46 protein-coding genes, 2 pseudogenes and 1 riboswitch (1 of these 49 only partly in view) are annotated in these 47819 nt (G+C 71.6%); of the genes and pseudogenes, 26 read left to right on the plus strand and 22 right to left on the minus strand.

Annotated elements, in window-relative coordinates; genetic code table 11:
- Positions 1 to 702, plus strand: partial view of a 4Fe-4S dicluster domain-containing protein gene (locus tag ACFPFQ_RS37535; protein ID WP_379627631.1) — the 3' portion only. The gene continues 222 nt to the left of window position 1, outside the view; 702 of the gene's 924 nt are visible here — the last part of the coding sequence; its start codon lies beyond the left edge, outside the window; the stop codon is at positions 700 to 702.
- Complete coding sequence (nrfD, locus tag ACFPFQ_RS37540; protein WP_379627633.1) at positions 699 to 1709, plus strand: NrfD/PsrC family molybdoenzyme membrane anchor subunit; 1011 nt, start codon at positions 699 to 701, stop codon at positions 1707 to 1709. Before ACFPFQ_RS37535 ends, nrfD begins: the two co-directional genes overlap by 4 nt.
- On the opposite strand, the gene ACFPFQ_RS37545 is transcribed toward nrfD, so the two are convergent.
- From ACFPFQ_RS37545 to ACFPFQ_RS37580, 8 genes are read right to left on the minus strand one after another with little or no spacing between them, the layout of a single operon-like run.
- The gene (locus tag ACFPFQ_RS37545) at positions 1694 to 3286 is read right to left on the minus strand and encodes a class I adenylate-forming enzyme family protein (protein WP_379627634.1); all 1593 of its coding nucleotides are present in this window, start codon (positions 3284 to 3286) and stop codon (positions 1694 to 1696) included. The two genes, nrfD and ACFPFQ_RS37545, sit on opposite strands and share 16 nt — an antisense overlap.
- Positions 3287 to 3315: 29 nt before the next feature.
- Complete coding sequence (locus ACFPFQ_RS37550) at positions 3316 to 4107, minus strand: SDR family NAD(P)-dependent oxidoreductase (protein WP_379627636.1); 792 nt, start codon at positions 4105 to 4107, stop codon at positions 3316 to 3318.
- A gap of 37 nt (positions 4108 to 4144) precedes the next feature.
- Entirely contained in the window at positions 4145 to 5146 is a 1002-nt protein-coding gene (locus ACFPFQ_RS37555; RefSeq protein WP_379627638.1) for a phosphotransferase family protein, read from the minus strand.
- On the minus strand, positions 5143 to 5574 hold the full coding sequence (locus ACFPFQ_RS37560) for a hypothetical protein (protein WP_379627639.1): 432 nt from the start codon (positions 5572 to 5574) through the stop codon (positions 5143 to 5145). The genes ACFPFQ_RS37555 and ACFPFQ_RS37560 overlap by 4 nt, the downstream gene beginning before the upstream one ends.
- Positions 5574 to 6791, minus strand: a complete 1218-nt coding sequence (locus tag ACFPFQ_RS37565) for an acyl-CoA dehydrogenase family protein (protein WP_379627641.1) — start codon at positions 6789 to 6791, stop codon at positions 5574 to 5576. The genes ACFPFQ_RS37560 and ACFPFQ_RS37565 overlap by 1 nt, the downstream gene beginning before the upstream one ends.
- A 3-nt stretch (positions 6792 to 6794) precedes the next feature.
- Complete coding sequence (locus ACFPFQ_RS37570) at positions 6795 to 8741, minus strand: hydantoinase B/oxoprolinase family protein (RefSeq protein WP_379627643.1); 1947 nt, start codon at positions 8739 to 8741, stop codon at positions 6795 to 6797.
- Positions 8742 to 8751: 10 nt separating this feature from the next.
- Positions 8752 to 10785 carry a hydantoinase/oxoprolinase family protein gene (locus ACFPFQ_RS37575; protein WP_379627644.1) on the minus strand — a complete coding sequence of 678 codons (2034 nt, stop codon included), beginning with the start codon at positions 10783 to 10785 and terminating at the stop codon, positions 8752 to 8754.
- 43 nt (positions 10786 to 10828) lie between these two features.
- The gene (locus tag ACFPFQ_RS37580; protein ID WP_379627646.1) at positions 10829 to 11095 is read right to left on the minus strand and encodes a hypothetical protein; all 267 of its coding nucleotides are present in this window, start codon (positions 11093 to 11095) and stop codon (positions 10829 to 10831) included.
- Positions 11096 to 11354: 259 nt separating this feature from the next.
- Between ACFPFQ_RS37580 and ACFPFQ_RS37585 the strand changes: the two genes are divergently transcribed.
- From ACFPFQ_RS37585 to ACFPFQ_RS37630, 10 genes are all read left to right on the plus strand, one after another.
- Positions 11355 to 12062, plus strand: a complete 708-nt coding sequence (locus ACFPFQ_RS37585) for a TetR/AcrR family transcriptional regulator (RefSeq protein ID WP_379627648.1) — start codon at positions 11355 to 11357, stop codon at positions 12060 to 12062.
- A gap of 66 nt (positions 12063 to 12128) precedes the next feature.
- Entirely contained in the window at positions 12129 to 12938 is an 810-nt protein-coding gene (locus tag ACFPFQ_RS37590; protein WP_379627650.1) for a TIGR03084 family metal-binding protein, read from the plus strand.
- The gene (locus ACFPFQ_RS37595; protein ID WP_379627652.1) at positions 12935 to 14704 is read left to right on the plus strand and encodes an acyclic terpene utilization AtuA family protein; all 1770 of its coding nucleotides are present in this window, start codon (positions 12935 to 12937) and stop codon (positions 14702 to 14704) included. The genes ACFPFQ_RS37590 and ACFPFQ_RS37595 overlap by 4 nt, the downstream gene beginning before the upstream one ends.
- Before the next feature lie 58 nt (positions 14705 to 14762).
- Entirely contained in the window at positions 14763 to 15167 is a 405-nt protein-coding gene (locus ACFPFQ_RS37600; protein ID WP_379627654.1) for an STAS domain-containing protein, read from the plus strand.
- A gap of 90 nt (positions 15168 to 15257) precedes the next feature.
- Positions 15258 to 15710 (plus strand): ATP-binding protein, encoded by a 453-nt coding sequence (locus tag ACFPFQ_RS37605; RefSeq protein ID WP_379627656.1) that lies wholly within the window; start codon positions 15258 to 15260, stop codon positions 15708 to 15710.
- A gap of 147 nt (positions 15711 to 15857) precedes the next feature.
- Positions 15858 to 16115 (plus strand): hypothetical protein, encoded by a 258-nt coding sequence (locus ACFPFQ_RS37610; protein ID WP_379627658.1) that lies wholly within the window; start codon positions 15858 to 15860, stop codon positions 16113 to 16115.
- An 83-nt stretch (positions 16116 to 16198) separates the two neighbouring features.
- A riboswitch (SAM riboswitch) is annotated at positions 16199 to 16306 on the plus strand.
- A 33-nt stretch (positions 16307 to 16339) separates the two neighbouring features.
- Positions 16340 to 16450 carry a putative leader peptide gene (locus ACFPFQ_RS37615; RefSeq protein ID WP_379627660.1) on the plus strand — a complete coding sequence of 37 codons (111 nt, stop codon included), beginning with the start codon at positions 16340 to 16342 and terminating at the stop codon, positions 16448 to 16450.
- Positions 16451 to 16624: 174 nt separating this feature from the next.
- A complete protein-coding gene (locus ACFPFQ_RS37620; protein ID WP_379627662.1) occupies positions 16625 to 17611 on the plus strand; it encodes an amino acid ABC transporter permease in 987 nt (328 codons plus the stop codon).
- Positions 17608 to 18447 (plus strand): amino acid ABC transporter ATP-binding protein, encoded by an 840-nt coding sequence (locus ACFPFQ_RS37625; protein ID WP_379627664.1) that lies wholly within the window; start codon positions 17608 to 17610, stop codon positions 18445 to 18447. The genes ACFPFQ_RS37620 and ACFPFQ_RS37625 overlap by 4 nt, the downstream gene beginning before the upstream one ends.
- A 62-nt stretch (positions 18448 to 18509) precedes the next feature.
- Complete coding sequence (locus ACFPFQ_RS37630) at positions 18510 to 19523, plus strand: transporter substrate-binding domain-containing protein (RefSeq protein ID WP_379627666.1); 1014 nt, start codon at positions 18510 to 18512, stop codon at positions 19521 to 19523.
- Positions 19524 to 19588: 65 nt separating this feature from the next.
- Here ACFPFQ_RS37630 and ACFPFQ_RS37635 read toward each other — a convergent pair whose 3' ends face one another.
- Entirely contained in the window at positions 19589 to 20104 is a 516-nt protein-coding gene (locus ACFPFQ_RS37635; RefSeq protein WP_379627708.1) for a putative sulfate exporter family transporter, read from the minus strand.
- Positions 20105 to 20326: 222 nt separating this feature from the next.
- On the opposite strand from ACFPFQ_RS37635, the pseudogene ACFPFQ_RS37640 reads away from it, so the two are divergent.
- Both ACFPFQ_RS37640 and ACFPFQ_RS37645 read left to right on the plus strand, forming a co-directional pair.
- A pseudogene (locus ACFPFQ_RS37640) lies at positions 20327 to 20485 on the plus strand (acyl-CoA dehydrogenase family protein); the annotation flags it as partial.
- Positions 20486 to 20666: 181 nt separating this feature from the next.
- Positions 20667 to 21044 carry a TetR family transcriptional regulator C-terminal domain-containing protein gene (locus ACFPFQ_RS37645; protein ID WP_379627710.1) on the plus strand — a complete coding sequence of 126 codons (378 nt, stop codon included), beginning with the start codon at positions 20667 to 20669 and terminating at the stop codon, positions 21042 to 21044.
- On the opposite strand, the gene ACFPFQ_RS37650 is transcribed toward ACFPFQ_RS37645, so the two are convergent.
- Positions 21031 to 22614: an alpha-amylase family protein gene (locus ACFPFQ_RS37650; RefSeq protein ID WP_379627668.1), complete on the minus strand. Its 1584-nt coding sequence runs from the start codon at positions 22612 to 22614 to the stop codon at positions 21031 to 21033. The two genes, ACFPFQ_RS37645 and ACFPFQ_RS37650, sit on opposite strands and share 14 nt — an antisense overlap.
- A gap of 253 nt (positions 22615 to 22867) precedes the next feature.
- Between ACFPFQ_RS37650 and ACFPFQ_RS37655 the strand changes: the two are divergent.
- Together ACFPFQ_RS37655 and ACFPFQ_RS37660 are read left to right on the plus strand one after the other, a co-directional pair.
- Positions 22868 to 23143: pseudogene (locus ACFPFQ_RS37655) on the plus strand (iron chelate uptake ABC transporter family permease subunit); the annotation flags it as partial.
- 52 nt (positions 23144 to 23195) lie between these two features.
- Positions 23196 to 23324, plus strand: a complete 129-nt coding sequence (locus tag ACFPFQ_RS37660) for a hypothetical protein (protein WP_379627722.1) — start codon at positions 23196 to 23198, stop codon at positions 23322 to 23324.
- Positions 23325 to 23328: 4 nt separating this feature from the next.
- Here ACFPFQ_RS37660 and ACFPFQ_RS37665 read toward each other — a convergent pair whose 3' ends face one another.
- From ACFPFQ_RS37665 to ACFPFQ_RS37680, 4 genes are all read right to left on the minus strand, one after another.
- Positions 23329 to 24129 carry an SDR family NAD(P)-dependent oxidoreductase gene (locus ACFPFQ_RS37665; RefSeq protein ID WP_379627669.1) on the minus strand — a complete coding sequence of 267 codons (801 nt, stop codon included), beginning with the start codon at positions 24127 to 24129 and terminating at the stop codon, positions 23329 to 23331.
- A 111-nt stretch (positions 24130 to 24240) separates the two neighbouring features.
- Complete coding sequence (locus ACFPFQ_RS37670; protein WP_379627671.1) at positions 24241 to 24813, minus strand: TetR/AcrR family transcriptional regulator; 573 nt, start codon at positions 24811 to 24813, stop codon at positions 24241 to 24243.
- 42 nt (positions 24814 to 24855) lie between these two features.
- Entirely contained in the window at positions 24856 to 25584 is a 729-nt protein-coding gene (locus ACFPFQ_RS37675) for a nitroreductase (protein ID WP_379627673.1), read from the minus strand.
- A gap of 2 nt (positions 25585 to 25586) precedes the next feature.
- Entirely contained in the window at positions 25587 to 26102 is a 516-nt protein-coding gene (locus ACFPFQ_RS37680) for a DUF4863 family protein (RefSeq protein WP_379627675.1), read from the minus strand.
- Between the two features lie 110 nt (positions 26103 to 26212).
- Between ACFPFQ_RS37680 and ACFPFQ_RS37685 the strand changes: the two genes are divergently transcribed.
- Positions 26213 to 26722 (plus strand): alpha/beta fold hydrolase, encoded by a 510-nt coding sequence (locus ACFPFQ_RS37685; RefSeq protein WP_379627677.1) that lies wholly within the window; start codon positions 26213 to 26215, stop codon positions 26720 to 26722.
- A complete protein-coding gene (locus ACFPFQ_RS37690; RefSeq protein ID WP_379627679.1) occupies positions 26719 to 27357 on the plus strand; it encodes a TetR/AcrR family transcriptional regulator in 639 nt (212 codons plus the stop codon). The genes ACFPFQ_RS37685 and ACFPFQ_RS37690 overlap by 4 nt, the downstream gene beginning before the upstream one ends.
- 111 nt (positions 27358 to 27468) lie before the next feature.
- Here the strand turns inward: ACFPFQ_RS37690 and ACFPFQ_RS37695 are convergent, their stop codons facing one another.
- Together ACFPFQ_RS37695 and ACFPFQ_RS37700 are read right to left on the minus strand one after the other, a co-directional pair.
- Complete coding sequence (locus ACFPFQ_RS37695; protein ID WP_379627681.1) at positions 27469 to 28494, minus strand: LacI family DNA-binding transcriptional regulator; 1026 nt, start codon at positions 28492 to 28494, stop codon at positions 27469 to 27471.
- A complete protein-coding gene (locus ACFPFQ_RS37700; RefSeq protein WP_379627683.1) occupies positions 28495 to 30927 on the minus strand; it encodes a glycoside hydrolase family 3 N-terminal domain-containing protein in 2433 nt (810 codons plus the stop codon).
- Positions 30928 to 31240: 313 nt separating this feature from the next.
- Between ACFPFQ_RS37700 and ACFPFQ_RS37705 the strand changes: the two genes are divergently transcribed.
- The 3 genes from ACFPFQ_RS37705 to ACFPFQ_RS37715 all read left to right on the plus strand — a co-directional run bounded on the left by ACFPFQ_RS37705 (position 31241) and on the right by ACFPFQ_RS37715 (position 34445).
- Positions 31241 to 32590, plus strand: a complete 1350-nt coding sequence (locus ACFPFQ_RS37705) for an extracellular solute-binding protein (protein WP_379627685.1) — start codon at positions 31241 to 31243, stop codon at positions 32588 to 32590.
- A gap of 83 nt (positions 32591 to 32673) precedes the next feature.
- A complete protein-coding gene (locus tag ACFPFQ_RS37710; protein ID WP_379627712.1) occupies positions 32674 to 33519 on the plus strand; it encodes a carbohydrate ABC transporter permease in 846 nt (281 codons plus the stop codon).
- Positions 33516 to 34445, plus strand: a complete 930-nt coding sequence (locus ACFPFQ_RS37715) for a carbohydrate ABC transporter permease (RefSeq protein WP_379627687.1) — start codon at positions 33516 to 33518, stop codon at positions 34443 to 34445. The genes ACFPFQ_RS37710 and ACFPFQ_RS37715 overlap by 4 nt, the downstream gene beginning before the upstream one ends.
- A gap of 105 nt (positions 34446 to 34550) precedes the next feature.
- Here the strand turns inward: ACFPFQ_RS37715 and ACFPFQ_RS37720 are convergent, their stop codons facing one another.
- Together ACFPFQ_RS37720 and ACFPFQ_RS37725 are read right to left on the minus strand one after the other, a co-directional pair.
- Positions 34551 to 34727 (minus strand): hypothetical protein, encoded by a 177-nt coding sequence (locus ACFPFQ_RS37720; protein WP_379627689.1) that lies wholly within the window; start codon positions 34725 to 34727, stop codon positions 34551 to 34553.
- 80 nt (positions 34728 to 34807) lie between these two features.
- Positions 34808 to 37120, minus strand: a complete 2313-nt coding sequence (locus tag ACFPFQ_RS37725) for an ATP-binding protein (RefSeq protein ID WP_379627691.1) — start codon at positions 37118 to 37120, stop codon at positions 34808 to 34810.
- Between the two features lie 192 nt (positions 37121 to 37312).
- Here ACFPFQ_RS37725 and ACFPFQ_RS37730 point away from each other — a divergent pair, with 192 nt between their 5' ends.
- Positions 37313 to 37768 carry a carboxymuconolactone decarboxylase family protein gene (locus ACFPFQ_RS37730; protein WP_379627692.1) on the plus strand — a complete coding sequence of 152 codons (456 nt, stop codon included), beginning with the start codon at positions 37313 to 37315 and terminating at the stop codon, positions 37766 to 37768.
- Positions 37769 to 37811: 43 nt separating this feature from the next.
- Complete coding sequence (locus ACFPFQ_RS37735) at positions 37812 to 38246, plus strand: iron chaperone (protein ID WP_379627694.1); 435 nt, start codon at positions 37812 to 37814, stop codon at positions 38244 to 38246.
- Here ACFPFQ_RS37735 and ACFPFQ_RS37740 read toward each other — a convergent pair.
- Positions 38239 to 40041 (minus strand): sigma-54-dependent Fis family transcriptional regulator, encoded by a 1803-nt coding sequence (locus ACFPFQ_RS37740; protein ID WP_379627696.1) that lies wholly within the window; start codon positions 40039 to 40041, stop codon positions 38239 to 38241. The two genes, ACFPFQ_RS37735 and ACFPFQ_RS37740, sit on opposite strands and share 8 nt — an antisense overlap.
- Positions 40042 to 40330: 289 nt before the next feature.
- Here ACFPFQ_RS37740 and ACFPFQ_RS37745 point away from each other — a divergent pair, with 289 nt between their 5' ends.
- Together ACFPFQ_RS37745 and ACFPFQ_RS37750 are read left to right on the plus strand one after the other, a co-directional pair.
- Positions 40331 to 41257 (plus strand): alpha/beta hydrolase, encoded by a 927-nt coding sequence (locus ACFPFQ_RS37745; RefSeq protein WP_379627698.1) that lies wholly within the window; start codon positions 40331 to 40333, stop codon positions 41255 to 41257.
- 38 nt (positions 41258 to 41295) lie between these two features.
- Positions 41296 to 42921, plus strand: coding sequence for a flavin-containing monooxygenase (locus tag ACFPFQ_RS37750; protein WP_379627700.1), 1626 nt, complete (start codon positions 41296 to 41298; stop codon positions 42919 to 42921).
- Positions 42922 to 43005: 84 nt separating this feature from the next.
- Here ACFPFQ_RS37750 and ACFPFQ_RS37755 read toward each other — a convergent pair whose 3' ends face one another.
- Positions 43006 to 43140, minus strand: coding sequence for a hypothetical protein (locus ACFPFQ_RS37755; RefSeq protein ID WP_379627702.1), 135 nt, complete (start codon positions 43138 to 43140; stop codon positions 43006 to 43008).
- 10 nt (positions 43141 to 43150) lie between these two features.
- On the opposite strand from ACFPFQ_RS37755, the gene ACFPFQ_RS37760 reads away from it, so the two are divergent.
- Positions 43151 to 44887: an MFS transporter gene (locus ACFPFQ_RS37760; RefSeq protein WP_379627714.1), complete on the plus strand. Its 1737-nt coding sequence runs from the start codon at positions 43151 to 43153 to the stop codon at positions 44885 to 44887.
- On the opposite strand, the gene ACFPFQ_RS37765 is transcribed toward ACFPFQ_RS37760, so the two are convergent.
- Both ACFPFQ_RS37765 and ACFPFQ_RS37770 read right to left on the minus strand, forming a co-directional pair.
- A complete protein-coding gene (locus tag ACFPFQ_RS37765) occupies positions 44865 to 46451 on the minus strand; it encodes a 4-hydroxyphenylacetate 3-hydroxylase family protein (protein WP_379627704.1) in 1587 nt (528 codons plus the stop codon). The genes ACFPFQ_RS37760 and ACFPFQ_RS37765 overlap by 23 nt on opposite strands.
- A 58-nt stretch (positions 46452 to 46509) precedes the next feature.
- Positions 46510 to 47016, minus strand: coding sequence for a flavin reductase family protein (locus tag ACFPFQ_RS37770; protein ID WP_379627706.1), 507 nt, complete (start codon positions 47014 to 47016; stop codon positions 46510 to 46512).
- Positions 47017 to 47819 lie beyond the last annotated feature (803 nt).

The following is a 47819-nucleotide window of genomic DNA, read 5'->3' on the forward strand; positions in this document are numbered from 1 at the left end:
GGAGCGCTCGGCGCGAGCACCTACCGCCACGTCGCGTTCATCGAGCAGGTGGTGCCGGCGCGGCAGTCGGCCACCGTCGAGCTCGGGATGCCCACCACCGCGCGCCCCGGGGACGCCACCGAGGTCCGCTGGCTGATGGCCTCGGACGTCTGCAAGCACTGCACCCACGCGGCCTGTCTCGACGTGTGCCCCACCGGCGCGCTGATCCGCACCGAGCACGGCACGGTCCTCGTGCAGGACGACATCTGCAACGGCTGCGGCTACTGCATCCCCGCCTGCCCCTACGGCGTCATCGACCAGCGCAAGGGCCCCCGGGACCAGGGCGGCGGCGGGGCGTTCAAGTGCACGATGTGCCAGGACCGCCTCGGCGCCGGGCTGCAACCGGCCTGTGCCACGGCCTGCCCGACCGAGTCGATCCAGTTCGGCCCGCTCGACGAGCTGCGCGAACGCGCCGACGCCCGCCTCGCGGCCCTGCACGAACGCGGCGTGCCCGAGGCGCGGCTCTACGGCCACGACCCCGACGACGGGGTGGGCGGTGACGGCGCGTTCTTCCTGCTGCTCGACGAGCCCGAGGTCTACGGCCTGCCCCCGGATCCGGTGGTCACCACCCGCGACCTGCCGTCGATGTGGAGGCACGCCGCGGTGGCAGCGCTGTCGGTCGCGGCCACCGTGGCGGCAGCGTTCCTCGGGAGGCGTGGATGACCGCGGAGACGACCGGGCGGCGGCGCGGACGTGGGGGCCGGCGTGGGCGCGGCGAGCAGCTCATGGTGCCCGACGCGGAGTTCACCTCCTACTACGGACGGCCGATCATCAAGTCGCCGACGTGGAAGGTGCCCGACGTCCCGGCCTACCTGTACCTCGGCGGCGTCGCCGGGGTGTCGGCGGCGCTGTCGGCGCTGGCCGACGTCACCGACCGGCCCGCGCTGCGCCGCACCGGGCGCCTCGCCGCGCTGGTGGGCGCCACCGCGAGCGTCGGCGCGCTGGTGCACGATCTCGGTCGCCCGCAGCGCTTCCTCAACATGCTCCGGGTGTTCAAACCGACCTCACCGCTGTCGGTGGGGTCCTGGATCCTGGCGCCGTTCGGCACGCTCGCGGCCGCGGCCGCGGCGTCCGAGCTCACCGGCATCGCACCGGGGCTCGGCCGTCTCGCCGGGGCCGGGGCGGGGGTGCTCGGTCCCGCGCTCACCACCTACACCGCGGTCCTGCTCGCCGACACGGCCGTGCCCGCCTGGCACGAGGGGTACCGGGAGCTGCCGTTCGTGTTCGCCGGCAGCGCGCTGGCCGCGGGCGGCGGGGTGGGACTGCTCGCCGGACGCGACGCGGGCCCCGCGCGGAAGGTCGCCGTCGCCGGGGCCGTGCTCGAACTCGCCGCCACCGCCGCGCTGGAGCACCGCATCGGGTACGCGCGCCGGGCCTACACCGAGGGCCGGCCCGCGACGGTGCTCGCGGCGGCGCGGGCGGCCACGGTGGCCGGGGCGGTCGGTGCCGTCGCGGGCGGGCTCCTGCGGGGCCGCGGGGGCCGGGCGCTGTCGCTGGCGGGTGGCCTGCTGCTCAACGCCGGCTCCGCCGCCACCCGCTACGGGGTGTTCGACGCCGGGATGGTGTCGGCCCGCGACCCGGCCTACACCGTGGTCCCGCAGCGGGAGCGGCTCACCGCACGCCGTCAGGCGGGCGAATCCGGCACCGCACGCCGTCAGGCGGGCGGGTAGGGCTCCGCTCGCAGGAGGTGCTTGCGCACCTTGCCCGACAGGGTGCGGGGCAGCTCCGCCACGACGCGGACGGAGCTGGGCTTCTTGAAACCGGCCAGCCGCGACCGGCAGAACGCGATGATCTCCGCCTCGTCCACGATGTGTCCCGGTTCGGCCTCCACGACCGCGCAGATCCGCTCGCCCCAGCGCTCGTCGGGCAGCCCGATCACCGCGACGTCGTGGACCGACGGGTGGGCGCGGACGACGGCCTCGACGTCGGCGGGGTACACGTTCATGCCGCCGGTGATGATCAGGTCCTTCGACCGGCCCGCCACGAAGAGGAAGCCGTCGTCGTCGAGATGGCCGAGGTCGCCGGTGTGCAGCCAGCCGTCGACGATCGTCGCGGCGGTGGCGTCGCGGTCCTGCCAGTAGCCGGGTGTGACGGCCGGCCCGCGCACGAGGATCTCCCCCACCGTCCCGGCCGCGCACGACGCGCCGGCGTCGTCGACGACCCGGATCTCGTTGTGCAGTGACGCCTTGCCCGCCGACCCGAGCTTGGTCGTGAGGTACGCGTCGGGGACGAACGTCGTGGTGCCGCCGCCCTCGGTCAGCCCGTAGACCTGCACGAACCGGGTGTGCGGGAACGCCGCCCGGGCACGCTCGGCGACATCCCGCGACAGCGGGGCGCCGCCGCACATGATCATCTCGATGCCGGACGTGTCATAGGGCGTCGCGTCGAGCACGCGCAGCACGTCGTAGAGCATCGTCGGCACCCACAGCACGTGGCTCACAGCGTTGGCGGTGATGTAGTCGAGCGCCTCCGCCGCGTCGAACCCGCCCGAGCGCCGCACGTGCACCGTGGCGCCCTGGTGCAGCAGCGCCAGGGTGAAGTCGTGGCGGCCACCGATGTAGTTGAGGTCGAGCATCACGTAGTTGCTGTGCTCCGGGCGCAGCCCGAAGTCCATCACCTGCTGGATGTTGTTCCACAGCACCGTGCCGTGCGACCAGACCGCGCCCTTGGGCGAGCCGGTCGTCCCGGACGTGAAGATGATCTCGTGGGGGTCGTCGAGGCGCGGTGGCGCGCATGCCGGGACCTCGGTACCTGCGGCGGCGCAGAAGTCCTCGAACTCCTCGTCGGCCCCCTCTGTGACATTCTCGGCCGCGTCCCCGAACGCGACGATCCGCAGCAGGTCCGGCAGCTCCCCCGCGGCCCGCGCCGCGGCGATCGGTGCCACGAAGCGGGCCTCCGCGAACACCACCCGCGCCTGCGAGTGCGCGAGCAGGCTGATGCGCTCCTGCGCGGCGAGGCGCCAGCTCATCGCGACCATCACCGCGGCCGCACCGGCGATGCCCAGCTCGGTCTCGACGTACTCGATCCGGTTCCCCGACGTCACGGCCACCCGCTCCCCGCGCCCGATCCCGAGCGCGAGCAGGCCGTTGGCCACCCGCCGGCACCGCTCGCGCAGCGCGCCGTAGGTCCGCACGGTGCCGTCCATGATCACGGCGGGCCGGTCGGGGTCGAGACCGGCCCGTTCGACGAGGTGGGTGAGGTTGAGCCACTCCCACCGCGACGCCGCAGCGTCGAGTCCGCTGTCCACGTCATCTCTCCCGTCCATCGTCTGTGCCGTCAGCCGGTGGCCTGCATGCCGCCGTCGGCGAGCCAGTTGGCACCCAGCACGTAGCTGGCGTCGTCGGACAGCAGGAAGCGCACGACCGTGGCGATCTCCTCCGGCTGCCCGTAGCGCTGCTTGGGGATCGACGGCAGGAACAGGCCGCCACCCTGCGCCGCGTCGTCCGGCGCGGCCACCGCGCGTTCGATCCGCTTGACGAACTCGGTCTCGATCACGCCCGGTGACACCGCGTTGATCCGCACGTTCGTCGTCGCGATCTCCGCGGCGACCGCGCGGGTGAAACCGGCGACGGCGTGCTTGGTGGCGGTGTAGGCCGCGAGGTTGCCGAACCCGACCCAGGACGCGATCGAGGACGTGTTGACGATCGCACCGGAGTCCTGCGCGAGCAGCCGGGGCAGCACCGCCCGGATGCCGAGGAAGACGCCGCGGACGTTGACGGCGACGAAGCGGTCGAACACGTCGATGTCGTAGTCCTGCACCGGCTGGAACGGGCCTTCGAGCGCCGCGTTGTTGTGGAACAGGTCCAGCCGCCCGAACCGCTCCACCGCGTGCTCGACGTAGGCCTCGACCTGCTCGGGAACCGTCACGTCCGCGGCGAAGGCCGCCACGTCGAGGCCGTCGGACACCAGCTCGTCGGCCACGTGCTGGACGGCGTCGGCACGGTTGTCGACGAGCAGCACCTGCGCCCCGTGGCGCGCCAGCTCGGCCGCGCTGGCGCCACCGATCCCGCCCGCCGCTCCCGTGACGATCGCGACCTTGCCCTGGAATGTCGAGAACTGTCCTGGCATGGCGAACTCCCTCGTTCGATGTGCGGGACGGGACGGGTCACCAGCCCATGAGGCGGACCATGTCCTGGCGCAGGCCCGGGATCACGAAGCGGTTCCAGGCCATGCGGGGATCGGTGCTCTCGCCGTCGGCGAAGCGGCGCAACCCGATCCCGATGATCGCGATCAGGGACAGCGTGCCCTGCACGGTGTAGGTGCGGACGGTCTCCGGGTCGACCTCGATGCCGCGCCGCCGCGCGTACTCGGCCACGAACCACTCCGGCTCCGCGAACGCTCCGACCAGCGGCGATCCCGCCCGGACGAACTTGCCCGCGTAGTAGGGCATCGCCGCGTACCCGACGTCGAAGAGCGGATCACCGAGGTGGGCGAGCTCCCAGTCGATGACGGCCGTGACGCGCTGCTCGTGCAGCAGCATGTTGCCGATCCGGAAGTCGGCGTGCACCAGGCTCGGCTCGACCGGGCCGGGGTCACGCGCGAGCACCCACTCGAACGCCTCCTCCACCACGGGGTCGGCCACCATCGCGCTCTTGTCGTACACCGCCCGCCAGCGACCCACGGCCTCCCGGAACGACAGCGGCGGGCCGAGGAAGCCCAGCTCCGCCACCGGGATGTCGTGGATCGCGGCCAGCGCCCCGACGACGTCGGTGGCGACGCTGCGGTCACCGCGCCAGTTCGCCTCCAGCGCCTCCCGGTCACCGGCCTGCCAGACCAGCGGCGAGTGGCCCGGCGCGTGGTCCATCACGAAGTACGGCCCGCCGAGCGCTGACTCGGGCGCATTCTGCAACGCGTGCACCGCAGGCACGGGCACGCCGGCGGCGGCGACCGCCGCGTAGACGCGGTACTCCCGTTCCAGGTCGGTGTCGAGCAGCGCACCGGGCGGGCGGACCCGCACGATGAAGCTGCGCCCGCTCACCGCGTCGGTGAGCCGGTGGGTGTGGCGCGACCAACCACCGGCCAGTTGGACGAGCTGCCAGTCACCGCCGGCCCCGATGACGCCGTTCGCGCGCAGCAGCGCGAGCACCTCGTCGCGTCCCGCGCTCACGGGGCCCCACCGAGCAGCACGACGTGGCGATCGACGAGCTCGGCGAGCAGCCCGTGCACCGCGGTGCGGAAGCGCGCGACGTCCGGGTCCGTGCACTCCCGCGACGCCCGCAGCAGGTCGACGAGCCCCGAGCCCAGCACCGCGACGTCGGTCGTGACACCCCGGCGACCGCGATCCAGCGCTACCGTCCACGACGGATCCGTCGCCGCCGCGGTCGCGCGGTCGATCTCCGACCCGACGCGGTCGGCGAAGCGCGCCAGCTCGGCGTCCGCCCCCGCCAGCTCGACGGCGAGGTAGCGCGCGACACTGCCGGCCGAGAGCAGCTGCGCGCTGCGGAAGTCGTCGAGCGGGCGGTCCCAGCGGGCGGCATCCCGCAGCAGGTCGCCGAGCATCGCCACCAGCTGCGCCGGTGTCAGCGGATCGAACATCAGCCCGCGTACTTCCGCAGCTCGCGGCGCGCCACCGCGCGCCGGTGCACCTCGTCGGGGCCGTCACCGATCTGCAGGTAGCGGGCCTCGACGTAGTAGTTCGCCAGCGGCAGGTCGTTGCTGACCCCGGCGCCGCCGAAGGCCTGGATGGCCCGGTCGACGATCCGGGCGGTGATCTTCGGGACCACCACCTTGATCGCGGAGATCTCGACGCGGGCGCCCTTCGCGCCGACGGTGTCCATCAGCCACGCGGTCTTCAGCACGAGCAGGCGCGCCTGCTCCACGTCCATCCGCGCGTCGGCGATCCACTCCTGCACCACGCCCTGCTCGGCCAGCGGCGTGCCGAACGTGACCCGCTCGTGCGCGCGGCGACACATCAGCTCGATCGCCCGCTCGCAGTGCCCCAGCAGCCGCATGCAGTGGTGGATCCGGCCCGGCCCCAGGCGGGCCTGCGCCACGGCGAACCCGCCGCCCTCGGGGCCCAGCACGTTGGCCGCCGGCACCCGGACGTCGGCGAACACGACCTCGCCGTGCCCGCCGTAGGCGTGGTGCGGGAAGCCGAACACCGGCAGCGAGCGGCGGATCTCGATCCCGGGGGTGTCCCGGGGCACGAGCACCATGCTGTGCTGCTGGCCCGCGGGCGCGTCCGGGTTGCTGACGCCCATGACGATGATCAGCTTGGTGTGGGGCCGCAGGATCCCGGTGGTCCACCACTTGTGCCCGTTGATCACGTAGTCGTCGCCGTCGCGAACGATCGTGGTCTGCAGGTTGTTGGGGTCCGAGCTCGCGACGGCCGGTTCGGTCATCGCGAAGCAGGACCGGATCTCCCCGTCGAGCAGCGGGCGCAACCAGCGTGCCTGCTGCTCCTCGGTGCCGTAGAGGGCGAGCAGCTCCATGTTGCCCGCATCCGGTGGCGAGCAGTTGAACGTCTCCGGGGCGAGGTCGATGCTGTGCCCGGTGATCTCCGCGAGCGGGGCGTACTGCAGGTTCGTCAGGCCCGCACCCCATTTCGGATCGGGCAGGAACAGGTTCCACAGCCCGGCCGCCCTGGCCTTGGCCTTGAGCTCCTCCTTGATCGGCGGCTCGACGTCGAACGGGTCGGCCGCCGCGGCGTACTGCTGCTCCAGCACCGCCTCGGCCGGGCGGATGTGCTCGTCGAGGAACCCACGGACCTGCTCGATCAGCGCGAGGGTGTGGTCATCCGTACGGAAATCCACCGATCAACGCCCCGCAGCCAGCTCGGCACGGCGCCGGGTGGTGGCCTCGAGGTCGACCGTGAGCTGCTCGGGGTGGCGGATCGGGTCGCCCTCGACCACCACGCCGTAGTCGCGGTAGGCACCCTCGATGCTGACGTACTCGTCGCGCACGTCGCGCATCACCCGCTCCGGCTCGCGGGCCAGCGGATCACCCCAGCCACCACCGCCACCGGTCTGGTAGCGGAAGATCGTGCGCGGGGTGGTGCGCCAGATGGGCGTGGAGGCGAAGTAGTGGTAGTCCCCCGCCGGATCCAGCACCTTCGACTCCGGGTCCAGCACACCGGCGATGGGCTGCGACCGCGCGTAGACGTCCGTGCCGGTGCCGAGCAGATCCTGCTCGTCGCGGATGTCGAACGACTCCGGCGCGAACATCCAGCACGCCTGCGTCGTGCCGTCGGTGCCGCCGTAGGCGCCGACGCCGCTGGGCGACTTGGTGTGCAGCGGGCTGGACCAGTGCTCCGCGTCGCGCAGGTAGAGGGTGTCGCGCCGCACCGACGCGCCGCCGCGGTTCGTGCCCGCGCCCGCGGTGTCGGCCGCGTACTCCTTGCGCAGCACCACCACGGGAGAAGACGCCTCGATCGCCTCCGTCGCCGGGTCGATGTTGTTGATCAGCTGGGCCACCATGTAGCTGTCGCCGTCGCCGACCTTCGTGGCGCCCCAGGGCCCGTGCTCACCACCGCACTCGGCCACCGTGGTCCACGGCGTGCCGTCCTCGGTGACGCCGTTGGCGTTGTGCAGCATCAGCGAGCCGTAGTCGCCACCGACGGCGTCCACGCCGAGCACGCCCGACAGCGCCCGGTACACCGCCTGCAGCACCGGCATCGTGCTCTCCCAGTACAGGAAGATCGCGCCGTCGGGCGGGGTCGCGCTGCAGATCGTGCCCGGCGGCACCACGAGGTCGATGTTGCGGAACGAGCCGGAGTTGAACGGCGTGCGCTGGTCGATGAGCATCTTGATGCCCACCGCGATCGCGGTCTTCGCGTCGAGCGCCGACGCGTTCACGCACGTGCGGGCCTGCTCGGAAGTGCCGCTGAGGTCGACCTCGACGCGGTCGCCCTGCTTGGCGATCCGGATCTTGAGCCGGTAGGTGATGCTGTCGTCGAGCCCGTCGGCGTCGATGCCCTCCTCCGCCTCGTAGACCCCGTCGGGGATCTTCTCGATCAGCGCGGTGGACATGGCCTCGGCCGACGCGTCGCAGGTGTAGGCGATGGCGCCGAGGAAGGCCTGCGCGCCGTAACGCTCGATGCTCTCCCCGATCAGCCGCTCCGCGAGCAGCAGCGCCTGGTAGATGCTCTTGATGTCCGGGAACAGCAGCGGCGCCATCCGGGCGTTGTCGAAGATCAGGTTGAACGTCGAGCGCACCGGCCTGTCCTTGGCGTAGAGCCGGGTCGGGCTCAGTACGAGGCCGTTCTCGTAGGAGTTGCGCTTGGTGGCGCTGAAGCCGGCGGGCACGACGCCGCCCATGTCGAGCTGGTGGGCCCGGATCGTGACGAACGAGATGATCCGGCCGTCGTGGAAGATCGGGCGGATGAAGCACATGTCGTTGACGTGGTTGCCCACCCGGTAGGGGTCGTTGGCGATGATGATGTCGCCGGGCTCGACGTTCTCGACGCCGTACTCCTCGATCGTGTTGCGCACGGCGTCGCCCATGGTGCCGAGGAAGACGGCGAGCGAGTTGCTCACCGTGCTCATCGCGTAGTCCTGCTCGGGCGGTCCGGCGATCGTCGCGGCGAAGTCGTACCAGTCACGCAGGATCGAGGAGAACGCGTTGTTGAGCAGCCCCGCGCACATGTGGTCCACCACGTAGCGCATCCGGCTGGCCAGCACGCCCGCGGTGAAGCGGTCGGCGCCGTAGCGGGCGGCGAAATCCCCATCGGACAGATCACGCAGTGCGGTCGTGTCGGTGGTCATGTCGGCTCCCCTACTCCGCCGCGAGGCGGATGCGCAGCTCGCCGTAGGTCCCCACCACGACGTGGTGGCGCGGCGGCACGAACGTGGTGGACAGCGGCTCCCGGATCACCGCGGGGCCGTCGATCTCGTCGCCGGCCAGCAGGTCGGCGCGCTGGTACTCGGCCGCGGCGAGCGGCTCGTCGGTCAGGTAGCGGATCTCGATCTCGCGGGTCGGGGTGGGGCCACCCGACTCGCGCGCCGGTAGCGTCGGGTACTCGACCTTGGCGGCCGGGAACACCGCCTCCACCCGGTAGGTGACGCCCTGCACGGGCAGCGCCTCGAACCGGTTGCCGGTGCGCTGCTCGTAGACGTCGTGGAAGTTCGCGATCATCTGCCCGACGGTGTCGGCGGTGATGGTGCCCTCGGGGATGCCGACGAACGGGGTCTCCCAGCTCTGGCCCATCAGCAGCGCGTCGAACGTGCGGACGAAGGTGATCTCCTGGTCGGACTTGTTCCCGAACCGCTGCCGCAGCCGGTCCTCCATCTGCGCGTAGACCTTCTCGATCGACTCGGCCGCGCCCGGCTCGAGGATCGTGTAGGAGCTGCGGCTGTCGCCGTAGACCTGATCGGAGCTGACGAGCCCCAGCGCCGAGAACAGGCCGGGGTGCGGCGGCACCACCACCTCCTTGGCGTGCACCAGTTCCAGTGCGGCGGGCAGCAGCATCGGGCCCGCGGCGCCGAAGGCGAGCAGCGTGTAGTCGCGGGGGTCGATGCCGTGCTTGACCGCGACGTTGAACAGGCCCTCCGCCACGTTGTTGACGCCGACCTTGAACGCGTAGCTCACCCGCTGCGCGAGATCCAGCGGCGAGTCGAGCGCCTCGAAGGCCTCCCGCGCGAGCTTCGCGTCGAGCGTCATCCGGCCGGCGGCGAACCCGTCCGGGTCGATGATGCCCATCATCAGCGCGGTGTCGGTGGTGGTGGGCTGGGTGCCGCCGCGGCCGTAGCAGGCCGGGCCGGGCACCGAGCCCGCGCTGCCGGGCCCGACGAGCAGCTCACCGGCCGGGCTGACGGTGACGAGGCTGCCGCCACCGGCGCCGATGCTGACGACCTCGTTGGACAGGGCGTTGACGATCAGGTCGTGCTCGAGCTCGAACGTGGTGTCGACCGAGGGCGCACCGCCGGTGACGAGGCTGATGTCGCACGAGGTGCCACCGACGTCGGCGCACAGCAGGTTCGACGCGCCGATCAGGGACCCGAAGTGGGCGCTCGCCACGGTTCCGGCGGCGGGGCCCGCGAACACGATCTGGTACGGGTGCTCCACCGCCACGTCGGCCGCGACGAGCTGCGCGGCGCAGTTGGCGTAGTTCAGCTCGCCGGTGAAGCCCTCGGCGCGCAGCCCGGCGTCGAGCCGGGCGGTGTACCCGTCGTAGATGATCCGCATGAAGACGTCGATCACGGTGGTGGAGGAGCGCGCGAACTCCTTGGCCAGCGGCGACACATCGCTGGAGATCGAGCACGGGATCGGGCCGAGCACCTCCAGCACGAGGTCGCGCAGCCGCTCCTCGTGGTGCGCGCTCACGTAGGCGTTGATCAGGCAGATCGCGACGCCCTCGACCTCGCACTCCCGCAGCACCTCGAGCTCGGCGCGGGCCTGCTCCTCGTCGAGCGGGATCAGCACCCCGCCGTCGGCGGTGATCCGCTCGCGGACACCGCGGCGCAGGTAGCGGGGCACGAGCGGGCGGGCGGCGTCGCCGTAGGGGCGACGCCAGTGCGCGTCGGTCAGTGCCTCGGCGGGCCGCCAGGTGCGGCCGGCGTCGAGGATGTCGCGGTGGCCCATCGTCGTCAGGAAGGCGATCTTGGGCAGGTTGCGGGTGATGACCGCGTTGAGGCCGTGGGTGCTGGCGTGGTTGAACACCGTGGCCCCGGCGACACCGACCTCCCTGGCGCCGGCGAGCACGCCGTCCTCGGTGCGTGCCTCGGTGGCGACCTTGATCGTCCGGATCTCGCCGCCGTCGATGGCGACCACGTCGGTGAAGGTGCCCCCGACGTCGACTCCGATCATCATGCTGGCACTCCCATGCGGGTTCGGGGGGTTCTGGGGGACGCGCTCACGAGAGGTCCAGACCGTGTGAGGTGAGCTGGATCGGGCCGAAGAGCTCCCAGCGCTCGCGGCTCACCGAGCGCAGTGACGGCTGGTGCTTGACGACGATGAACCAGCCGCCCTCGCTCAGCACCGGATAGCGGCGGAAGTCCGCGGCGGTGGCGCCGGGGAAGTCCTGTTCCAGGTCGACGCCCAGGTCCCGCAGCTCCTGCTCGGTGACCTGCTCCCGGTCGACGTACCGCGGTGGGGCGACCGTCGGATGCTGATTCGTCATGCCTGCTCCGGCCCTTCGCGCGCTGCTCGGCGGTGGCCACCGCGAACACACGTCGCGTCGCTGCGGGGCCGTGAGATGATTTACGTGGACCGAACGGTCCACGTAAATGGGGACCGTAGTGTGGGCCCGGTCACCACCACAAGCACGTCGCCCGAATGGCGGCAGGGCGCTCGTCCCGCGGAGTGACCACGCGGTGTGGGAACCTACGAACGGCGCGAGGTGCGCGCCCGGGTCACACGGAAGAGCTCGAAGGATCGCCATGACGACCACCGGCACCGTCCGGGACGAGGACCGGGAGCGGCGTGGTCGCGGCCGCCCGCAGGGCCACGGCCCGGGCTTCGAGGACCGGCGGCGCGAGATCGTCGACCTGGCCACGGCGCTGTTCGCGGAGCAGGGCTACTCCGGCACCTCGGTGAGCGACCTGATGCGCGTCACCGGGCTGGGCAAGGGCGCGCTGTACCACTACATCGAGTCCAAGGAGAACCTCCTCGTCGAGATCTCCTCGCAGGTCATGACCCCGCTCATCGCCCGGATGCGCGAGATCGTCGCCCTGGAGGAGTCCCCGCTGGTACGGCTGCGGATGATCTCCGAGGCCATCCTCGACGGCATCGCTCAGCGCCCCGAGCACGTCTGGGTCTACGAGCACGACTACCGCTACCTCAGCGGCGAGAACCGCACCCGGTTCCTGCAGCAGCGCCACGACTTCGAGGGGCTGGTCTTCCAGCTGGGCAACGAGGCGATCGCGCGCGGCCTGTTCCGCGGCAGCGACGTGCGGCTGCTCATGTTCCAGTTCTTCAGCCTGCACAAGCAGACCGCGCAGTGGTTCCACCGCGACGGTCCGTGGGCGCCGAGCGAGCTGTCGCGCGAGTACTGCCGCACCCTGTTCAACGGCTTCGCCGCCGACGCCGCCTCGCTCGACGCGCTCGAGAACCGCATCGAGACGCTGCGCCGGCCCACCGCCTCCTGACCCGCCCACTGCAACCTGACCCGTCAGCCCTTGCGCAGCGGCGCCTTAGTGAATGACGATGCACTTATGGCTGTCTCGATGCACGACCTGCTCGACGATCTCGCCGCGGAGACCGCTGTGGTCCAGGTGCTCGTCGCCGACCTCGACGACGCCGGCGTCGCCCTCCCCACGCCCGCCACCGGCTGGGACGTGCGCGACCAGCTCAGCCACCTCGCGTACTTCGACGAGGCGGCCACGCTCGCCGCCGTCGACCCGGAGACCTTCCGCCGGGAGGCCGCCGCGCTGGTGGAGCAGGGCGCGGACTTCCCCGACCGGGTCGCCGCCGAGCACGCCCATCTCGGTGCCGCCGAGCTGCGCGCCTGGCTGGACCGGGCCCGCAGCCGGTTCATCACGACCTTCCGCGCGCTCGACCCGAAGGCCCGGCTGCCGTGGTACGGGCCGGACATGAGCGCCGCCTCGTCGGCGACCGCGCGGCTGATGGAGACCTGGGCGCACGGGCAGGACATCGCCGACGCCGTCGGCGCGGTGCGGGAGCCCACCGACCGCCTGCGCCACGTCGCGCACCTCGGCGTGCAGACCGCGGGGTTCGCGTTCGCGCTCAACAACCGCCCCGCGCCCGAGGCTCCCGTGCACGTCGCGCTGGAGGCGCCATCGGGCGCGCGGTGGGAGTGGGGCGATCCGGATGCGACGGACCGGGTGACCGGCTCGGCGCTGGACTTCTGCCTGGTCGTGACGCAGCGCCGCCACGTCACCGACACCGCGCTGGCGGTGACCGGGCCCGCCGCCACCGCATGGATCTCCATCGCGCAGGCCTTCGCCGGCGCACCGGGACCGGGCCGAGCACCCGGCGCCGTAGCGGCCGGGAGCAGCCGATGACCAGGCGTCCGGTCCGCATCGCCAACTGCTCCGGCTTCTACGGCGATCGCCTCGCCGCCGCGCGGGAGATGGTCGAGGGCCACGTGTCCGGGGAGACCATCGACGTCCTCACCGGTGACTACCTCGCCGAGCTCACCATGCTCATCCTCTGGAAGGCGCGGCAGAAGGACCCGTCCGCGGGTTACGCGAAGACGTTCCTCGTCCAGCTCGAGCAGGTGCTGGGCACCTGCCTCGACCGCGGGATCAAGATCGTGGCCAACGCGGGCGGGCTCAACCCCGGCGGGCTGGCCGAGCAGATCGGGCTGCTCGCCGGGCGGCTCGGACTGGCCCCGCAGGTGGCCCACGTCGACGGTGACGACCTCGTCGGACGGCTCGCGGAGCTGCAGGCCGCCGGGCACGACCTCGTGCACCTCGACACCGGTCGCAAGCTCGCCGAGGCCGGCGTCGAGCCGGTCACCGCCAACGCCTACCTCGGCGGCTGGGGCATCACGGAGGCGCTGGGGGCGGGCGCCGACATCGTCGTCACCGGCCGCACCACCGACGCGTCGCTCGTCGTCGGGCCCGCGGCGTGGTGGCACGGCTGGGGGCGCGAGGACGTCGACCGGATCGCCGGCGCGATGGCCGCGGGCCACGTCATCGAGTGCGGTCCGCAGGCCACCGGCGGCAACTACGCGTTCTTCGAGGAGATCACCGACCGGCGCTACCCGGGCTTCCCCGTCGCCGAGATCGCGGACGACGGCTCCAGCGTGATCACCAAGCCGGACGGCACCGGCGGGCTCGTCTCGGTCGGCACCGTCACGGCCCAGCTGCTCTACGAGATCGCGGAGCCCGCCTACCTCGGCCCGGACGCCACCGCCCACTTCGACACGCTGCGGCTGGACCAGGAGGCGCCCGACCGCGTGCGGATCAGCGGTACCCGCGGGAGCGCGCCGACCGACCGGCTGAAGGTGGCACTGAACTACCAGGGCGGTTTCCGCAACACCATGACGCTCGTGCTCACCGGCACCGCGATCGAGGAGAAGGCGGCGTGGGCCGAGGAGCAGCTGTTCGGGCTGCTCGGCGGCAAGGAGCGCTTCGCCGAGACCGACGTGCGGCTGCTGCGCTTCGACCGGGCCGACGCGCCCGTCAACGACCAGGCCACCGCGCACCTGCGCATCACCGTCAAGGATCCCGACGCGCGCAAGGTGGGCCGCGCCTTCTCCAACACCACCATGGAGCTCGCGCTCGGCGGCTACCCCGGCTTCCACACCACCACCCCGCCGTCCGCGGAGAGCGCCTTCGGCGTCTACTGGCCCACCACGGTGCCCGCCGCCGAGGTCCAGCACCGCGTGACGCTGCCCGACGGCACGCAGCAGACGATCCCGCACCCGCCGGCAGGCCCCGCACCGGCCGCACCGACAGCGGCGGACCACACCCCGGTCAGGGGGCCCACGACGCGGCACCCGCTGGGCACGGTGGCCGGCGCCCGGTCCGGTGACAAGGGCGGCAACGCCAACATCGGAGTCTGGACCCGCACCGACGAGGAGTACCGCTGGCTGCGGGCGTACCTCACCGTCGAGCGCATCCGGGAGCTCCTTCCCGAGGCCGCGGACCTGGCGATCCGTCGCTACGAGCTGCCGAACCTGCGCGCGGTCAACATCGTGGTCGTCGGCCTGCTGGGCGATGGGGTGGCCTCGGCCACGCGGCCGGATCCCCAGGCCAAGGGGCTGGGCGAGTACCTGCGGAGCCGGTTGGTGGACATCCCGGAGGCCCTGCTGCGCCGGTGATCATGGTTCGTGATCATGGACTGGGCCGATCGGAGCAAAGCGCGATAGCGTGCCCGCCATGACAGGACGCGATACCCACTCCGGTCTCGACGACCCGCAGACCGATCGCCCGGGACTGGAACTCACCACCACCGTCGTCGGCTCGGCAACGGTGGTGGCAGTCCGCGGCGAGCTCGACCTGTACACCGCACCCGAGCTGATGAGCACCGTCGACGCCGCCTTCGACCAGCCCGCCGTCGCCACCGTCGTCATCGACCTGTCCGCGGTCTCGTTCCTCGGTTCCAGCGGGCTGGGCGTGCTCGCCAACCTGGCCACCCGGGCCGCCGACGCCCGGCACGCGCCGACGAACCTGCGCCTCGTGGCGCCGCCGGACCACGTCGCCGTCACCCAGCCGTGGGAGGTCATGCACCTGCACCAGGTCCTCCCGCTGCACCCGACCGTCGCGGCGGCGCTCGAGAGTTGAGATCCGGCCGATCAGGTTCGGCCCAGCGGGTTTGACAGGCCGGCGCCGCGGGAACCCGGCCCTGTTGTGTCCAGCCAGGCTGGAGGATTGTTGTCCCAGCTCGTCGAGTTCTCCCACCTCACCATCCCGGCCCACCCGACCAAGCTCTCCCCGCTGCGCCGCCACCTCCGGCGCTGCCTGTGCAACATCCCGCAGGACCGGCGGGACGAGATCGTCCTCGCCGTGTCCGAGGCCGTCACGAACTCCGTGACGCACGCGTACGAACCCGGGCGCCACGGCACCATCGAGGTGACACTGTGGACCGAGTCCGAGGCGCTCTGGATCGAGGTGCGCGACCACGGGCAGTGGCGCGTTCCCGCGGCCGAGCCGCGGCCGACCGGGCACGGCCTGGGGATCCGCCTCATGCAGCAGCTGTTCACCTGCGTGCTCATCCACCACGACCGCCACGGCACGCAGGTACTCCTCCAGCAGCCGCTGGCAGCGCCGGTCCCCGACCGCTCGCCACTCGGGCGACCCGCGGATCGGCCGAGTGGCGAGCTATGAACGTCACACCGGTGCCGAGCGATCACTCTCCGTGACCGATGTCGCGGCCGCACCCGTCCGGCTACCTCGATTGAGGTAGCCGGCTACTCGTGTCACGTGCCGACGGCGCGCCGATGCTCGAGGCTCCCAAGAGAAACGGGTGCTGCCATGAGGCCGTTCGTGGTGTTCGTCGGCGGTGGCCTGATCCTCGTCGGTGCGTGGACGGCCAACTGGACGCTCGGTCTGCTCGCCGGGCTGCTCCTCTGGCTCGCCACGGTGCAGCTCTGGCCGTGGACGGCCTGCAGCTCCTGTGCCAGCAGCCCCCGCATCCGCGACTTCACCGGCAAGAACTGGCGCACCTGCGGCGGTTGCGGTGGCACCGGCAAGGAGCTGCGCACCTTCGTGATGCGCCGCAACGTCCGCTGATCCGCGCCGACGGCCGGGACCGACGGCGTCGCAGCCGACACGTTGACAACGCCCGCGCAGCCGACTTAACGTCCACTCCGACAGGTCATGAGTGTCAGCGACAAGCCCTGGCTTGCTGGCCGGCAACCCTCGCTCGCGGTGGGGTGCTCCAGGTGACGACCGGACCGACGCACGTTCGGTAAGCGCGATGCCCCCGGCGGGCAGAACAGGTGGCGGTGGCGGCGATGGACACCACTTCGTGGTTGGCGCAGTGGCGATGCCACGGCCGCGCCACCGGAGCGGCCCGCCGCCACATCGACCTGCAGCGCGTCAGCAGCGCGCTCTGTCGTTCCTGATCTCACACCCGGGGCACTGACCCCGCGCTGTTGACCATCTCCTGATCCGCGCCGGACCGCACCGGCGCGGACTCCGTACGTCCCCCTCACCGAGCGCGCCGCTGCGATGCGTGCTGCCCGGACGCCCCCCGAGTCCACTGGAGTTCCAGCGTGCCTCCCTCCGGCCGATCCACCGTGTCCCGGTCCGATCCGCCACCCCCGCCACCCCGCCTGAACCGGGTCGACACCGACGACCGGCCCGAGCCGGACCTCACCGCTGCGCGCGTGATCCCGCTGCGCCACCCCGGCCGGTGGATCGCCACCGTCGTCGTACTCGTGGTGCTGGCCCAGATCGTCCACGGCCTGATCACCAACCCCTTCTACCAGTGGGACCGCTTCGCGTACTGGTTCCTGCGCCCGGTCGTCCTCGACGGGTTGGTCATCACGCTGCAGGTCACGGCGTTCAGCGCCGTGCTCGGCCTGGCGGGCGGCATCGTGCTGGCCCTGGGCAGGCTCTCCCGCAGCCCCGTCCTGCAGGCCGTGAGCTGGATCTACATCTGGCTGTTCCGCTCGGTCCCGCTGATCGTCGTGCTGCTGTTCCTCTACAACTTCAGCGCCCTCTACAAGTCGTTGAGCCTGGGTATCCCCTTCGGACCCGCGTTCGTGACGTTCGGCGTGACGACGCTGGCCACGGACATGGTCATCGCCGTGATCGGCCTGAGCCTGAACGAGGCCGCCTACGCCGCAGAGGTGGTGCGCGCCGGAATCCTCTCGGTCGACCAGGGGCAGCACGAGGCATCGGCTGCGCTCGGGCTCCCCCGCGGTTACCAGTTCCGCCGGATCGTGCTCCCCCAGGCGCTGCGCGCGATCGTGCCCTCCTACGTCAACCAGCTGATCGGGCTGATCAAGAGCACCTCGCTGGTGTTCTACGTGTCGCTGCTCGACCTGTTCGGCACCGTGCAGAGCATGGGCGCCACCTACTCCGGCGACATCGTGCCGCTGCTGGTCGTCGCCACCGTCTGGTACGTGATCCTCACCAGCATCGTGTCGATCATCCAGTTCTACGTGGAGCGCCACTACTCCCGCGGCGCGCTGCGGACCCTGCCCCCGACACCCCTGCAGAAGCTGCGCACCGGCACCACCGTGCTCCGGGCACGCATCAGGGAAGGAGCGATCCGATGACGAGCACGACATCAGACACGGCCGCCGGGACGGGGACGGGGACGGCCGTGCTCGGGGAGGTGCTCGACGGGGTGCGCCCCGCTGCCGTGCAGGTGCACTCCGCCCACAAGTGGTTCGGCACCCACCACGTGCTCGCCGGGGTGGACCTGACCGTGGCACCGGGCAAGGTCACGGTGGTACTCGGCCCGTCCGGATCGGGGAAGTCGACGCTGCTGCGCTCGATCAACCACCTCGAGAGGCTCGACAGCGGCCACGTCAGCATCAACGGCGAACCGATCGGCGTCCGCCACCACGGCACGCGGCTCAAGGAGCTGAGCGAGCGGGCGATACTCGCCCAGCGCAGCCGGATCGGGTTCGTCTTCCAGAGCTTCAACCTCTTCCCCCACCTCAGCGCGCTGGACAACGTCGCCGCCGCCCCCGTCGCCACCGGCCGCAGCTCCCGCTCCGAGGCCCGCGCGCACGCCCGCACCCTGCTGAGCCGGGTCGGGCTCGCCGACAAGACCGACGCCTACCCGCGCCAGCTCTCCGGCGGCCAGCAGCAACGCGTCGCGATCGCCCGGGCCCTCGCGCTGCGGCCCGGCGTGATCCTGTTCGACGAGCCGACCTCGGCGCTGGATCCCGAGCTCGTCGGTGAGGTGCTGGCCGTGATCAGGGACCTCGCGAGCACCGGAACGACCCTCATCGTCGTCACCCACGAGATCGGGTTCGCCCGCGAGGTCGCCGACCAGGTCGTCTTCCTCGATGCGGGCCGCATCCTCGAGCAGGGCCCACCCGCGCAGGTGCTCGACCACCCGCACCACCCGCGGACCGCGGAGTTCCTCAGCAAGGTCCTCTGACCGCCGCGCGCACCGCACCCCCACCGCTTGCCCACCCCGTTCACACCCCGAGCAGGAGAACCATGTCCGGCACCCGTACCCGATCGATCCGCGCCCTCGGCGTCGCAGCGAGCCTCGTCGCGCTCGGCGGCCTGCTGGCCGGCTGCGGCGGCTCCCCCGCCGCGAGCGCCGCCCCGGCCGGACCCACCACCGTCGCCGTCGGTGCCGTCTCCAACGGCGCCGCCAAGGAGACTCCCATCACCGTCGACGTCGTCGCCGCGATCCGCGCGAAGCTGCCGGCATCCGTCATCGACAGCGGGAAGCTCACCATCGGGCTGGGCTTCCTCCCGGCGGGCTCACCTCCGATCGGCTACGTCGGCAGCGACCAGAAGACGATCACCGGCTCCGAGCCCGACCTCGGCAGGCTCGTCGCGGGCGTGCTGGGCCTCGAACCCGTCTTCGCGAACGCCACCTGGGAGAACCTGTTCGTCGGGCTCGACAGCGGGCGCACCGACATCGGGTTCTCCAACATCACCGACACCGAGCAGCGCAAGCTCAAGTACGACTTCGCCTGCTACCGCCAGGACAACCTCGGCTTCGCCGCGCCTGCCGGCAGCAACTGGGCCTTCACCGGTGACTACCAGGTGCTCGCCGGCAAGAAGGTGGCCGTGGGCGCCGGCACCAACCAGGAGAAGATCCTGCTGCAGTGGCAGACCCAGCTCCGGGCCGCCGGCAAGACGCTCGACGTCGAGTACTTCCCCGACAACAACTCCACCTACCTCGCGCTGAGCTCCGGCAAGATCGACGCCTACTTCACCCCGAACCCGTCGGTCGCCTACCAGGTCACGCAGTCGGCGAACACGCCCAACCCGGTGCGCAACGCCGGCACCTTCTCCGGCGCCGGATCCTCGCTGCAGGGCCTGATCTGCGCCACCGCGAAGAAGGACAGCGGGCTCGCCGGCCCCGTCGCCGAGGCGGTCAACCACCTCATCCAGAACGGCCAGTACAAGACCTGGCTCGACGCCTGGAACCTCGCCAACGAGGCCGTTCCCACCTCGCTGGTCAACCCGCCCGGACTGCCCCTCACCAACTCCTGACCGACCCAACTCCTGAGCGATCCGGTCGGGCGGCGGCCCCGTGCTCGCCGCCGCCCGACCGGCCCTCAGTGGGCTTCGATCCACCCCGAGGTCAGCAGCACCAGCCCCAGCGAGCAGGCCGCCACGACCACGAGCCCGAGCGCGGCGACGACCAGCGGGCGGATCCCGCTGCGGGCCATCTCCTGCAGGTCGAAATTCAGCCCGACACCGGCGAAGCAGAGCAGGAACGCCCACTTCGACAGGCTGCCCAGGCTCGTGATGTCTGCCTTGCTGAACACCCCGAGCGTGGCGAGCGCGGACACGGCGAGGATCGCGGCGATCGCGTAGCCGGAGTCCTCGTCGTCGGCGTCGATCGCGCCCTTGCCGGCGATGATCGCCGACACGCCGCCGATCGACGTGCCGACGGCCAGCAGCGTGGAGAGCTTGCCGCCCAGCCCGAAAGCCTTGCCCACCAACAGGATCACGGTGGTGGCGATGATCATGTCGATGAGGATCAGCCCCAGGCTGAACCCGCCGAGCCTGGCCAGGTGGGTGCAGCGGCGGGGATCAGCAGTCCGATGCCGTCGAACGGCACGGGCGATCCGCGGTCAGCCTCGACAGGCGCTGGAGGTGACGAAGCAGCAGTCGATCCAGCGACGCTGCGTCAGAGGTCCCGCGGGCACGATCGCCGAGCGTACGGCGACGTTCGCCCGTCCGCACCCCTCCCGTCCGGTTCGCCCGGAAGATCACCATCGGCACGGCAGGACCAGCGCCGAACGACCTGCTGCAGTACCTCGACCGCTCCCGGCGATGAGGCCCTGACCATGGCGAACCCGCACGACTACCTCGACCTCGACAGCCTCCTCTCCGCCGAGGAGCGCGCCGTGCGCGACCGCGTGCGCGCGTTCGTCGACGAGCGGATCCGCCCGAACATCGCGGACTGGTACGAGCGGGCGCACTTCCCGCGCGAGATCGTCCCGGAGCTGGGTGCGCTGGGGCTGCTCGGGATGCACCTGAGCGGTCCCGGCTGCGCCGGTCGCAGCGCCGTGTTCGGCTCGAAGGAGGAGCTGTTCCACCGGGCCGTCGCCCGCTACGCGGAGATCGACATGGCCTACGCGTGGGAGGGCGCTCGACCAACCCACCGCCCGCGACGTCGTACGGGCCCTGCTCGTCGACAACGTCTCCGCCCTCACCCGCCCCGACCGCCCGCGGGGCTGCCTGTCCATCCAGGGCGGCCTGTCCTGCGGCCCGGCCAACTCCGCGATCGCGGATTTCCTCGCCGCCAGCAGGCTCGGCGGCGAGGAGGCACTGGCCGTGCGGCTGGCCCGCGCCGTCGACGAGGGGGACCTCCCGGCCGGGAGCGACCCGAGCGCACTGGCCCGCTTCGTCATGACGTTCGCCGACGGCCAGGCCGTCCATGCCGCGGCGGGCGTCGAGCACGACCAGTTGCTCCAGTCGGCCCAGATCGCGCTGAGCGTCTTCGCCGATGCCGCGACCCGGTACCCGACCCAGCACCCGGCATCGGGGGTCAGCCGGACCTGAGCCAGCGACATCCGTAGGGCGCCAGTGTGACCGCGATCCGGCCGTCGCCGTCGGCGCGGGCATCTGAGTCCGCGGGATCCAGGACGTCCTCGAACGAGGCACCGGCCAGCCCGCTCAGCAACGGCGTGGCGGTCGTCTCGGTGTCGGCGAGGTTGTGCAGGGCGACCACGGTCGCACCCTCGACGTCGCAGCGGTGCGCGAGGACGGCGCTCGCGTCCGATCCGGGGTCGAGCACGGTGTAGCTCCCCCAGGCCAGCTCGGGACAGTCCCGGTAGCACTCGACGAGCCGGCGCATCCAGGCGAGCAGTGAATCCGGATCGCGGCGCTGCTCGGCGACCGCGGCCCACTCCATGTCGGTCCGCACGGCGAAGCGGCCGGGCAGCGAGAGGTCCTCGACCATCCCGATCTCCTCGCCGTAGAACAGCACCGGCGTGCCGGGCAACGAGAACAGCAGGCTGTAGACCATCCGGATGCGACGCTCGTCGCCGCCCAGCATGGAGGGCAGCCTGCGGCGCAACCCGCGCCCGTAGACCTGCATGTCCTCGTCGGGGCCGAACGCCGCGAAGACCTCCTGCCGCTGGGAATCGGTGAGCTTGTCGAGCGTCAGCTCGTCGTGGTTGCGCACGAACGTGGCCCAGTGCCCGTCCTCCGGGGGGTCCGGACGTTGGCGCAGGGCCTGCGCCAGCGGCTCGGCGTCACCACGCGCGAGCGACAGGTACATCTGCTGCATGCCGATGAAGTCGAAGCACATCGTCAGCTCGTCGGTCGCACCACCACCGTCGCGGGCGCCGAAGAACGGCATCGTGTCCGGGTAGGGCAGGTTGACCTCGCCGAGCAGCACCGCCTCCCCGCAGCGGCGGCGCAGGAAGGCGGCCAGGTCGGCCAGGTAGTCGTGCGGGTCCGGGAGCGCCGCCGCTTGGTCCGGTCCGGACGTCTCGAGCAGGAAGGGGACGGCGTCGACCCGGAACCCCGACAGCCCCAGCTCCATCCAGAAGCCCATGATCCGGGCGATCTCGTCGCGCACCTCGGGGTTGGCGACGTTCAGATCGGGCTGGTGCTTGTAGAACTGGTGCAGGTAGTACTGCTTCGCCTTCCGGTCGTACTGCCACAGGCTGGTCTCCTGATCGGGGAAGACCACGCCCTCGGCGGCATCGGCGGGCTTGTCGTCACGCCACACGTACCAGTCGCGGTAGCGCGAGTCGGGCGAGCTGCGCGCATCCTGGAACCACGGGTGCTCGGCCGAGGTGTGGTTGACGACGAGGTCCGCGATCACCCGCATGCCGCGGTCGCGGGCGGTGCGGACCAGCTCCACGAACTCGCCCAGGGTGCCCAGCCGCGGGTCGACCGCGTAGAAGTCGGTGATGTCGTAGCCGTCGTCGCGATCCGGGGTGGGGAAGAACGGCATCAGCCACAGGCACGTCACCCCGAGCCGGTGCAGGTGGTCGATGCGCTGGATCAGGCCGCGGAAGTCACCGCAACCGTCGCCGTCACCGTCGGCGAAGGTCTCGACGTCGAGGCAGTAGATCACCGCGTTCTTCCACCACAGGTCAGAGGTCTGGGTGAGCCTCACGAGGCGCCGAACCCGACGCCGGGGCCGACCCGGTCAGGCGACGCAAGGGCCGCGAAGGAGGTCATTCGGCCCGGGTACCCGCCACGCCCCACCTGCCACACCCCGACCTGCAACACCCACCGCCCGGGACCAGCTCGGTAGATCCCCACCTGCGCCCCGGTTCGGTCCTGGGCTACGCAGATGCGGTGATCGCGACGTATCGTGCCCGTGATCGCCGGGGCACCGTGCTCACCGGCATCGTGGTGTCGAGCCTGTGCTCGGCACTGATCTCGCTGACCAAGTACGTGGCCGACCCGGAGAACAAGCTCCGCAGATCACGTTCTGGCTGCTCGGCGGACTGGACACCGGGACGATCCGGGAGAACCTACTGCCGATCATCATCCCGATCCTCGTGGGCATGGTGCTGCTGCGGTGGCGGCTCGACGTACCGGCCTTCGGCGACGAGGAGGCCGCGTCGATGGGCGTGAACCCGCGGCTGGTCAAGGGGCTCGTCATCGTCGGTGCCACGCTCATGACCGCGGCGTCGGTCTCCGCCGCCGGCCACCACCGCGGCGCTCCTGCACCAGGACGGGACGCTGCAGGTGGGCGCGCCCGCCGACATCGTCACCCGGGCCGCCCTCGCGCAGACCTACGGCGAGGACGTCCTGATCGTCACCACCACCGCCCCCGACGGCACGATCGTGCTCTCCTGCGTCCCGCTGCTCGGCTGACCGGTCAGGCGGCGGTGTAGCGCCCGGCCGGTGTGGACCGCGAGAGGTTCGGGACGAGCGCCTGGCGCGCGGCGTCGTAGGATTCCCACTCCCCGATCTCGGGCAGCGACAGGATCGACACCGGCTCGTGGCGGTCGAACCCTGCCAACGCCGCGTCCACCGCGTCGTCCACGGACATGACCCACTCGTCGGGAAGTGCCGAGAGCTCGATCCCGGAGCCGTCCCAGAACTCGGTGCGCACCGCGCCCGGCAGCACGGCCTGGACCTGCACGCCGGAGTCCGCGAGCTCCTGCGCGAGGCCCTGCGTGAACGCGAGTACGTAGGCCTTGGTCCCGGAGTACGCGGCCGAGACCGGCATGATGTTCAGCGCGAGCGCCGACGCCACGTTGACGATGGCGCCGTGGCCACGCGCGACCAGCGGGGCCGCCACCGCGGCGGTGAGCCGGCTCAGCGACGTCACGTTCAGCGTCACCAGGTTCTCGAGCGCCGCCGGGTCGGCACCGTTGACCGGGCCGAAGAGCGAGCCCCCGGCGTTGTTGACGAGGATCTCGATCGACGCGTCCGACGCGAGGCGCTGCTCGACGGCCTCCAGCCCGGCCGCCTCGGTCAGGTCCGCCACCAGCACCTCGACCTTCCGGTCGGCGTGCGTCGCGGTGATCTCGGCGGCCAGCGCGGCCAGCCGCTGCTTGTTGCGCGCCACCAGCAGCAGGTCGTAGCCGCGGGCGGCAAGCCGCTTCGCGTACCCGGCACCCAGCCCGGTCGAGGCGCCCGTCACGACGGCGATACCCGTTTCGTTCACAGCCATGGTCGTTCTTCCTCCGTGTCGAGCGGTCCGTCTGCCCATTTAGATTATATTCATCATCTAATCACGGCAAACAAGGAGTCCGGGATCACTCATCGCGGATCGACGGTGCGGTCAGCGCTCCCCGAGCACGGCACGGGCCGCTCGCAGGATGTCCTCGGAGACGTCCGACCCGACGGTGGCGCGGGCGAGCAGGATCGCCCCGACCAGCGTGCAGACCGCGGCGAGATCACCCGCGCCCGCCACCTCCGGGTCGTCGCTCATCCAACGGGCGAAGGCCGACACACCCTCCGAGTAGGGCACGCGCGCCTCCGCGACGTCGTCCTCACGTCCCAGGTCGGGACCGAATCCCGCAGTGGGGCAGCCGTGGCCCGGATCGTCGCGGTGCTCGACGGAGAGGTAGTAGTCGACGAGATCCTCCCTGGCCGCCGCGTGGTCATCGGGATGGGCGGCGTCGTGGCCCTCGAACTGGGCCTCCAGGTCGGTGAACGCGAGAGCGGTCGCCTCCGTCACCAGCGCCTGCTTGGACGGGAACTGCCGGTAGAAGCCGCCGTGGGTGAGCCCGACCTCGGCCATCAGGTCGGCCACGCTGACGCCCGGCACGCCCCGCTCCCGGAACAGCCGCGAGGCAGCCGCGACGACCTGCTCCCGGTGCTCCTGGGCCTGAGCCCGCGACACCCGACCCATGAGACCCTCCACGCATCCGTTCATTAGATGACGAATCTCATCTTACGCCGGGCCCGGACGTGGCGGCCCGTCGTCGTGGAAGGTGGTGAAGGCGCGGACCGGTTCGCGCGGGGTCCGCGAGCGGCTCAGCGCGTGGTCCCGATCGGCGAACCCGAGCGCCAGACCGCAGACGATGATCTGGTCGTCCGGGATCTGCAGGTGCCGGCGCAGGACGGGGTAGAAGTCCAGGAAGGCGGCCTGTGGGCACGTGTCGAGGCCGTCCTGCCGCGCCGCCAGCATGAGTGCCTGCAGGAACAGCCCGGCGTCGACGAGCGCGCTGTCGAGCGGGTGCCTGCTGACCGTGAGGACGAGCCCGACCGGCGCGCCGAAGAAGTCGTAGTTGCGCCGGTGGTGGCGCAGCCGCCCGGCGGCGTCGTCCACGTCGATCCCGAGCGCCTCCCGGTAGAGGCCGTCACCGAAGCTGCGACGCCTGCCGCGGAACGGCTCCGGCCAGGCGTCCGCAGCGGGCTGGTAGGGGTACTCGCACGCGGCGACCCGCCCGTCGCCGTCGAGCGCCTCCCAGAGCGCCTCGGTCAGGCGCCGCTTCGCGCCCCCGGTCAGGACGTGGACGTGCCACGGCTGCCCGTTGGAGTTGCTGGCCGATCGCGACGCGAGCGCCAGCAACCGCTCCACGTCGCCGCGCGGAACGGGCGTGGGCAGGAAGGCGCGCACGCTGCACCGGGACAGGAGCGCCTCCTCGACGGTCGCGGCGCCCATCACCTGTGCCGCCACGGTCAGCGGGCACCGGCGGGCGTGATGTCGTAGGAGATCCGCCCCGCGGGCAGGAAGAACAGGGCGATCACGGCCCCTCCCTTCGCCTCGGGGTAGTGGTGGCTCTCCGGCTCCGGCGCGGTCCATCCCGCTCCCTGCCACCCGCGCGGACCACGCAGCAGCGCGCCGTCGTTCAGCGGCACGACCATGTTGATCTCACCGTAGGGATGCTGGTGGTACTGGCCGCGGTAGACCGGCACGCTGTCCATGTAGACCGCGGTGATGCTGAAGTAGTGCAGCCGCTCGGACGGTTCGGCGATGCGGCTTCGCCGGTAGCCGCGGCCGTCGACCTCGATGTTCGCGGCCCACCCGGCGGCCACGCCGTCGGTGACCAGTCCGGCGAGGTCGTCCCACAGCGGCGTGCCCGGCCCGTGGGTCGCGTTCAGCCAGGTCTCGAGCTCCTCCCCCGCAGTGCGGTTCTTGATCTCGTCGAGGAACGGGATGCTGCGCTCGACGAGATCCTCGGCCGTGGCGCCCATGTGCTGCCTCCTGTCGCGGTGCCGGAGCGGATGCCCCGGAACGGCGACGGTAGCCATCGAGATACGTTACAGTCAATAGTCGTAACATAACCGGTGACCGCGGAGGCCCCATGACCGTCCTGCACCACCGCGTCATCCGGTACGACCTGCCGGGACACGGCCGCTCCCCCGCCGAGCTGCTGGGTGACGGCGCCGGCGTGGGCGACATCGCCGACCTCGTGCTGCGCCTCGCCGACCACCTCGGCATCGACACCTTCGCCTACGCCGGGATCTCGCTGGGTGGGGCCGTCGGGATGTGGCTGGCCGTGCACCACCCGGAGCGCGTCACCGCGCTCGCGCTCGTGTGCACCTCCGCGCGCTTCGACGAGCCGGCGGCGTGGCACGAGCGGGCGGCACTCGTCCGTGCCGAGGGGATCGACCCGGTGGCCGCCACCGCGGCCGGCCGGTGGTTCACGGCGGCGTTCGCCGACGACCCGGCGGCCGACGCGATGCTCGCTCACCTGCGTGCGGTGGACGCCCGGGCCTACGCCGCGGCGTTCACCATCGCCGGCCGCATCGTCGACGAGGAGCGCACCCGCACGGGCGGCACCGCCACCGGACGGTCGACAATCACGCCATGACGGATGCACCGGAGCCGCCCGGGGACCTCGACGCACCCGCCGTGGCCGCGAAGGGCGGCCGTCCGCGCGACCCCGCGCTCGACGACGCGATCATCGAGGCCACCCGGCAGCGACTCGTGCGCGACGGCTACTCGACGATGACCATCGGGGAGATCGCCGCCGATGCCGGCGTCTCCCGGCCCACGATCTACCGCCGCTGGCCGGGCAAGCTCGAGCTCACGATCGATGCGCTCGACTACGGGTTCCGGGCCCAGCGCGAGAGCTATCCCGACGCGGGACTCGAGGAACTGCCGCCCCGCGCCGCGTTCACCGAGGCCGTCCGGCGGGTCGACCCGTGCTACTTCAACCCCGACGCCATGGTGCTCATGGGCAACTTCATGGGCGAGACGATCCGCACGCCGGAACTGCTGGCCATCGTCGTCGAGCACGCGGTCGAGCCGCGGGTGCGGCTGATCGAACGCCTGCTCGACGACCTCAGGGCGCGCGGTGCGGTGCGGGCGGACATCGACACGCACACCATCGCGACGCTGTGCTTCGGGAGCTACTACGCGGCGTTCCTGCGCGCCGAGCACGACCGCTCCGGGCTCGCGGAGCAGGTGGTGGCCGTGCTGTGGCCGGGGATCACCGCGACGTAGCGCCGCGCACCCCGGCCGCCGTGGCTGCTCGCACACATCCTGGCGTGCCCGCACACACCGTAGAAGGTGTGCGCTGCGACGCTGCGGTGTGTGCGAGCGTCCGGCGAGACGTCAGGGCGGCGGCACCGCCGACCCCCGCACGACGAGCGTGGTGGCGAGCTCGACGTGGTGGGAGTCCACCTTCTCCCCCGACGCGAGGCGCAGCGCCGTCCGCAGCGCCACGGCTCCCATCTCCCGCAGGGGCTGGCGGACCGTGGTGAGCTGCGGGGAGGACAGCCGCGCCGCCTGGGTGTCGTCGAACCCGACGATGCTCAGGTCCTCGGGGACGCGCAGCCCGCGGGCCCGGGCCGCCTCGATGAGCCCCAGCGCCACCTCGTCGTTCCCGGTGAAGACGGCCGTGGGCGGTTGCGGGAGGTCGAGCAGCGCGGCCCCACCGATCAGGCCGCTGTCGTACTGGAAGTCCAGCGCCAGCACGTAGCCATCGGGCACCGGGGCGCCGGCCGCCTCCATCGCGCCCCGGAAACCGTGCATCCGCGCCTGGTTGCAGCTGGCCGTCGCGGTGCCGCCCAGGTAGGCGATCCGGCGGTGCCCCAGCGCGAGCAGGTGCTCGGTGGCGGCCAGGCCACCGGCGTAGTTGGTGGAACCCACGCTCGTGACGTCGGGCTGCGTGATGTTGATCGGGTCGATCACCACCAGCGGGAGCCGCGCCTGCGACAGCGCGACCAGATCGGCGGCGGCCAGCTCGGAGGTGACGCCGACGGCGGCCCGCCGACCCGTGGCGATCAGTTCCCGGACCCACGACGCCGCCCGCGGCGGGCCGGCCGCCCCCGCGGCCCCCGGATGCGAGCTGACCACGATGTCCACCCCTGCCGCCGCGCCCGCATCGAGCACGCCCTGCACGACCTCCAGCGAGTAGTGGGTGAGCACGCCCTGGAAGAACAGCTCGACCGCGGCCCGCTCGGTGGCGGCCGGCCGGCGTCCGACGTAGCCCTGCTGCCGGATGACCTCCTGCACCCTGGCCCGCGTCGTCGGCGAGACGTCGCCGCGGCCGTTGAGCACCTTGGACACGGTGGCCACGGAGATCCCGGCCGATGCCGCGACGGAGGCCAGGGTCGCCCGGGTGCCGGCGGGTGGCACTCATCCGTCCTTCGGTTCGGCGCCACCGGCCACCGGCGTCACGGCGACGGGTGTGACCAGCTCGCGGTCGTGCCCCACCGCCCGCACCTCGCCGGTGACCTGGACGGTGGCGCGGCACGGCAGGTCGGTGGACGAGGTGCCGACGAGCACCTCGAGCTCGCCCGGCTCGACGATGCGTCGCAGGTCCGGACCGGTGTAGGCGGTGCGGTCGGCGTGCACCCGGAAGGCCACGTCGGCGCCCGCTCCCGGCTCCAGCGTGACGCGCGCGAAACCGGTCAACAGCTTCAGCGGCCGGGCGACCTGGGCGAGGACGTCGTGCAGGTAGAGCTGGACCACCTCGTCGCCGGTGCGGGAACCGGTGTTGCGCACCCGGACGGTGGCCGTGAACTCGCCGTCGGTCGGGATCTCCGCCGCGCTGATGCGCAGGTCGTCGACGGTGAAGGTGGTGTAGGAGCCGCCGAAGCCGAACGGGAACAGCGGTGCGGGGTCCAGGCTGCTGATGCCGGCACTCTCGACACCGCCCAACGCGGGCTGCAGGTAGGTGCCGGGCTGCCCGCCCGGGTGCCGCGGGATCTGCACCGGTAGCTTGCCGCCGGGCACGATCCTGCCGCTGAGCACGCCGGCGATCGCCGCACCACCTTCCTGGCCGGGCAGGAACGCCTGCACCAGCCCGGCCGCGCGGTCCGCGACGGAGCCCAGTGCGTAGGGACGGCCCGAGACGACCACGACGACCGTCGGCGTCCCGGTCGCCAGCAGCGCCTCGAGCAGCTCCGCCTGCACGCCGGGCAGGCGCAGGTCCTCGGCGTCGCAACCCTCCCCCGACGAGCCGTGCCCGAACAGCCCCGACAGGTCCCCGACGAAGGCGACGCAGAGTTCGGCGGCGCTCGCGGCCGCCACCGCAGCGGCGATCCCGGACCGGTCATCGCCCAGAACCGCGCAGCCCGGCTCGTAGGCCACGTCGGTGCCTCCGGGTTCGGGCCCGGCGAGCTCCCGCTCCAGCGCCTCGACCGCGGTGGGCACCGTGACGCCGAGCCCGTGGCCGGGGTGGCGGGGCAGCACGTGGTTGGGGAAGGCGTAGCACCCCATGAACGTCCGCGGGTCCGCTGCGCACGGCCCGACGACGGCCACCCGCTGCAGCGCGGGCCGTCCCGCGCCCCGCAGCGGCAGGGCGCTGCCGGCATCGAGCAGGATGACCGAACGCTCCGCCAGCTCACCGGCGAGCGCGCGATTGGCGGCGGAGTCCAGGTCCAGCGCGGCCCGATCGACGGAACCCTCCGGCGTCCAGTCCGCGTCGAGCAGCCCGAGCTGCACCTTCTGCAGGAGCAGGCGCCGCGCCGCCCGGTCGAGGAGCTCCTCCGCGACCTGCCCGGAACGCACCCGCTCCAGCAGCCCGGCCCCGAAGCCGAACGTGTCGGGCAGCTCGACGTCGATGCCCGCGGCCAGCGCGAGTGCACCGGCCGCGTCCTGGTCGGTGGCGACGCGATGCATCCAGGCGAGGAACGGCACGGCCCAGTAGTCGGACACGACCGTGCCGGCGAAGCCCCAGTCGTCGCGCAGGACCGTGGTCAGCAGCCACGGGTCGGCGCCGGCGGGCACGCCGTCGACGTCGGAGTAGGAGTTCATGACCGAACCGGCGGCTGCCGTCGCGATCGCCGTCTCGAACGTCGGCAGGATGACGTCGAGCAGCTCGCGCCGTCCCATCGAGACGGGGCCGTGGTTGCGGCCCGTCCGGGAGGCCGAGTAGCCCGCGAAGTGCTTGAGGGTGGCGATGACATCGGCCGACTGCAGGCCGCGGACGTAGGCGGACCCGAGCGTGGCGACGAGATGGGGGTCCTCGCCGATCGACTCCTCCACCCGGCCCCACCGGTAGTCGCGCACGACGTCGAGCACCGGGGACAGGCCCTGGTGCACGCCCGCCGCGGCCATGTCGCGGCCGATCGCGGCCGCCATCCGCTCGATGAGGGCCGGGTCGAACGTGGCGCCCCACGCGATCGCGGCGGGGTAGACGGTGGCGCCGAACGTCGTGAAGCCGGTCAGGCACTCCTCGTGGACCAGCGCCGGGATGCCGAGCCGCGATCCCGCCAGCACGACGCGGTGCTGGCGGACCAGCTCGGCCACGCCCTCGTCGGCGGTGAGCGGGACGCTCCCCCAGACCCGGGTGAGATGGCCGAGCCCGTCGCGGGCGGCCTCCTCGAGCGACACCGTGCCGGACGCCGCGAAGACCTCCTGCATCGGCGCGACGTTGGGCGCATCCGGATCGGGCGGCTCGGGGACACCCATGTCGTTGCCCGCCCAGCGACTGCCCAGCTGGCCGAGCTTCTCCGCAGGCGTCATCGCCGCCAGCAGCAGCTCGACGCGTTCACCGGCGGTGAGCGCGGTGTTCTGCCACGGGCGCACCGCGGGCCCCGCCGCAGCCGACACCGAGGTCGTCATGAGCGCTCCACCACCCGTTCCAGCATTTGAATTACGAAAAGTTTCGAAGCGCGCTCGACCCCGCGAGCGGCAACAAATGCGCATCTCAAGGCGCAGATCGACGGAATCCTCGCGCAACTACATCGATCAATTCAACCCCTTGACAGCAGGGTTTGCGAAACTTAGGTTTCGTACGCTCGAAACTTGGGGCACCGTCGGGAGATCCTCGTACTCCTTCGTGGGAGCGCTCTCACGACAGTGTCCACGTCGCCGGCATCGCCCGCTACCCACCTGCCGTGGTCCGGTCCCACGGCTCTCGATTACGGAGTTCATCGTGGAACCCACCATGACGTCCCGGCGCAACTTCCTCGGCCTGCTCGCGGGGGGCGCCTCGATCGCCGGCCTGGCCGCCTGCGGCACCGCAGGCCCCGCCGCCTCCACCACTGGCGGCGCCCCCGCCGCACCGGGTGCCGCCGGGACGAGCACGTGGATCCTCACGGGCCAGCCGAACGAGGGCATCCGCACCGCCACCATCCAGCGCTTCAACGCGGCGAACCCCAGCACCCAGATCGCGCTGACGTCGTTCCAGAACGACGCCTACAAGACCAAGATCAAGACGGCGATCGGTGCCGGCCAGGCGCCCACGCTCATCTGGGGCTGGGGCGGCGGTGGCCTGAAGAGCTACGTGGACGCCGGTCAGGTCGACGACATGACGGACTTCTTCGCCCAGAACCCCGCGGTGAAGGACAAGCTGTTCCCCTCCTCGTTCGCCGCGGCCACCGTCAACGGCAAGCTCTACGCGATGCCGGTCGAGACGGTCCAGCCGATCGTCCTGTACTACAACAAGCCGGCGTTCGAGAAGATCGGCGCGCAGCCCCCGCAGTCGTGGGCCGACGTCATGGCGCTCGTGCCCAAGTTCAACGCCGTGGGCATCGCACCGTTCTCCCTCGGTGGCCAGTCGCGCTGGACCAACATGATGTGGCTGGAGTTCCTCTACGACCGCATCGGCGGCCCCGGGGTGTTCGACGCGGTCTTCGCCGGCCAGAAGGACGCCTGGTCGGACCCCTCCTCGATCCGCGCGCTGACCGAGGTACAGAACCTGGTCCAGGCGGGCGGCTTCATCAAGGGCTTCTCGTCCATCACCGCCGACTCCAACGCCGACCAGGCGCTGCTGTACACGGGCAAGGCCGCGATGATGCTGCACGGCTCGTGGACCTACGGCAGCATGGCCAAGGACGGCGGCGACTTCGTCTCGAGCGGCAAGCTCGGCTACATGAACTTCCCGGGCGTCGACGGCGGCAAGGGCGACCCCACCGACACGGTCGGCAACCCCGGCCAGTACCTGTCGATCTCCTCGAAGGCCACCGAGGAGCAGAAGACCATCGCGAAGAAGTTCCTCGCCACGGCCATCCTCTCCAACGAGGAGATCAAGCAGTGGATCGACTCGGGGTCGATCCCGGTCGTGAAGGGCACCGAAAGCCTGATCGCCGCCTCGAAGGACGCCGACTGGCTCAAGTTCGTCTACGGCGTGTCGTCGGGTGCGAAGGTGTTCGCCCAGTCCTGGGACCAGGCGATGAGCCCCACCGCCGCAGAGGTGCTGCTGGACAACATCTCCAAGCTCTTCCAGCTGTCGGTCACCCCGCAGCAGTTCGCGACGAACCTCAACCAGGTCATCGGCAAGTGACGACGACCGCCGCTCCGCTCGCCGTTCGGAAGGCGCCGCAACGGCGCTCGTCACCGACCGGGCGGAGCGGCTCGGTCGCCTGGATGGTCCTGCCCGCGCTGCTGCTGTTCATCGGCTTCGCCGTGGTGCCGCTGCTCGGTGTGCTCGGCCTGAGCTTCACGCAGTGGGACGGCATCGGCGACATCCATCCGGCCGGCTTCGACAGCTGGCAGGCGGTGCTCGGCGACCCGGGGCTGCTCCACGCGCTGTGGGTCACGTTCCTGATCATGGTGCTGTCGTGGGTGGTGCAGACCCCGGCGAGCATCCTCATCGGCGTCTTCCTCGCCGGCCGGCAGCGCTACCGCGAGGTGCTGGCCGTGCTGTACTTCATCCCGCTGCTGCTGAGCTCCGCGGCGATCGCCATCACCTACAAGGCGCTGCTCGACCCGAACTTCGGGCTCGGCGCCGGCCTGCACATCCCGCTGCTCAGCCAGGACTGGCTGGGTGAGAGCGGCCTCGCCGTCGGCGTCGTCATCTTCGTGGTGTCCTGGCAGTTCGTGCCGTTCCACTCCCTGATCTACCAGGGCGCCGTGCGGCAGATACCGGCCTCGCTCTACGAGGCGGCCACGATCGACGGCGCCGGGCGGGCCCGCCGGTTCTTCAGCATCACCGTTCCGTTGCTGCGGAACACGATCATCACGTCGTCGACGCTGATGGTGGTCGGCTCGCTGACGTTCTTCGACCTCATCTTCGTGCTCACCGCGGGCGGGCCGGGAGATGCCACCCGCGTGCTCGCGCTGGACATGTACACGAAGGGCTTCAAGGCCAACCTGATGGGCCCGGCGAGCGTGATCGCGGTCATCCTCGTGCTCGTCGGACTGGCGCTGGCCCTGCTGCTGCGCCGCATCGGCGGGGGCGCCGACACCGACAGCCAGCTGGAAGGGCAGTGACGACTCATGACGACGACACCACCCATGGCGACGATCTCATGACGCTGACCACCGGAGCCGGCCCGGCCACGAGCACGCCCGCCCCGCGCGCCGCGCGCACGGGCGGTGCCGGCCGGCCCAACTGGCTGGGTGCGACGGCAGGCTGGATCTGGCTCGCGATCGTCGTGGTGCCCATCTACTGGATCATCATCACGAGCTTCAAGCCCCAGAGCGACTACTTCACGCAGAACCCGTTCCAGCCGCCGACCGCGCCGACGCTGGACAGCTACCAGCTCGTCATCGAGTCCGACTTCGCCCAGTACTTCCTCAACAGCGTCATCGTCTCGATCGGGACGATCGTGCCGGCCGCCGCGGTGTCGTTCATGGCGGCCTACGCCATCGTCCGCGGCAGCGGCAGCTGGTTCCTGCGCGGCGTGAACTCGCTGTTCCTCGCGGGGCTGGCGATCCCGTTGCAGGCCACCATCATCCCGGTCTACCTGATCATCATCCGGCTGCACCTCTACGACTCCCTGCTCGGGATCATCCTGCCGTCGATCGCGTTCTCCATCCCGCTGTCGGTGCTGGTGCTCTCGAACTTCGTCCGCGACGTGCCGAAGGAGCTCTTCGAGTCGATGCGGATGGACGGCGCCAGCGAGTGGACGATGCTGCTGCGCCTGGCACTGCCGCTGACCCGCCCGGCGCTGGTCACCGTGTGCATCTACAACGGGCTGGCGGTCTGGAACGGGTTCCTGCTGCCGCTGGTGCTCACCCAGAGCCCGGACCGGCGGACCCTGCCGCTCGCGCTGTGGACATTCCAGGGCCAGTACAGCGTCAACGTGCCCGCCGTGCTCGCCGCGGTCGTGCTCACGACGCTGCCCGTCGTCATCCTCTACGCGGTGGGCCGCCGCCAGCTGCTCAGCGGCCTCACCGCCGGTTTCAGCAAGTGAGTCGCACACGCCTTCCCGACGTCGCACATCGTGTCCCGTGCTCGCAGGGTGTGGAACGTGTGCGATGACCTGCCGCGGCATGCGAGGTCGCCCTCGCGGCACCACCTACCCGCTGATCGCCGCGGCCGGCTCCGGCTCGGCCACCGTCGCGTCGGCCGTCGCGGCATCGTCCACGGGTACGCGCGCCCGCTGCGACCCGACCAGGATCTGCGTTCGTCTGACCGCCAGTGCGAGGCACCGGATCCTGTGGTCGCTCGCGGACGACTCCCGTAGTGCGGTCATGAACGCCTCCTTGCGCCGATCAGTATTCTAAGCAGGTTTCCGCGGTTCGCATGGGATGTGACGCATTCGGCGGATCCGTCTCACCTCGGCCGGGCGGCGTCACGCAGGATGCCCTCCCGCGCCGTGCGGGCGAGCAGCTCGTCGTGCGGGCGACCGAGCTCGTTCGCGACCGCGATGATCCGATCCAGCAGTGCCAGTGCCTCGGTGTCCCGACCGGCCGCGCGGCACGTCGCGGCGTGGGCGTGCAGGCAGTCGATCTCCAGCTGGATCTCGGCGAGCGGTTCCAGCAGGGCGAAGGCACGCCGGTGGTGGTCGAGTGCCTCCTCGGCACGACCCATGAGGCGCAGCGCGACGCCGAGCTGGTTGTGGCACCACGCCTGATTGTGCTGCAGGTCGTGCTGCTCCGCCAGCCCCAGAGCCTCGTGCAGCGTGCGCAGCGACTCCGCGGGATCGGTAGCCGCCAGCGCGACACCGAGCGCGCCCAGCCCGGTGATCCGGCCGGGCCCGGTGGCGAGGGCAATGGACGCCCGGGCCAGCTCGACGGCCTCGGCGCGCTGCCCCAGGCCCAGCGTGACCCAGCCGTCGAAAGCCAGCGCCTGGGACCAGCCCGCGCGGTTCCCGGCCTTCTCGAACAGCTCACGGGCCTGCCGGAACCGGTCGCGGGCCGCATCGAGCTCACCGAGGTCACGGCGCGCGAAACCGATCCGCAGTGCCAGCGCCGCCGCGAGATCTCCACCACCGGACTCGCCATCAGCCGGCTCGCCATCAGCCAGCTCGGGGGCGGCCAGCTCGTAGGCGGCCAGCTCGTAGGCGGCCAGTGCCTCGGTGAGGCGCCCGGCGGCGGCACGGGCGTAGCCGAGGTCGGCCAGCAGCGTGGCCCGCTCCTGGTGCCACCCGAGGCGCTCCGCGGCGGCCGCGGCGGCCTCGAGCAGGCGCACCTGGTCGTCGGTGCCCCGGTGCCGGAAGAACCAGACCCGCAGGGACCGGGGCAGCTGCGCCACCACCGCGTCGGCACCCAGCCGCACCGCCGCGTCGAAGCAGGCGACCAGGTTGACGTACTCCAGGTCGAACCAGGCCATGGCGCGCACCGGGTCGCCCGGCGCCGGTTCCCTGCGCAACGGGGAGGGCAGCGTCCGGTCCTGCGCGACGGCCAGCGCCAGGTAGTGGTCCAGCACCCGCCGCAGCGCCTGCTGTGCCTGCGGTTCCTCGTCGGCGGCGAGGTCGGCTGCGTAGCGCCGGATCAGGTCGTGCATCCGGTAGCGCCCTGGTGAGGTCTCCTGGACGAGGTGCGCGTCGAGCAGCTCCTCGAGCACCGCGTCGGTGCGTTCGGGCGGCAGGTCGGCGAGCGCTGCGGCAGCTGCCGCATCGAAGTCGGTGCCCGGCAGCACCCCGAGCAGCCGGAACACCCGCCGCTGGCCGGGGTCGAGCTGCTGCAGCGACATGCCGAACACCGCGTCGAAGCGCCCGGCGCTGTCGCGCAGCCGCTCGGCCAGCACCGCCACCGTCCAGCCCGGGCGGTGCCGCAGCCGCGCCCCCGCCATCCGCAGCGCCAGCGGGAGCCCGCCGCACTGGGCCAGCACCTGCCCGACCCCCTGCCCGTCGTCCCCGACCCCGTCCCCGACGCCGGCCGCCTGCCCGAACAGGTGCGCCGCCTCGACGTCGGTCAGCGGCGCCAGCGACACCGGCGGCACCCCGTCCAGGCTGATCAGCCGCGTCCGGCTGGTGACCAGCACCGCGGACCTCCCCGCGCCGGGCAGCAGCGGGCGCACCTGCTCGGCGTCGACGGCGTTGTCGAGCACGACGAGCGCGCGCCTGCGCGACAGCTCCGATCGCCACAGCGCAGCGCGCTCCTCGACACCCGCGGGCGGGTGCGAGACGTCCACCGCGCCCAGCAGCCTTCCCAGCGCCGCCTGCGGCTCGAGCGGCTCCTGGCCCGGTGTGAACCCGTGCAGATCGAGGTAGAGGCCACCGTCGGGGTAGGCCGCGGCGAGCCGGTGAGCCGCGTGCACAGCCAGGCTGGTCTTGCCGACCCCGGCCATCCCGTCGATCACCACCGCGCCCACGGTGCGCAGCAGCTCCTCGACGCGGGCGACGTCCGCCGCCCGGCCGGTGAAGTCGATCAGGTCGGCCGGGAGGTCGTTGCGGCGCGGGGCGGGCGCCGCACCGGCCTTCGCCGCCTCGGTCCACATCGGACGCAGCGGCCGGGGGTCGCGGCCCACGACCCGGCACAGCGCCACGACGGCCTCCCACGGCGGCACGAGCCGACCGGTGAGGTAGCGCGAGAGCGACGAGCTGCTCAGTCCCGCCTGCTGGGCGAGCGCGCGCAGGCTCAGCCCGCTGAGCTCCTTGATCCGGCCGAGCTGGGCGACCAACCGCTCCCGGGAGCCCGACACCGGCCACACGCTACCTGTCCCGCCCCACGGAAACGGATCGGTCACCTGTCCGCGCTGGTGGGGCGCGTTGCGGGTGTCCCACGGTGTCCCACGGACCACGCGCGGCACGGCCCGTCGATGGTCGGATCACTCCTGTCGGCGAGGCACCACCCCCTCCGCCCCACAGCCACTGCCACCACGAAGGAGCACCTGATGTCGACCGAACGGATGCCGAACCCCGTCACGCTGGTTCCCGGAGCGATGGAGGCTCTGATGGGCGTCACCCGGGCCGTCGCAGGCTCCGGGGTGGACGGCAAGGTGCTGGCGCTGAGCCACCTGCGGGCCAGCCAGATCAACGGTTGCGGCCCCTGCGTGGCGGGCGGCGTCCAGCACGCCACCGGACTCGGCGCCACCGCGGACCAGGTGCACGCCGTGGCCGCATGGCGCGAGACGCCGTGGTTCAGCGACGAGGAACGCGCCGCGCTGGCGCTGACCGAGGCCGTGACCCGGCTCGCCGACCGGCCGGACGCGGTGCCGGACCAGGTGTGGGACGTGGCTGCCAAGCACTTCGACCAGCAGGAGCTCGCGGCACTGCTGCTCAACATCGCGATCACCAACGCCTTCAACCGGCTCAACGCGCCGACCCGCCAGCAGGCCGGCTCGTACTGACCCCGTTCCCGTTCCCGATCACCCACCACCGGAAGGACGACCCATGTCGAACACCGAGAGCTACAACGGCTTCACCCAGGACGAGCGCAGCGCGATGAAGCAGCGCGCCGCGGAGCTGAAGGGTGCTGCCCGGCGCGGCACCAAGGCCGACCCCGAGAGCGACGTGCTGGCGAAGATCGCCGAGATGGTCGGGTCCGACCGCCCGATCGCCGAGCGGCTGCACGCGCTGATCAGGGCCAACGTTCCGGAGCTCACGTCGAAGCTGTGGTACGGGATGCCCGCGTACGTCCGCAACGGCAAGGTGGTCTGCCACTTCCAGCCCGCGGCGAAGTTCACGACCCGGTACGCGACGCTCACCTTCAGCGACGAGGCGAACCTCGACGACGGCGCGCTGTGGCCGACCTCCTTCGCGGTGGCCGAGCTGACCCGCGACGCCGAGGAGCGGATCACCGCGCTGCTGAAGCAGGCCCTCAGCTGATCCCGAACTCGCGCATCTTGCGGTAGAGCGTGTTGCGGCCGATGCCGAGCGCCTGCGCCGCCCGGCTGCGGTTGCCGCCCGCGGTGCGCAGAGCATCGGCGACGGCCTCGCGTTCGGCCGACTCCAGCAGGCCCAGCGCACGCCGCGGCATGCGCAGCTCGTCGGGCAGGTCGTCGACCTCGACGGTCCCGCCCGCCGCACGGCGCGCCAGCAGCACGACCGTGTGGTGGAGCTCAGCCAGGTTCCCCGGCCAGTGCCAGCACATCAGCCGCTCCCACACCGCAGGCGCGAAGCGCGTCGCCGACTCCGGTGCGGGCCGCTCGGCCAGCATCGCCCGCACGAGCGACGGCAGGTACTCCAGGCTCTGGGAGAGGCCGGGCAGCCGCACCGTGGTGCCGAGCCTGCGCACCATCGCGACCGCATCGTCGGCGGCGGCGTCGAGGTCGACGGTCAGTGCGATCGGTGTGCCGGCACCGGCGAGGGCCTGCAGCTGCGCAACCGACGGCGCCGGTGGCAGGTGGACGCGGCGCAGCACCAGACCGCGCCCGTCTGCCGCGGCGAGGCGCGCCGCGGCGAACCACCCGGGATCCAGGTGCGGCTCGACGACCAGCGGGTCCGTGGCACCGTGGCGGCTCAGCACGCGCAGTGCGGCGCGCAGCTTCCCCGTGCCACCCGCCCCGACCAGCGCGACGAGCTCGCGGTGCCGGACCGCCGTCTCCAGCTGCCGGTCGACCGCACCGTCGAAGTGCAGGGGGTCGCGCACCTGCCCGGGTTCGCGCGCAGGCAGGCCGGGGGCCGTGGCCACCTGCAGCGGAGCGGTGGCCGGTCGCGCGTCCGGGCGGTAGGGATCGGGAGCTCGGGGCGGCAGCAGCCGCACGCAGAACGCCCCGCTCCCCCGCTCGTCGACCGGTTCGACAACGGCGTCGTGGACGCCGTCGGAGAGCGGGATCCGCATCCGGGTGGGTGCGACGAGACGGTGCTCGCTGAGGAACCGCCACAGCAGCGGGTGCAGCTCCGGCCCGATGTGCAGCAGGCCCAGCCGGTTGGCGAGCAGGGTGTCGGAGTCCACGACCAGTGCGGCCGTCCCGGTCCGCTCGATCGCCAGGTAGGCCTGCACGAGCCTGCGGTGCCGGTCCCCCGCCTCCTCGAGGATCCGCGCCTCGATCTGACGTCCGATGTCACCGGCCATGACCGTCATCAGCGGGTGGACGTCACGCATCGAGCACGCCAGCGAGAACGACCCGACCATGCGCCCGGTGAAGGGCTCCATGATCGGCGTTCCGGCGCAGGTCAGGTCCTCCAACATGGCGTTGTAGTGCTCCGGGCCGCGCACCAGCACCGGGCGGCGCTCGACGAGCACGGTGCCGAGACCGTTGGTACCGATCGAGTGCTCCGAGTAGTCGAAGCCCTCGGCCGCGCTGGCCCGGTCCATGACGTCGCGCTGGCGGCGCAGGTCGGCGTGGCGCGCGATGATCAGCCCGGTGGCATCCGACAGCACCATGGCCACCGGCACGTCGGCGAAGCTGTCGTTGAGCCGGTCCAGCACCGGCATCGCCGCCCGGCGCAGCACCGAGAGGTCGTCGTCGGGCTCGCGGTAGTCGATGTGCTCGGGCGCGACGGGCACCTGCTCGCCGACGCACCGCCGCCAGCTCCGCTCGATGTACTGCGGTACCCCGCTGCGACCGGGCGGCTGGGTCAGTACGCCGCCGTGGACGAGCTCCTCCCGGCTGCGGCGCGTGTGCTCCCGCTGGACCGGCGACAGCAGCGGCTGGTGGCGGCTCTCGTTTCGACGCATCGTTGCCCCGGGATCCGTTGCGGGCGCGGCGCCGCCCGCGGTCGCGCGGGCACCATCGCCCACTGCCCACCTACCGTGCCCCACGTCGCACCTCGCACGCCAGTGCTGGCCCTCGGAGCCCACTCACGCTAGGCCGCTTCGCGACCTCGTGGGGTGTTCCGTTTCGGAACACCCGGCGCCGTTCCAGATCGGAACACCCGCAGCCGATGCCCCCCTCGCCACGCTGGGACCCACGTCACACCGGCCGGGCCGCAGCGACGGCCACCGGCACGAGTTGGAGGAGGACCAGATGACAGCGGCGCCATCGACCCGCCCACCGGGCTGCTCGACCGAGTCGGACGCGCTCCGCGCGCTCTACGCCGACTGGGCCGACATCATCGCCACGACTCCCGGCCTGACCACCCGCCTGTTCCGCAGCATCTTCGACGAGTGGCACCAGCCCACCCGCGAACCCGAGGACGTGACCTACCGGGAGGAGACCGTCGGCGGCGTCCCGGGGATCTGGACGCTGCCGGTCGGCGCGGACACCTCGCAGGTGCTGCTCTACCTGCACGGCGGCGGCTTCGCCGTCGGCTCGGCCGCCAGCCACCGCAAGCTGGCGGCGCACGTGGCGAAGGCGCTGGGCGTCGTCGCACTCGTCCTCGACTACCGCCGGGCGCCGGAGCACCCGCACCCCGCACAGGTCGAGGACGGGGTCGCGGCGTTCACGGCACTCACCGACCGCGGGATCGCGCCGGCCGCCATCACCACGATCGGCGACTCCGCGGGTGGCAACCTGGCCATCGCCGTCGCGCTGGCGCTGCGTGAGCGGGGCGGGGCGCTGCCCGGGCGGGTGGTCGCCTTCTCGCCGTGGCTGGACATGGAGAACACCGGTGCCACGCTGGTGACCAACGACGCGACCGACGCCCTGATCACGGTGCCACTGCTCGAGGGGATGATCGCCGGCGTCCTGGGTGCGGAGATCGACCCGCGGACACCGCTGGCGAACCCGCTCCACGCCGACTTCACCGGCTTCCCCCCGCTCTACGTCAATGCCGGCGGGGCGGAGTCGCTGCTCGACGACGCCACCCGCGTGGCCGCGCGGGCCCGCGCGGCCGGGGTGGACGTCACCGTCTCGGTCGTCGACGGCATGCAGCACGTCTTCCCGTTCCTGGCAGGCACCGCGCCGGAGGCCGACGCGGAGATCGCCGCGCTCGCCACGTGGTACCGCGGATGACCGTGCTGCCCCCTCCCCTGCCGACCCCAGGAGCATCCATGAACACCCCCTCCACTCCCGACGTCGACGCGATCGTCATCGGCGCCGGCTTCGGCGGCATCTACATGCTGCACAAGCTGCGCGACGAGCTCGGCCTGACCGCCACGGCCTTCGAGAAGGGCGGCGGCGTCGGCGGCACCTGGTACTTCAACCGGTATCCCGGCGCCAAGTCCGACACGGAGGGTTTCGTCTACCGCTACTCCTTCGACAAGGACCTGCTGCAGGAGTGGGACTGGAACACCCGCTACCTCGACCAGTCCGACGTGCTCGCCTACCTGGAGCACGTCGTCGACCGCTACGACCTGCGCCGCGACATCCAGCTCGACACGGAGGTCACCGGCGCCGTGTGGGACGACGCCACCGACCTGTGGACGGTCACCACGGCCGACGGGGCCAGCCGCACCAGCCGCTTCCTCGTCAACGCGCTCGGCCTGCTCGCGAAGAGCAACATCCCCGCCATCCCGGGCCTGGAGGCGTTCGCGGGCCCGCTGGTGCACACCAACGCCTGGCCCGCCGACCTCGACATCACCGGCAAGCGGGTCGGCGTGATCGGCACCGGCTCGACGGGCACCCAGTTCATCGTCGCCGCCGCGAAGGCCGCGGCGCACCTCACGGTGTTCCAGCGCTCGCCGCAGTACTGCGTGCCGTCGGGCAACGGTCCGGTGGACCGGGACGAGGTCGAACGCACCAAGGCGGACTTCGACGCGATCTGGGAGCAGGTCCGCGGCTCCGTCGTCGCCTTCGGGTTCGAGGAGAGCGGGATCGAGGCGATGAGCGTGTCGGCGGACGAGCGGCGCCGCGTGTTCCAGGAGAACTGGGACAAGGGCAACGGCTTCCGGTTCATGTTCGGCACGTTCTCCGACATCGCCACCGACCCGGACGCGAACGCGGCCGCCGCCGCCTTCATCCGCTCCAAGATCGCCGAGATCGTCGACGACCCGGAGACCGCCCGCAAGCTGACCCCGACCGACGTCTACGCCAAGCGCCCGCTGTGCAACGAGGGCTACTACGAGACGTTCAACCGCGACGACGTCGAGCTGGTCTCGATCAAGGAGAACCCGATCCAGACGATCACCCCCACCGGCGTCCGCACCGCCGACGGGGTGGAGCACGAGCTCGACGTCCTGGTGCTCGCCACCGGGTTCGATGCCGTCGATGGCAACTACCGCGCGATGGACCTGCGCGGGCGCGACGGCCGGCACATCAACGACCACTGGACCGACGGCCCGACCAGCTACCTCGGGCTGTCGAAGGCCGGGTTCCCGAACATGTTCATGATCCTCGGCCCGAACGGGCCGTTCACGAACCTCCCGCCGAGCATCGAGTCGCAGGTCGACTGGATCGGCGAGCTGATCGGCAGCGCGATCCGCGACGGCGTGCGGACCGTCGAGCCGACCGCGGCTGCGGAGGCGGGCTGGACCGCCACCTGCGAGGAGATCGCCAACATGACGCTGTTCCCGCAGGCCGACTCGTGGATCTTCGGGGCGAACATCCCCGGCAAGAAGAACGCCGTGATGTTCTACATGGCCGGGATCGGGGCCTACCGGCAGAAGCTCGGCGAGGTCGCGGGCGCCGGCTACGACGGCTTCACGATGACGCGCGCGAGCGAGGGAGCCCGCGTCTGAACGAGCACCTGATCGATCGCCCGGGCAGGTCGCTGGTGCCCGGCCGGATCTCCGGCCGGGCACCGCGGCATCCGACCCGCACGCTCACCCCGCCGCGACACCGTCGATGACGGTGTTCACGAGGTCGCGGACGTACTCGCCGTCGATGGTCTCGCGGCTCACCAGCAACCGGTGGTACATCGCGCCGTAGAGGGCGTCGATCACGACGGTCAGCCGCACCCCCGGCCCGATCGGCGCCTTCGTCTTCGGTCACATCGCCGACCGCACGGGTCGCAAGCGCGCCACGATCATCGCGCTCGGCGGGGTGGGTGCCACGACGATCGCCATCGCCGCGCTACCCGGATACCAGCACCTCGGGGTCGGCGCCGTGGTGCTGCTCATCATCCTGCGACTGCTGGGTGGGGTGTTCCTCGGCGGTGAGTACACCGGAGCCAACCCGCTCGCGATGGAGCTCGCACCGCAGGCCCGGCGCGGGGTCTACGGCGCGCTCATCAACAGCGGGTTCCCGCTGGCGTACGCGTTCATCTCGCTGCTCACACTGGCTCTGCTGACGCTGGTGCCCGCCGACGGCGTGCTAGCGGGCTACGTGCAGTGGGGCTGGCGGATCCCCTTCGCGCTGGGCGGCGTGTTCGCGATCGTGCTCGCCTTCTACTACCGGCGCTCCGTCAGCGAGTCCGAACTGGTCAAGGGTGCCGCGGCAGCGTCGTCGGCGCAGTCATCAGCGCAGTCATCACCGCTGCGGTCGCTGTTCCAGGGCGCGAACCTGCGGAGCTTCCTGCTGCTGGTCGGCGCGGCGCTCACCGTCCTGCTCATCGCCGTCTACTCCCCCTGGGCGTGCCTCCCGTCCTACATCTGCGAGCGGTTACAGACGGGCGTGCGGGCATCGGGGTACGGCCTGGGCTACGGCCTCGCCGTGGTGCTGCCGTCGTTCTACGCCTTCTACCAGGCGGGGCTCGCACTCCGGCTGAGCCTCGGCTACGGTCCAGCAGATGTCGTCGATGCCCGCCATCGGCCACACCGATGGGAGCTGGCCGTGCCGGACCTGCGCAGCGTCGACCTCAACCTGCTCGTCGACCTGGACGCGCTGCTCGCCACCCGCAGCGTGTCCGTCGCGGCACGACGGCTGAACCTGAGCCAGTCCGCCATGAGCGGGTCGCTGGCCCGCCTGCGCAAGCTGTTCGACGACCCGCTCATGGTCCGCAACGGCAGGGCGTTGACCCTGACCGCACGTGCGGAGGATCTCGTGGAGCCGGTGCGCGAGGTCCTCCGCGGCATCGACGCGGTACTGGCCGGGCCCGAGCGCTTCGTGCCGGCCACCGCCGGCCGCTCGTTCTCCATCAGCGCGTCCGACTACGCGACGGCCACACTGCTCGCACCGCTGATCCGGACGCTGTCGGTGGAAGCACCGCACGTCACCGTCAACGTCCGGCCCCGATCCGACGACGTGCACGCCCTGCTGCGCGACGATCGCGTGGACCTCGCCATCGAGCCGCAGGAGACGCTGGGCCCGTCGTCGCTGCCGAGCGCGGCCCTGTTCCGCGACCGCTGGCTGTGCGTCCTCGACGCCGCGATGCACGAGGGAGTCGCGCGGGACGGCCTCGACCTGGACCGCTACCTGTCGCTGCCCCACCTCGTCTACTCGATCGGCCAGGACATGCAGCTGAACCTGGCCGATCGGCACCTGATGGCGCTGGGGCTGGCCCGGCGGGTGGAGCTGACCATCGAGAGCTTCCTGCTCGTGCCGCTGATGGTGCGCGGCACCTCACTGGTCAGCCTCATCCTGGAACGGACGGCGACGCTGCTGCCGATGGACGGGCTGCTGCTCGTCGAGCCACCGATCCCCGTGCCCGACATCAACGAGACGATGTACTGGAACCCCCGCCACTCCGCCGATCCCGCGCACCAGTGGCTGCGCGCGATGGTGCTGGCGACGGCGGGTCGGGTCAGGCCGGGGTCGGCTCCTTGAAGTAGCCATCACGCACGTCCTGCTCACGCGCGTACTCGGGCTGGTACTTCACCGACGCGTAGTGCGAGCGCTGCTCGGCGTCCGCCGCGCGGGCGGCGAGCTCCGCGGTGTCCCCGAACCCGAGCACCTGCCGGGCGAGGTCGGTGAGCGGGCCGTCCACCTGGTACTCGGTGCGCTGCATCGTCAGCAGCCGCACCAGGTAGAGCGGGGTGCCGTTGAACTTCTCGAACATCTCGTGCCGGGCGCCCCACTGCGTGAGGTAGCGCTCGCTGATCTGCCGGAAGATGCTGACGCGGTCCCGCGCGCTGATGGCCGAACCGCGCAGCGCCTCCTCCAGCTTCGGACCGATGTACGGGTCGTCGAAGTCGGCCCTGGTCGGGGCCATCACCACGCCGCGGCCGCAGAACTCGATGAGCTGGTTGACGATGTCGTGGATCTTCTCGAGGTAGTGCGCGCGCCCGAGGTCGACGTAGATGTTGTTCGGCTTGTAGAGCCCACCGGCGGTCACGAAGCCCGTGTCCTCCGCGGCGATGACGAACGCCTTGCACGTCTCCCGGAACCGCACGATGTCGGCGAGCTGCGCCTGCACGACCGGGCTGTTGTTCGTGCCCAGCGCGCTGGTCAGCAGCAGCGCGAGACCGACGATGAGCTCCGCGTGGACGGTGTGGCGGATCTGGGTCTCGACGTGCACCCAGTCGAACTGCCGCTGCGGGTACCACTTGGCGTGGTCCGGGTTCCCGATGTGCTGCACCCGCTCCCACGGGATGAACACGTCGTCGAAGTACGCCATCCCGTCGAGCTCGTCACCGATGGTGGAGAGCGGGTGGTCGTACGGGTCGGCCTCGGGCGTCGCGTTGGACTCCCGGCAGACCAGTGAGACCCCCGGCGCCGTGACCGGCACGAGCGCGTACACCGTCTGGTCGACGGTCTGGCCCGGCCGCCACAGGTTGCCGATGAGCAGCTCGTTGACGAAGGCGATCGACGTACCGATCGCCTTCCAGCCCCGCACCACGATGCCGTCGTCGTTCTGCTCGACCACGCTGAGCATGGGCGTCTCCGCCAGCGCGTCGTCGCGGCCGCGGTCGAACTGCACGTCGACGAACATCGGTGACAGCGCGATGTCCTCGGTCGTGACGCGCTGCCACTGGTCCCGGATGTTCTGCGCGAACGGGATCTTGCGCCCGTCGGCCGGGCGGGCGCTGTCCTCCCACGGCTGCGGATCGTCGACCTGCGCGTACATCACCACGTGCATCCCGGCCGGCGGGCGGGTGAAGATGCCGCCCTTGAAGTGGCGGAACCAGAACTCGTGGAACGCCCGCCGCTTCACGATGTCCTCCTTGGACCGCGGCAGGAACCAGTGCATGCTCTTGCGCTCGCCGTCGTCGTCGACGAACGTCAGCACGTCCTGGTGCTCCGGCTCGTGGTGGAGGTCGTAGTACTCCGCGATGGCCTTCGCATAACCCGCCGTCTTCGGGTGAGTGGTGACATCGTCGATCAACTCGCCGCCGACGTAGACCCGCCGGCCGTCCCGCAGTGATTCCAGGTACTGGGCGCCAGTCCTCATTGCTGCTCCTGTTCATTGACGTTCACACAGAAATTGCGACGAATACGGGCCGAGCGGATCAGGACGCTTCCTCGTGCTCGACGAAACGCCCGAACCGGCCGCAGAAGTACGACAGCGGCCCCCGTCCGGAACCGGTGCGGGCCTCGGTGACCTCGGCGACGAACACGCGGTGGGTTCCGCCCTCGACATCATCGACGACCCGGCAGGACAGGTGCGCGATCGCGTCGGTGAGGCGGGCCCCGTGATCGGTGGCCGACCAGGCGACATCCCGGAACTTGTCGGCTCCGGCCGTCGCGAACGCCAGCGCCATGCCGCCCTGACCCTCACCGAGGATGTTGATCGTGAACCGCCCGGAGGCCTCGATCGCGGCATGGGTGCCCAGCCGCTGGTTGAGGCAGACCAGCACCATCGGCGGCTCTGCCGACAGCGAGGAAACGGCACTGATCGTGGCGCCGAACTGCTGCCCGTCGCGCTCGGCGGTGACCACCGTGACCCCGCTGGCGAAATGTCCAACGGCCCTGCGGAACTCGGCCTGACCGAGCCGCTGAGCACCATTGCTCTGCATTGTTTCCTCCGAAGCCGGCAACATCATTTCCCGGAAGCTGTCCGGAATGACGGTAGGGAGAATTGTGGCTACGGTCCAACAGATGTCACGGATAGGTGCCATCGGTGGCGGCGATACTTCGGCCGAACACGGCTCGGGCCCCGCACGTCAGGAAGGCCACCCTGCTGACGTCCAACGTCTGGAGGGCCACCCTGCTGACGTGCGAGTCGGGACAGATCGACCCGCGAGTCGGGACCGACTTACCCGCCGGTCGGGTCGAGTTGGGTTGTGCCCCGGCTTTCGTGCCGCCCGTCAGGTGCGGCCGGGTCGCGTGCCCTGGCTTTCGGGCCGCCTCGCCGGCAGGGCAGGTCTCCGGGAGGTTGGGGCGCGTCCTCCCGTCGACCTCCCAGAGGGCTATCACGCGACCGCCCCACGGGCAGGCTTTGGGATCGGGGTCGGTTCTGGGTGTGGCTGCCCGCGGGGCGGTCGCGTGATCGGGCTTCGCCAGGTCGACGGGAGGACACGCAGTCCCCGCTGCGCGCGCTCGGGCTCTCCTGCCCGGCAGGGCTCGGCCGAACCCGGGTCAGGCGTGCCCGCGGGGTGAGGTGGTGTGGGTCAGCGCGCGAGTTGCGACGGATGGGCCCGCGAGTTGGGGCGGATGGGCCCGCGAGTTGGGACGGTTGGGCCCGCGAGTTGGGACGGATGGCGCTTGTTGACGTGCTTCCGATGGCGCGGGCGGATGATTTCGCCGTTTCGACACGGTGATTTCGCGATCTCGGCACGGCGATGAGGGGATCCGTCGCGCCGGCGGTGGGGGGTCACGG

Source organism: Pseudonocardia sp. GCM10023141, assembly GCF_042653605.1.

Excerpts from the sequence above, each read along its gene's own strand:
- ACFPFQ_RS37665 (WP_379627669.1), bottom strand. The coding sequence starts at position 24,129 with ATGGCTGTGAACGAAACGGGTATCGCCGTCGTGACGGGCGCCTCGACC.
- ACFPFQ_RS37730 (WP_379627692.1), top strand. The coding sequence starts at position 37,313 with ATGTCGACCGAACGGATGCCGAACCCCGTCACGCTGGTTCCCGGAGCG.
- ACFPFQ_RS37685 (WP_379627677.1), top strand. The coding sequence starts at position 26,213 with ATGACCGTCCTGCACCACCGCGTCATCCGGTACGACCTGCCGGGACAC.
- ACFPFQ_RS37600 (WP_379627654.1), top strand. The coding sequence starts at position 14,763 with ATGACAGGACGCGATACCCACTCCGGTCTCGACGACCCGCAGACCGAT.
- ACFPFQ_RS37690 (WP_379627679.1), top strand. The coding sequence starts at position 26,719 with ATGACGGATGCACCGGAGCCGCCCGGGGACCTCGACGCACCCGCCGTG.
- ACFPFQ_RS37670 (WP_379627671.1), bottom strand. The coding sequence starts at position 24,813 with ATGGGTCGGGTGTCGCGGGCTCAGGCCCAGGAGCACCGGGAGCAGGTC.
- ACFPFQ_RS37735 (WP_379627694.1), top strand. The coding sequence starts at position 37,812 with ATGTCGAACACCGAGAGCTACAACGGCTTCACCCAGGACGAGCGCAGC.
- ACFPFQ_RS37700 (WP_379627683.1), bottom strand. The coding sequence starts at position 30,927 with ATGACGACCTCGGTGTCGGCTGCGGCGGGGCCCGCGGTGCGCCCGTGG.
- ACFPFQ_RS37770 (WP_379627706.1), bottom strand. The coding sequence starts at position 47,016 with ATGCAGAGCAATGGTGCTCAGCGGCTCGGTCAGGCCGAGTTCCGCAGG.
- ACFPFQ_RS37745 (WP_379627698.1), top strand. The coding sequence starts at position 40,331 with ATGACAGCGGCGCCATCGACCCGCCCACCGGGCTGCTCGACCGAGTCG.
- ACFPFQ_RS37575 (WP_379627644.1), bottom strand. The coding sequence starts at position 10,785 with ATGATGATCGGAGTCGACGTCGGGGGCACCTTCACCGACGTGGTCGCC.
- ACFPFQ_RS37550 (WP_379627636.1), bottom strand. The coding sequence starts at position 4,107 with ATGCCAGGACAGTTCTCGACATTCCAGGGCAAGGTCGCGATCGTCACG.
- ACFPFQ_RS37610 (WP_379627658.1), top strand. The coding sequence starts at position 15,858 with ATGAGGCCGTTCGTGGTGTTCGTCGGCGGTGGCCTGATCCTCGTCGGT.
- ACFPFQ_RS37720 (WP_379627689.1), bottom strand. The coding sequence starts at position 34,727 with ATGACCGCACTACGGGAGTCGTCCGCGAGCGACCACAGGATCCGGTGC.
- ACFPFQ_RS37765 (WP_379627704.1), bottom strand. The coding sequence starts at position 46,451 with ATGAGGACTGGCGCCCAGTACCTGGAATCACTGCGGGACGGCCGGCGG.
- ACFPFQ_RS37590 (WP_379627650.1), top strand. The coding sequence starts at position 12,129 with ATGGCTGTCTCGATGCACGACCTGCTCGACGATCTCGCCGCGGAGACC.
- ACFPFQ_RS37710 (WP_379627712.1), top strand. The coding sequence starts at position 32,674 with ATGGTCCTGCCCGCGCTGCTGCTGTTCATCGGCTTCGCCGTGGTGCCG.
- ACFPFQ_RS37615 (WP_379627660.1), top strand. The coding sequence starts at position 16,340 with ATGGACACCACTTCGTGGTTGGCGCAGTGGCGATGCCACGGCCGCGCC.
- nrfD (WP_379627633.1), top strand. The coding sequence starts at position 699 with ATGACCGCGGAGACGACCGGGCGGCGGCGCGGACGTGGGGGCCGGCGT.
- ACFPFQ_RS37750 (WP_379627700.1), top strand. The coding sequence starts at position 41,296 with ATGAACACCCCCTCCACTCCCGACGTCGACGCGATCGTCATCGGCGCC.
- ACFPFQ_RS37680 (WP_379627675.1), bottom strand. The coding sequence starts at position 26,102 with ATGGGCGCCACGGCCGAGGATCTCGTCGAGCGCAGCATCCCGTTCCTC.
- ACFPFQ_RS37630 (WP_379627666.1), top strand. The coding sequence starts at position 18,510 with ATGTCCGGCACCCGTACCCGATCGATCCGCGCCCTCGGCGTCGCAGCG.
- ACFPFQ_RS37585 (WP_379627648.1), top strand. The coding sequence starts at position 11,355 with ATGACGACCACCGGCACCGTCCGGGACGAGGACCGGGAGCGGCGTGGT.
- ACFPFQ_RS37580 (WP_379627646.1), bottom strand. The coding sequence starts at position 11,095 with ATGACGAATCAGCATCCGACGGTCGCCCCACCGCGGTACGTCGACCGG.
- ACFPFQ_RS37560 (WP_379627639.1), bottom strand. The coding sequence starts at position 5,574 with ATGTTCGATCCGCTGACACCGGCGCAGCTGGTGGCGATGCTCGGCGAC.
- ACFPFQ_RS37595 (WP_379627652.1), top strand. The coding sequence starts at position 12,935 with ATGACCAGGCGTCCGGTCCGCATCGCCAACTGCTCCGGCTTCTACGGC.
- ACFPFQ_RS37625 (WP_379627664.1), top strand. The coding sequence starts at position 17,608 with ATGACGAGCACGACATCAGACACGGCCGCCGGGACGGGGACGGGGACG.
- ACFPFQ_RS37570 (WP_379627643.1), bottom strand. The coding sequence starts at position 8,741 with ATGACCACCGACACGACCGCACTGCGTGATCTGTCCGATGGGGATTTC.
- ACFPFQ_RS37740 (WP_379627696.1), bottom strand. The coding sequence starts at position 40,041 with ATGCGTCGAAACGAGAGCCGCCACCAGCCGCTGCTGTCGCCGGTCCAG.